Annotated in this window: 51 protein-coding genes (1 of these 51 only partly in view); 30 read left to right on the top strand and 21 right to left on the bottom strand. The window is 70.7% G+C overall.

Annotated elements, in window-relative coordinates; genetic code table 11:
- From GE115_RS10220 to GE115_RS10210, 3 genes are all read right to left on the bottom strand, one after another.
- A protein-coding gene (locus GE115_RS10220; protein ID WP_172979820.1) for a DHA2 family efflux MFS transporter permease subunit crosses the window boundary here: on the bottom strand, positions 1-220 show its beginning. 1,253 nt of this gene lie to the left of the window's left edge; the window shows 220 of its 1,473 coding nt (coding positions 1-220); its start codon is at positions 218-220; its stop codon lies off the left edge, out of view.
- Between the two features lie 239 nt (positions 221-459).
- Positions 460-966 (bottom strand): GNAT family N-acetyltransferase, encoded by a 507-nt coding sequence (locus tag GE115_RS10215; RefSeq protein ID WP_153684700.1) that lies wholly within the window; start codon positions 964-966, stop codon positions 460-462.
- Between the two features lie 58 nt (positions 967-1,024).
- Entirely contained in the window at positions 1,025-1,528 is a 504-nt protein-coding gene (locus tag GE115_RS10210; RefSeq protein WP_153684699.1) for a hypothetical protein, read from the bottom strand.
- 227 nt (positions 1,529-1,755) lie between these two features.
- Between GE115_RS10210 and GE115_RS10205 the strand changes: the two genes are divergently transcribed.
- Entirely contained in the window at positions 1,756-2,550 is a 795-nt protein-coding gene (locus GE115_RS10205) for a bestrophin-like domain (protein WP_172979819.1), read from the top strand.
- Between the two features lie 53 nt (positions 2,551-2,603).
- Here GE115_RS10205 and GE115_RS10200 read toward each other — a convergent pair whose 3' ends face one another.
- A complete protein-coding gene (locus GE115_RS10200) occupies positions 2,604-4,115 on the bottom strand; it encodes an HNH endonuclease signature motif containing protein (RefSeq protein ID WP_172979817.1) in 1,512 nt (503 codons plus the stop codon).
- A gap of 156 nt (positions 4,116-4,271) precedes the next feature.
- Between GE115_RS10200 and GE115_RS10195 the strand changes: the two genes are divergently transcribed.
- Positions 4,272-4,601: a hypothetical protein gene (locus GE115_RS10195; protein WP_153684696.1), complete on the top strand. Its 330-nt coding sequence runs from the start codon at positions 4,272-4,274 to the stop codon at positions 4,599-4,601.
- Between the two features lie 89 nt (positions 4,602-4,690).
- On the opposite strand, the gene GE115_RS10190 is transcribed toward GE115_RS10195, so the two are convergent.
- The 3 genes from GE115_RS10190 to GE115_RS18835 are packed head-to-tail and all read right to left on the bottom strand — an operon-like array spanning position 4,691 to position 6,577.
- The gene (locus tag GE115_RS10190) at positions 4,691-6,043 is read right to left on the bottom strand and encodes an RNA polymerase sigma factor (RefSeq protein WP_312855066.1); all 1,353 of its coding nucleotides are present in this window, start codon (positions 6,041-6,043) and stop codon (positions 4,691-4,693) included.
- The gene (locus GE115_RS10185) at positions 6,025-6,405 is read right to left on the bottom strand and encodes a YciI family protein (protein ID WP_153684695.1); all 381 of its coding nucleotides are present in this window, start codon (positions 6,403-6,405) and stop codon (positions 6,025-6,027) included. Before GE115_RS10185 ends, GE115_RS10190 begins: the two co-directional genes overlap by 19 nt.
- 13 nt (positions 6,406-6,418) lie before the next feature.
- Positions 6,419-6,577: a hypothetical protein gene (locus GE115_RS18835; protein ID WP_246190699.1), complete on the bottom strand. Its 159-nt coding sequence runs from the start codon at positions 6,575-6,577 to the stop codon at positions 6,419-6,421.
- Positions 6,578-6,734: 157 nt separating this feature from the next.
- On the opposite strand from GE115_RS18835, the gene GE115_RS10175 reads away from it, so the two are divergent.
- Positions 6,735-7,550: a hypothetical protein gene (locus GE115_RS10175; protein ID WP_153684694.1), complete on the top strand. Its 816-nt coding sequence runs from the start codon at positions 6,735-6,737 to the stop codon at positions 7,548-7,550.
- 71 nt (positions 7,551-7,621) lie between these two features.
- Here the strand turns inward: GE115_RS10175 and GE115_RS10170 are convergent, their stop codons facing one another.
- From GE115_RS10170 to GE115_RS10160, 3 genes are all read right to left on the bottom strand, one after another.
- Entirely contained in the window at positions 7,622-9,298 is a 1,677-nt protein-coding gene (locus tag GE115_RS10170; RefSeq protein ID WP_153684693.1) for an ABC1 kinase family protein, read from the bottom strand.
- Positions 9,299-9,435: 137 nt separating this feature from the next.
- A complete protein-coding gene (locus tag GE115_RS10165; protein ID WP_153684692.1) occupies positions 9,436-10,020 on the bottom strand; it encodes a PadR family transcriptional regulator in 585 nt (194 codons plus the stop codon).
- A gap of 903 nt (positions 10,021-10,923) precedes the next feature.
- Complete coding sequence (locus GE115_RS10160; protein WP_153684691.1) at positions 10,924-11,382, bottom strand: hypothetical protein; 459 nt, start codon at positions 11,380-11,382, stop codon at positions 10,924-10,926.
- 467 nt (positions 11,383-11,849) lie between these two features.
- Here GE115_RS10160 and GE115_RS10155 point away from each other — a divergent pair, with 467 nt between their 5' ends.
- From GE115_RS10155 to GE115_RS10130, 6 genes are all read left to right on the top strand, one after another.
- Entirely contained in the window at positions 11,850-12,686 is an 837-nt protein-coding gene (locus GE115_RS10155) for a hypothetical protein (protein WP_172979814.1), read from the top strand.
- A complete protein-coding gene (locus GE115_RS10150) occupies positions 12,683-14,908 on the top strand; it encodes a UvrD-helicase domain-containing protein (RefSeq protein WP_153684689.1) in 2,226 nt (741 codons plus the stop codon). Before GE115_RS10155 ends, GE115_RS10150 begins: the two co-directional genes overlap by 4 nt.
- A 127-nt stretch (positions 14,909-15,035) precedes the next feature.
- Entirely contained in the window at positions 15,036-17,630 is a 2,595-nt protein-coding gene (locus tag GE115_RS10145) for an ATP-dependent Clp protease ATP-binding subunit (protein ID WP_312855065.1), read from the top strand.
- A 327-nt stretch (positions 17,631-17,957) separates the two neighbouring features.
- Positions 17,958-20,336 carry a tetratricopeptide repeat protein gene (locus tag GE115_RS10140; protein ID WP_153684688.1) on the top strand — a complete coding sequence of 793 codons (2,379 nt, stop codon included), beginning with the start codon at positions 17,958-17,960 and terminating at the stop codon, positions 20,334-20,336.
- Between the two features lie 125 nt (positions 20,337-20,461).
- Positions 20,462-21,352, top strand: coding sequence for a hypothetical protein (locus GE115_RS10135; protein ID WP_153684687.1), 891 nt, complete (start codon positions 20,462-20,464; stop codon positions 21,350-21,352).
- Positions 21,337-22,197: an alpha/beta fold hydrolase gene (locus GE115_RS10130; RefSeq protein ID WP_153684686.1), complete on the top strand. Its 861-nt coding sequence runs from the start codon at positions 21,337-21,339 to the stop codon at positions 22,195-22,197. The genes GE115_RS10135 and GE115_RS10130 overlap by 16 nt, the downstream gene beginning before the upstream one ends.
- A 36-nt stretch (positions 22,198-22,233) precedes the next feature.
- Here the strand turns inward: GE115_RS10130 and GE115_RS10125 are convergent, their stop codons facing one another.
- Complete coding sequence (locus GE115_RS10125) at positions 22,234-22,926, bottom strand: class I SAM-dependent methyltransferase (RefSeq protein WP_153684685.1); 693 nt, start codon at positions 22,924-22,926, stop codon at positions 22,234-22,236.
- 209 nt (positions 22,927-23,135) lie between these two features.
- Here GE115_RS10125 and GE115_RS10120 point away from each other — a divergent pair, with 209 nt between their 5' ends.
- Entirely contained in the window at positions 23,136-23,372 is a 237-nt protein-coding gene (locus tag GE115_RS10120) for a hypothetical protein (RefSeq protein ID WP_153684684.1), read from the top strand.
- Positions 23,373-23,484: 112 nt separating this feature from the next.
- On the opposite strand, the gene GE115_RS10115 is transcribed toward GE115_RS10120, so the two are convergent.
- On the bottom strand, positions 23,485-23,718 hold the full coding sequence (locus GE115_RS10115) for a DUF2188 domain-containing protein (RefSeq protein ID WP_153684683.1): 234 nt from the start codon (positions 23,716-23,718) through the stop codon (positions 23,485-23,487).
- A gap of 159 nt (positions 23,719-23,877) precedes the next feature.
- Here GE115_RS10115 and GE115_RS10110 point away from each other — a divergent pair, with 159 nt between their 5' ends.
- From GE115_RS10110 to GE115_RS10100, 3 genes are read left to right on the top strand one after another with little or no spacing between them, the layout of a single operon-like run.
- Positions 23,878-24,510 carry a VOC family protein gene (locus GE115_RS10110; RefSeq protein ID WP_153684682.1) on the top strand — a complete coding sequence of 211 codons (633 nt, stop codon included), beginning with the start codon at positions 23,878-23,880 and terminating at the stop codon, positions 24,508-24,510.
- Between the two features lie 24 nt (positions 24,511-24,534).
- Entirely contained in the window at positions 24,535-24,981 is a 447-nt protein-coding gene (locus GE115_RS10105; protein ID WP_153684681.1) for a nitroreductase/quinone reductase family protein, read from the top strand.
- Complete coding sequence (locus GE115_RS10100) at positions 24,978-25,811, top strand: MBL fold metallo-hydrolase (protein ID WP_153684680.1); 834 nt, start codon at positions 24,978-24,980, stop codon at positions 25,809-25,811. The genes GE115_RS10105 and GE115_RS10100 overlap by 4 nt, the downstream gene beginning before the upstream one ends.
- A 49-nt stretch (positions 25,812-25,860) precedes the next feature.
- Here GE115_RS10100 and GE115_RS10095 read toward each other — a convergent pair whose 3' ends face one another.
- Both GE115_RS10095 and GE115_RS10090 read right to left on the bottom strand, forming a co-directional pair.
- Positions 25,861-26,412 (bottom strand): hypothetical protein, encoded by a 552-nt coding sequence (locus GE115_RS10095; RefSeq protein ID WP_153684679.1) that lies wholly within the window; start codon positions 26,410-26,412, stop codon positions 25,861-25,863.
- A gap of 61 nt (positions 26,413-26,473) precedes the next feature.
- The gene (locus GE115_RS10090) at positions 26,474-27,511 is read right to left on the bottom strand and encodes a LacI family DNA-binding transcriptional regulator (protein WP_153684678.1); all 1,038 of its coding nucleotides are present in this window, start codon (positions 27,509-27,511) and stop codon (positions 26,474-26,476) included.
- 170 nt (positions 27,512-27,681) lie between these two features.
- Between GE115_RS10090 and GE115_RS10085 the strand changes: the two genes are divergently transcribed.
- Genes GE115_RS10085 through GE115_RS10065 form a run of 5 tightly spaced genes read left to right on the top strand, consistent with a single transcriptional unit; the run spans position 27,682 to position 32,535 of the window.
- Entirely contained in the window at positions 27,682-28,923 is a 1,242-nt protein-coding gene (locus GE115_RS10085) for an amino acid ABC transporter substrate-binding protein (RefSeq protein ID WP_246190698.1), read from the top strand.
- Between the two features lie 11 nt (positions 28,924-28,934).
- Entirely contained in the window at positions 28,935-29,819 is an 885-nt protein-coding gene (locus tag GE115_RS10080) for a branched-chain amino acid ABC transporter permease (protein WP_312855064.1), read from the top strand.
- A complete protein-coding gene (locus tag GE115_RS10075) occupies positions 29,803-31,038 on the top strand; it encodes a branched-chain amino acid ABC transporter permease (protein ID WP_153684677.1) in 1,236 nt (411 codons plus the stop codon). Before GE115_RS10080 ends, GE115_RS10075 begins: the two co-directional genes overlap by 17 nt.
- Positions 31,035-31,763: an ABC transporter ATP-binding protein gene (locus GE115_RS10070; RefSeq protein WP_153684676.1), complete on the top strand. Its 729-nt coding sequence runs from the start codon at positions 31,035-31,037 to the stop codon at positions 31,761-31,763. The genes GE115_RS10075 and GE115_RS10070 overlap by 4 nt, the downstream gene beginning before the upstream one ends.
- Entirely contained in the window at positions 31,753-32,535 is a 783-nt protein-coding gene (locus GE115_RS10065; RefSeq protein WP_246190697.1) for an ABC transporter ATP-binding protein, read from the top strand. Before GE115_RS10070 ends, GE115_RS10065 begins: the two co-directional genes overlap by 11 nt.
- Positions 32,536-32,538: 3 nt before the next feature.
- On the opposite strand, the gene GE115_RS10060 is transcribed toward GE115_RS10065, so the two are convergent.
- Positions 32,539-32,934: a nuclear transport factor 2 family protein gene (locus tag GE115_RS10060; protein ID WP_153684675.1), complete on the bottom strand. Its 396-nt coding sequence runs from the start codon at positions 32,932-32,934 to the stop codon at positions 32,539-32,541.
- A 165-nt stretch (positions 32,935-33,099) separates the two neighbouring features.
- On the opposite strand from GE115_RS10060, the gene GE115_RS10055 reads away from it, so the two are divergent.
- The 3 genes from GE115_RS10055 to GE115_RS10045 all read left to right on the top strand — a co-directional run bounded on the left by GE115_RS10055 (position 33,100) and on the right by GE115_RS10045 (position 38,193).
- Complete coding sequence (locus GE115_RS10055) at positions 33,100-35,700, top strand: lamin tail domain-containing protein (protein WP_153684674.1); 2,601 nt, start codon at positions 33,100-33,102, stop codon at positions 35,698-35,700.
- A 51-nt stretch (positions 35,701-35,751) separates the two neighbouring features.
- The gene (locus tag GE115_RS10050) at positions 35,752-36,978 is read left to right on the top strand and encodes an AI-2E family transporter (RefSeq protein WP_153684673.1); all 1,227 of its coding nucleotides are present in this window, start codon (positions 35,752-35,754) and stop codon (positions 36,976-36,978) included.
- Between the two features lie 117 nt (positions 36,979-37,095).
- Positions 37,096-38,193 carry an epoxide hydrolase family protein gene (locus GE115_RS10045; protein WP_153684672.1) on the top strand — a complete coding sequence of 366 codons (1,098 nt, stop codon included), beginning with the start codon at positions 37,096-37,098 and terminating at the stop codon, positions 38,191-38,193.
- On the opposite strand, the gene GE115_RS10040 is transcribed toward GE115_RS10045, so the two are convergent.
- The 4 genes from GE115_RS10040 to GE115_RS10025 all read right to left on the bottom strand — a co-directional run bounded on the left by GE115_RS10040 (position 38,178) and on the right by GE115_RS10025 (position 41,168).
- The gene (locus tag GE115_RS10040) at positions 38,178-38,609 is read right to left on the bottom strand and encodes a hypothetical protein (protein ID WP_153684671.1); all 432 of its coding nucleotides are present in this window, start codon (positions 38,607-38,609) and stop codon (positions 38,178-38,180) included. The two genes, GE115_RS10045 and GE115_RS10040, sit on opposite strands and share 16 nt — an antisense overlap.
- Before the next feature lie 61 nt (positions 38,610-38,670).
- A complete protein-coding gene (locus GE115_RS10035; protein ID WP_153684670.1) occupies positions 38,671-39,333 on the bottom strand; it encodes a response regulator in 663 nt (220 codons plus the stop codon).
- 1 nt (position 39,334) lies between these two features.
- The gene (locus tag GE115_RS10030; RefSeq protein WP_153684669.1) at positions 39,335-40,453 is read right to left on the bottom strand and encodes a sensor histidine kinase; all 1,119 of its coding nucleotides are present in this window, start codon (positions 40,451-40,453) and stop codon (positions 39,335-39,337) included.
- Between the two features lie 4 nt (positions 40,454-40,457).
- Positions 40,458-41,168, bottom strand: a complete 711-nt coding sequence (locus GE115_RS10025) for a DUF2306 domain-containing protein (protein WP_153684668.1) — start codon at positions 41,166-41,168, stop codon at positions 40,458-40,460.
- Positions 41,169-41,294: 126 nt separating this feature from the next.
- Between GE115_RS10025 and GE115_RS10020 the strand changes: the two genes are divergently transcribed.
- From GE115_RS10020 to GE115_RS10010, 3 genes are all read left to right on the top strand, one after another.
- Positions 41,295-41,771, top strand: coding sequence for a GNAT family N-acetyltransferase (locus GE115_RS10020; RefSeq protein ID WP_312855063.1), 477 nt, complete (start codon positions 41,295-41,297; stop codon positions 41,769-41,771).
- Between the two features lie 36 nt (positions 41,772-41,807).
- Positions 41,808-42,251: a hypothetical protein gene (locus GE115_RS10015; protein ID WP_153684666.1), complete on the top strand. Its 444-nt coding sequence runs from the start codon at positions 41,808-41,810 to the stop codon at positions 42,249-42,251.
- A 163-nt stretch (positions 42,252-42,414) separates the two neighbouring features.
- Positions 42,415-44,559 carry a catalase gene (locus GE115_RS10010; RefSeq protein WP_312855062.1) on the top strand — a complete coding sequence of 715 codons (2,145 nt, stop codon included), beginning with the start codon at positions 42,415-42,417 and terminating at the stop codon, positions 44,557-44,559.
- A 47-nt stretch (positions 44,560-44,606) separates the two neighbouring features.
- Here GE115_RS10010 and GE115_RS10005 read toward each other — a convergent pair whose 3' ends face one another.
- Positions 44,607-45,311 carry an endonuclease/exonuclease/phosphatase family protein gene (locus tag GE115_RS10005; protein WP_153684664.1) on the bottom strand — a complete coding sequence of 235 codons (705 nt, stop codon included), beginning with the start codon at positions 45,309-45,311 and terminating at the stop codon, positions 44,607-44,609.
- Between the two features lie 74 nt (positions 45,312-45,385).
- Between GE115_RS10005 and GE115_RS10000 the strand changes: the two genes are divergently transcribed.
- Positions 45,386-46,390 carry an oxygenase MpaB family protein gene (locus GE115_RS10000; RefSeq protein WP_153684663.1) on the top strand — a complete coding sequence of 335 codons (1,005 nt, stop codon included), beginning with the start codon at positions 45,386-45,388 and terminating at the stop codon, positions 46,388-46,390.
- Here the strand turns inward: GE115_RS10000 and abc-f are convergent.
- The gene (gene abc-f, locus GE115_RS09995) at positions 46,350-48,035 is read right to left on the bottom strand and encodes a ribosomal protection-like ABC-F family protein (protein ID WP_153684662.1); all 1,686 of its coding nucleotides are present in this window, start codon (positions 48,033-48,035) and stop codon (positions 46,350-46,352) included. The two genes, GE115_RS10000 and abc-f, sit on opposite strands and share 41 nt — an antisense overlap.
- A gap of 328 nt (positions 48,036-48,363) precedes the next feature.
- On the opposite strand from abc-f, the gene GE115_RS09990 reads away from it, so the two are divergent.
- The 5 genes from GE115_RS09990 to GE115_RS09970 all read left to right on the top strand — a co-directional run bounded on the left by GE115_RS09990 (position 48,364) and on the right by GE115_RS09970 (position 56,414).
- A complete protein-coding gene (locus tag GE115_RS09990) occupies positions 48,364-49,020 on the top strand; it encodes a GyrI-like domain-containing protein (protein WP_153684661.1) in 657 nt (218 codons plus the stop codon).
- A gap of 42 nt (positions 49,021-49,062) precedes the next feature.
- Positions 49,063-49,821, top strand: a complete 759-nt coding sequence (locus GE115_RS09985) for an SDR family oxidoreductase (protein ID WP_153684660.1) — start codon at positions 49,063-49,065, stop codon at positions 49,819-49,821.
- Positions 49,822-50,019: 198 nt separating this feature from the next.
- A complete protein-coding gene (locus GE115_RS09980) occupies positions 50,020-52,665 on the top strand; it encodes a fibronectin type III domain-containing protein (RefSeq protein WP_246190696.1) in 2,646 nt (881 codons plus the stop codon).
- Between the two features lie 156 nt (positions 52,666-52,821).
- Positions 52,822-53,424: a hypothetical protein gene (locus GE115_RS09975; protein WP_153684659.1), complete on the top strand. Its 603-nt coding sequence runs from the start codon at positions 52,822-52,824 to the stop codon at positions 53,422-53,424.
- 146 nt (positions 53,425-53,570) lie between these two features.
- A complete protein-coding gene (locus GE115_RS09970; RefSeq protein WP_153684658.1) occupies positions 53,571-56,414 on the top strand; it encodes a hypothetical protein in 2,844 nt (947 codons plus the stop codon).
- Positions 56,415-56,427 lie beyond the last annotated feature (13 nt).

Here is a 56,427-nt window from a genome sequence, read left to right as displayed (position 1 = left end):
CGAACGCGACGGCGTAGCCCGTGATCACCCACTGGACGCCCGTCACCGAGAGGTCGAGGCTCGACTGGATCGACGGGATCGCAGTGAGCACGATCGTCGAATCCAGGATGACCATGAAGAACGCCGCACCGAGCACGGCCAGCGCCTTCCATCGCCGTGGATCGGGCGACGCCGCCGCGTCGTGCGATCGGTCATCGGATGCGACTCGCTCGTCGGACATGACGCTCCTCACCGCCGCGTCGACCCCGTGCGGATCGTGCGGCCTCACCAGTTCGACGAACGGGATCGCGGCGATCGACACGTGCCGGCAGAGGCGCGATGGCGGTCGCGCGGCGGGGTGCCCACCGGCACATGACGGATGCCTCGCCGACGGGTCGCGGCGAGGCATCCGTGTGCTGCGATCAGATGTTGCAGCCGGCCGAACGCGCGGTGGTGTGCGCTGCGCCCGGCGTGCCGGATTCACCGAGCTGCTGTCGATGAAGCTCGCGCAGGGTGAGCCGACTTCCGCATGAAGACGAGGTCGACCCCGTCGTGCAGCGGTTCGCGGCGGGCGACGGCGTACCCCTCGCGTTCGTAGAGCCGGATGTTCGCCTCGCTCAGATGGCCGGTGAACAGTTCGAATTCGGATGCCCCGCTCGCGCGCTCGGCCGCGCGCAACAGCCTGGTGCCGATGCCGCGCCCCTGCAGGTCGGGTGCGACGGTCAGCCGCCCGACGTGGGCGATGTCGTCGGCGACCGTCCAGCGCACCGCGCCGATGAGTCGTTCTCCCTGCCAGAGTCCGAGCCCCGGCCCTTCCAGTTCGCGTGCGAGCTCGTCGAGGGGCTGCGTCAGCGCCGGCAGGAACGGGTCTCGGTAGACCTGCGCTTCCGTCGCGTACGCCGCGCGCTGCAGCGTCAGTACCTCGCCCGCCATCGCCGGACCGAGTGGCCGTTCGATCACGGCCTCGACGGTGTTGCTCGAATCCATCGTCTCCTGTTCCCCGTTCACTTCGATCCGCTGCTGCTGCTGCGGCCTGCCCTGCGAGCTACTGCATCGGCGAGACATCCACCTCGACATGGCCCACCGTGAACGGCAACTCGAACGGCTCGACGCCGTTCCAGGAGTCGATGGGGATCGCGAAGAACGAGAGCATCGTGAGTGCCGTCCACGCCACCGTGACCGCCACGATGACGATGATCGCGCGGTCGAGCGTCTTGAGCGCTGCGGACTGCGAGTCGGAGGCTCGCAACACGCGCGTGATCGCGAGGATGACGATGAAGGCGATCGCGACGTACACGATCGAGCTCGGCCGCAGGGTGAGGTTCACGCACATCGACGCGGCCTCCGTCGGATCGCCGTTCGCGTCGATGAAGCCGCCGTCACCGGTGACGCCTCCGGGGCAGCCGCCCTTGCTCGCCGTGCTGATGCCCTGGTAGACGAACGCCGTGCCGATCGCCCAGAGGAGCATCGTTCGAATCCGGCGGATGAGGGCTGCGCCCGGAAGCGTCGAGAGCGAAGCAGCGGGCGGGCGGGCGAGCGTATCCGGCATGGGTGTCTCCGTCTCAGGGTTGTTGGCATCGTGGCAGCAGGCTCGGGGTCGGGGCAAGAGCTGATCGGGGACCATCAGCCTGAGCGGGTCGACCGCGCGGGCACCCCGGCAGGCGGCCGCCACCCCCGGTCGAGGTCGCTCTGGCGCGCGAGCGCGTGGCATCCGTAGTCTGGGCGGCAGCGATGCGGGCGACGCCGCCCGTGCGTCGCCGGGGCGGGGGAGCGGCCATGCTGGACTGGTTCTACAACACGAGCATCCTGATCACGCTGCCGCTGTTCGTCGGCGGATTCGTCGCGCTCTCCTGCCTGGTCGTGATCGGCGTGCGCCCGGTCGTGCGCCGGTTCGTCACCGAGACGAAGGAGTGGGATCGCGCGCTCGGCCATGTCATCGGCACGTTCGGGGTGTTCTTCGGCATCCTGCTCGCGCTCGTCGCCGTGGCCGTCTACGAGAACTTCGCCGACACCCGGCAGGCCACGATCGAGGAGGCCGGCGATGTCGGTGCGCTCTATCGGGCGACCGGGGGGCTGCCCGATGATCTGGATGGCTCGATGCAGGAGGTTCTCGACGCGTACCTGCACACCGTCATCGAGGTGGACTTCCCCGACCAGGCGCGAGGCGAGCTCCCGAGCGCGAGCGACACGCAGATCGACGAGTTCGAGGCACTGCTGCACTCGGTCGAAGCCGACACCCGGGGCGACCAGGCCGAGTTCCAGCAGGCGCTGGCCACCTTCGACGACGTCATCGAGTCGCGGCGCGCGCGGATCGACGCGACCGCGCTCGCCCTGCCCGCGTTGTTCTGGCTCGTCATCTGGGTCGGTGCCGCCGTGAACGCGGTGCTGATCGCATTCATCCACTTCACGAACCCGCGCCTGCACCTGCTCATGGCGGGCCTGCTCGCGCTCTTCGTGGGCCTGGTCATCTTCGTCACGGCCGACATGGACCATCCGTACGCCGGCGCGATCTCCGTCGGCCCGGGTGCGTACGAGCGGGTGCTCGAGCAGATCGTCGACGCGCGCGAGTGAGGCGGCGGGTCCGGGCCCTTCGCCGGGAGTCATCACGCAGCACGAACGGGCCCTCATGCCGCCCGCGCCTCGCGCAGCGCGAAGCGCGCCCGCCCGCCGAGCCGTGGAACCTGCGCCGGGTCGACGTGCGGCGGCGGAATGAACCACACCTCGCTCGGGCTCGCGTGGATGCTCCACCCCTCGCGATGCACCGTGTGGTGGCAGAAGCCGCAGAGCAGCACCCCGTTCGAGAGGTCGGTCGGGCCGGTATCTCGTTCCCACCAGCTGATGTGGTGGGCTTCGACGTAGCCGATGTTCTGGCCGCATGCGGCGCAGCCGCCGTCGCGCTCGCCGAGGGCGAGTCGTTGCGCCTTCGTGAACAGCCGGGCAGCCCGTCCGAGGTCGAGCGGGATGCTGTCGCCGCCGAACACCGCCGGGATGATCTCGGCGTCGGCGGCCATACGTCGCGCCGTGGCCGCCGAGATGGGCTCGTCGAGGCCGTCGATGCGCGCGGGCCCCAGCCCGGTGACGAGCGTGTCGAGGTCGACGCGAACGATGACCGTGGTCTTCGCGAGCGGCGTGAGCGTTTCGGCGCAGCCCAGTGTGTGGCGAGCGAGCGCGGCGAGCGCGTCGGCCTGGATCTGCGGGATCGACCGCCGGTCGTCGGCGATGGCAGCGAGAGCGTCCGCACCGAGACCGCTCGCACCGAGACCGCCCGCACCGAGACCGCTCGCACCGAGACCACCTGCGGCGGGACCACCTGCGGCGGAGTCGCCCGCGCCTGGCTCGCGTCGGCGCAGTGCATCGCTCACGAGCGCCTCGATGGCCGACTTCACCGGGGCGGCGCTCTCGGGGTCGAGTCGCGCGTGCAGGTGCACCATGCCACGGCCGTCTTCGCGCATCGTCAGCGAACGCTCCATGCGGAGCAGGTCTTCGCGCGGCTCGACGCCGTCAGGGTCGAGGCGTGCCTCCGCCTCGCGGATCCCGCGCATGAGCGTCTCGAGCGGAACCCGCCCGGCGAGGTCGACGAGCGCCGCCTCGACGACGTCGACGTGGCCCACCTCGGCTCGCGCCGACGCCCGCTCGAGCATCGATACGATCGCTGATGCCGCCTCGAGACCGATAGTCGCCGCCTCGACGGCTGCCGCGACATGCGGATGCCGCGAAGGCAGGCGCTCGCCGCTGAACGTCTGACGCTGCGCCGTCGCGGTGCCGACCGCGATCAGTCGCGACGCGTCGGCACGGGATGCCCCGGTGGACGCGGCCAGCAGCCGCGTCGGGTTGTGGAAGCCCTGCGCCTTCGCGAACCCGAGGTCGCCGAACTCGGGCCCGGATCGCTTCGCCACCTCGGCCGCGACCCTCGCGAGCATCGCATCGGCATCGCGCCGGACCCTCGCGAGCGCGTCGACGACCCGCATCAGGCCGGGATCGCTCATCTGCTCGACCTCGACCTGCGCCGACCCCGCCGTGGCGCCCCACGCCGGCATCGCGCCCACCCACTGCTCGCCGAGCACCGCGACATCGCGCTCGAGCGCGGCGAGGCCCGCGAGCGATGCACGCGGGGTTGGGGTCGGGAGCTGTTCCATGCTTCGATCCTGCACCCACCCACCGACATTCGTCGCGGTCACGAAACCACGATTGATCAGGGATTTGCCTGTGGATGAATCTGCCAGGAGCACCCCTGTGGAGGAGTAGTCGATGGGCCGTGGCATCCGTCGCTCTCGCGTCGCTATCGTGAAGGAATGCCCGTGCCCGTGCCCGACAGCGACGCGATGACCTTCGAAGCGTGGAACGACTTCGCCCACACCTTCGACGGCTACGCCTGGGTCGGCAGGTCGACGGGCGAGCGCACGCCGGAGTCCCTGTTCCGCCACATCGTCGTGCCGGTGCGTGCCGCGTGGGAGCGTCGCGGTCTCGACGAGGTCTCGGTCGAGGACATCCGGGCGACGCTCTTCTTCCAGGCCCGGGCCGCGCGCATGGCAGGCGGCTACGGGATCGGGTCGCCCGACGAGGAGGCGTTCCAACGCGCGCTCGTCGCCGAACTCGGCCGGCGGGGGCCGACGGTCGGTTGACCGCGCGGCGGCGGGCACTCAGCGGCGAGCGCCGGCGTCGCGCCTTACTCGACCCCCCGGCGATCCGACCGGGGTCCACCGGCCTCAGATCACCGCAGCTCGCTCCGCCGCTCCGCGAGGAACGCGCGCACGTCGGGGTCCCGCGCCAGTTCGATCGCGTGGGCGTACGCGGCATCCGAGTCGACCTCGTCGCCAGCGCGGCGCAGCAGGTCGGCCCGCGTCGCCCACCACGGCTGGAATCCCTCGCCGCCGGCCGGAAGCGCCGCGAGACCGGCGGCCGGGCCATCCGTTCGACCGATGACGGCGGCGGCCGCGACTCGCGCGCCGAGGCTCGGTGCGACCGCGAGCAGCGCCGAGTAGAGCGTGCGGAGCGCGGCCCAGTCGACGGTGCCGGTGCGGCGCCGGTCGAGGTGCACGGCCTGGATGGCCGCTTCGAGCTCGAACCGCCCCGGCGCAGCCCCGCCCCGCAACGCGGCCGCTCGCCGCAGATAGGCCTCGCCCTCGTCGATGAGCGGCGCATCCCACGAGGCCGGCGACTGCTCCTCGAGCGGCACGTACGGCCCCGACCGCGGCGGCGCGAGCGACAGCGTCACGAGGGCGGCGAGCGCCCACGCCTCGGGTTCGCGCTCGAGGAGGCCGGCGAGGGTCACCGCGAGGTGGCGCGCCTCGCCCGCGAGCGAGTCGGCGTCGTCGCGCCACGTGATCGCCGCGCAGCCGTAGACCGCCTCCAGCACGGCCGGAAGCCGCTCGGGCAGGTCACGGCGGTCGGGCACGACGAACGGGATGCGCGCGCGGGCGATGCGTCGCTTCGCCCGGGTCAGCCGCTGCGCCATGGTCGCGGTCGGCACCGCGTACGCGGCGGCGATGTGCGCGGCGTCGAATCCGAGCACCGCCTGCAGCATCAGCGGCGTGCGCGCCGCCTCGTCGATCGCCGGGTGCGCGCACGTGAAGCACAGCTCGAGCCGCCGGTCGGGGATGCGCAGCGGGTCGACCGCGTCGAAGGCGTCGAACGGTTCGGCGAAATCCGTCGTCGCCAGGTCGAGCGGCGCGCTCGCGCGCGCCGCCGCCGACTTCCACACGTCGCGCTGCCGATTGCGGGCCACGGTGATCAGCCAGCCTTCCGGGTTGTCCGGGATGCCACTCGCCGGCCACCGTTCGAGCGCCGTGGTGAAGGCGTCGGCGAGGGCGTCCTCGGCGAGGGCGAGGTCGCCGGTGTTCGCGGCGAGCACGGCGACGAGCCGTCCATACGAATCGCGGGCGGCATGTGCCGCGGCCGAGTACGCGATCGCACGGTCGGGCGAGACGATGGGCGGGCCGGCGGGCGCGCCCGTCGGCAGACCCGCGGGCGAGCCCCCGCCGTCGCGTCCTCCCGACCCCGCGGGAGGGCTCGAGCCACCGCCCGAACCCGACCCCGCGGCATCCATCACCGGTTGGGCACCCACGACCCGTCGACCGTGTGCACGGCGCCCGGGCGAACCTCGACCACCCCGCCCCAATCGAGCGCGGGCGCCTGCGAGGCCCACTCGAGCGCGGCGTCGAGGTCGGGCACGTCGATGACGATGGTGCCGCCCAGTTGCACCTTCGCGTCGACGAACGGGCCGTCCTGCACCTGGAGTCGATCGGCGTCTCGGCGGAGGGTCGTCGTCGTCTCGCTCGGCTGGAGCACCTCGGCGCTCAGCAGCACTCCGGCGTCGTGCAGGGTCGCCGCGAAGGCGGCCATGCGGCGCATCCCCTCGGCGAGCGCCTCCTCGCCGAGCGACTCGGGCGACTCCTCGGAGTAGTGCAGCAGCAGCGTGTATCGCATGATCGACCTCCGCTCACCGCACAGCGTACTGGGCGATGATCACGCCCGTCGTGGTCGGCATCGCCTGCTGCGAGCCGTGGGCGAAGCCGCCCCTGGTGTCTTCGTCTGGTCGTCCGGGCGCCTGCATGACGCCGTCGAGCGTGACGCTCTCGAACGCGGTGATGGTGGTCATCGTTCGCTCCGTTCCGAGGCCACCCGATGCGGCCCCTCAGGTGATGAACGATCGAGGGGGGCCGCGATCGACACGTGCGCGGGGGCCTGGCCTGGCGCGTGCCTGCTACCGTCGATCCACCGCACGGGCGCCTGGCTCGGCGTCGAGAGGAAGCGCCGTGACGGACCAACACCTCGAGTCGAGCGAGGCATCCGAGCAGCACGACGACAGCACTCCGCCGCCGAAGAGCGGAAGAGCCGCCGCCGTGTGGGTCTCGCTCGGGGTCGTGGCGTCGCTGCTCGTGGGCTGCGTCGTGTTCCTGGACAACGCGGCCCGATTCGTGTTCCACGACCTGGGCTCCTCGGCGTACCTCGCGGGCATGATCGTGTCGATGTGCTTCGCGGTGGGCGTGCCGCTCGCCGTGATCGTCGGCTGGATCATCCGCCGACGTCACCTGGCCAAGACGGGCCGACGACTTCGCTGGGCTCCGCTCGTGACCGCGGCGGTGTGCCTGCTCCTCGGTTCGCCGTCGATCTTCTCCGTCGCGAGTGTCGTCAGGATCGTCGAGCAGGATGCCGTCATCGCCTTCGAGGAATCGCTGGATGACGCGGCTGTCGAGGCCGACGGCATCGCCCACCTCGAATGGATGACCGAGCGCCTCCAGCTCACCCCGCTCGGCGAACCCGAGGTCAGGCGCGAGTCCTGTATCCGCGCCGGCGGAGTACGGGGCGTGGCACCCGTCGTCACCATTCGCGCAGAGGAGAGGGGAGCCCGCGCTGATCCTCTTCTTTCGAATCTGGCCATGTCGTTCTGGAGGGCCGACGGGTACGACCCGATGGCGGATGCCGAGGGGACCGTGTACCTCACGGGTGTGCCGCTCGAGGACCCGTACACCGAGATCTTGTTCGCCCCCCACGTGCCGACGCGCGGAACGCACGAGCTCACGTACCACGCGGTGTGCATGGCGCTCCCCGAGATGGTGCCACGGGTCTGATGGCCCTCTGAGCGCCCGATCTCAGACCGACGCCCAGCGCTTTCTCGAGGCCCAGACCGCGGGAGCTGACCTCACCGCGGCCCGCGCCGCGCGAACACCCCCGCGAACACCGCGTGCAGCAGCGGCACCGCCGACACCGCGATCAGCACGCCGCCCCAGACCGGTTCATCCACGCGAAGCAGGATGCCTCCGATGAACAGGCCGACGAACAGCACGGCCGACACGATGCGCCGCGCGGTGCGCTCGAGGCGGGTCATCCGCTGCTCGATTCTCGGCGAGTTCGCGACGAGGCGTCCCTCTTCGATGCGGTCGGCGAGCGCGTCGAGGCGCTGCGGCAGTCGCGCGACGGTGGCGCCGATCGACAGCGCCTGCTGCGCGAACGATTGCACGAGGTTGCCGCGCTCGTCGCGCAGGAGGCCGGCGGCGTAGGGCTCGACGGCGTCCCACATGTTGAAGTCGGGGTCGAGCGAGCTGCACAGGCCCGACGTCAGCGACATCGCGCGGATGATGAGCAGGAAGTTCTCGGGCAGCTGGAACGGCAGCGCCCGAATGACCTCGCCGAACTCGAGCGCGAAGCTGCGCAGCTCCCGCTCGTCGACCTGCGCGACCTCGGCGAGACCCATGCCGCCGAAGCGCGCGAACAGCTCGGACATCGCCCGTTCGAGCTCCGCCGTCTCGGCCGAAGGCAGCAGGATGCCCACCCCGCGGATGCTCTCGACCAGGCGCTTGCCGTCGCGCGCGGCGACCGCGAGCATGAGCTGCTGCAGGCCGCGGCGCAGCCCGTCGGGCACCTCGCCCATCATGCCGAAGTCGATGAAGGTGAGCCGCCAGGCGGGGGCAGCGCCCGACGGAGCGGGCGAGCTCGCCGCCGAGGCATCCGTGTCGCTCTTCGAATGCTGCGCGACCGGCGTGACGAAGATGTTGCCGGGGTGCGGATCGGCGTGGAAGTAGCCGTCGCGGAACAGCTGGTCGAACATGACGGCCGCGAACTGCTTCGCGACGGCCTTCGGGTCGATGCCGGCGGCGAGCAGTGCGTCGCGGTCGTTGATCTTGATCGCCGTCACGTCGGCGAGCGTGAGCACGCGGCGGGTCGTGCGCTCCCAGACGACTTCGGGCGCGGCGACGCGGGGGTCGCCGGCGAAGCTCTCGGCGAACCGCTCGGCGTTGCGCGCCTCCTGCAGGTAGTCGATCTCCTGCAGGCTCGTGACGGCGAACTCCTCGACGAGCGAGGGCAGGTCGACGTGGCTCGCGACGAATCGCACGCGGCTGAGCCATCCGGCGACGCGGCGTAGTGCCGCGAGGTCGACGTCGACGATGGTCTCGATGCCGGGTCGCTGCACCTTGACGACCGCCTCGTCGTATCCGACGTCGGCGGCGTCGAGCGGCGAGAGACGGGCGCGATGCGCCTGGCCGAGGGATGCCGCGGCGAGCGGCGTCGGGTCGAACGAGGCGTAGGCGCGCTCGAGCGGCATGCCCAGCTCGGCCTTGGCGAGCCGCCGGATCGCGTCGAACGGCACGGGCGGCACCTCGTCCTGCAGCCCGGCGAGCTCGCGCGTGATCTCGGGCGGCAGCACGTCGAGCCGCGACGACAGGTACTGGCCGACCTTGATCATGAGGCCGCCGAGGTCGACCGCGAGCACGTGGAAGCGCTGCGCGATGCGCGTCAACCGCGCCGCCCGCCCTCGCGCCGCGAGCTTCGCCAGACCGAACCGCGGCAGCACGAGCTCGAACCACCACGTCTGCACCATGTAACGCGCCGCGAAGCGCAGGATGCGGCGGTAGCGGGCGCGCGTGTTCCCTATGTCGGGCGTCTCGCCCCTCCTGCTGTGCGCGCTGCTGCTGCCGTGACGTGGCTCTGCCGCAGCCTCGCCCGAGCTCACCGGGGTCAGTCCTGGGCGAGGATCGAGTAGAGCCGGCGACGCGCCTCGTCGAGCACGTCGACCGCCTGCTTGACCTGCTCGGGCGTGCCCGTGCGCTGCACCTGCGCGGCCGCCTGCGCGAGCTCGATGCCCGCCTTCGGCAGCGCGCCCATCGGGCTGGCTTCACGTGAGCTCGGCGTCTGCCAGGGCGCTTGACGGTCGGTGGATGCCTCGGCCTCGGCCTCGCCCGCTTCGGTGAGCGAGTACGTCTTGCGGCCCTGCGACTCCTCGGCGGCGATGAGCCCCTCGTCGGCGAGCAGCTGGAGCGTGGGGTAGACCGAGCCGGCGCTCGGCTTCCACGCGCCGCCGCTGCGCTCGGCGATCTCGCTGATGATCTGGTACCCGTGCATCGGCTTCTCGGCGAGGAGGGCGAGCACGGCCGCACGCACATCGCCGCGCGCCATGCGGGGGCTGCTGGCCTTCTGCTCGAAGAAGCCGCGGAGCTGGTCCATGGCCTCCCAGAGGTTCGGGCCGCCCGGGCCCATGCCTCGGCCTTGGCCCCAGTTGCTCGAGCCGCTGCCGAAACCGCTGCCCATGAATGATTCGCTCATGATGACCTCCCTGTGACGGGTACTCGCCCAGTGGCGACGATATATCAACGATATATCGTTCGAGGGGTTTGGGTAGTGTGAGCTGGGGCTCCGGCAGGCAGGCGGTTTCGGGCGGGCCAGTGACCGCGGTCGCTCTTGTCGGAATGGGCGGATCCGTCCTCAGTTCGTTCGGTGCCGGTCCTTCAGCCCATCGCCTTCGCCGACACGTGTGGCCTGCGTATCGACGGTTCGAACCGGATCTCTTGTCGCGAGGCCTGAGGTGCGGCCACGGGGGGCAAGTTGTGTGTAGCGGGTGGTCACGGATCCGATGCATCCCCATGGTGGGACGGGTCTCAACGGATGCGAACGTCAGAATCGCGCAATACCGTGACGTGCGATGCGATAGCGTCTGGCCGCTGGCAATAGTTATCGTCGAAGAGCTCAGCTTCACCTGGCGCACGGACGACTGTGTTGTGGGGTCGCATTGACCCCCGGAATCTCGGAGTAACCCCGCTCATGGGCTCCGGCTCTGCTGCGCCGGAGGCCGCTTGGAGAGCTTTGGCAGCCACGATTATCGGGTAGCACAGACGGCTCGCGTCGGCTCGGGCGAGGTGCATGCATCGTTTGTCTTCAGGTTGACTTCGGGCGGTCGTGCCGAGCATGCCACAGCGCCGATCAGCGCTGGCGCAACAGTGGCCACTACCAGTTCGTTGAATCGTCCGCTTGTCCCCGCTCCGCGCCTGAACACTACTGGTCGGCAGGAGCATGGTTAGTACGGGGGGCTACCGCGGGACTGCCACTATGCGGGGACCGATTGTCGCGGCTCTTGCTGTCGTAGAGCTTTTCCGATGGAGGCGTTGGGTCGTCGAAAAGAATGCGGCTAATCCACCCTGCCGGCTCGGTCGGTGGGCCGCATCGATACGCTCAGGCCAGGACGAACTCGGGGCCGTTAGGGAGAAACTCGAAAAGGTGCAGATTCGCCGGGGATATGTCGCCCCGCGCCCAATCGAGGACTCGAGACGCGGCATACTCTGCTGCTTCTTGCCTGCGAGCATCCGTGTAGCGAGCAACCATTGCGATCGCGTGCTCTGCAAATCGGTCTACGTTTCCCTCACCGCGCACGAGGTGCCGCGCAAGTTCGAATCGCGCATCCATGACCTCCCGGTGAGCGCGTCGAACTGCCGCGCTGTCAAACCTCTCGGGGTTACAGATTTCGAAGGCCAACAGCCTTGTGCCGTATTCAGCGGCGGCTCGGAGCCGATCAGTCCTTGAGTCAGTTCGTGCGGCGGCGATATCTCGTATCAATGAGATGGTCGGCGAGATCGCGGCGCCAAGCGAAGTCCCCAAGACGGCGATCAGTGCGACCCAGACCGTCTCGTTCATGTCGGCACTTTATCCGCTGGCCAGAAGGGCGGGCACCGACACTGACCGAAATCAGATACGGGTCGAAAGTGAGCAGTTGCCGAGTGCCTCGATAGAGCGCGTGGCTTGAATGAGGATTTTCCGGCCCTGTGACTCCCATGTTGACGTGTCGCTACCCTCGAACGATGTGGTTGGCAGCCTCATGGGCCATCCAGACAACCGGCCATCACCAGCCAAGAACTGCCGCCGTAATGGCCCCATAACGGGGGTACCGCAAGGGTCAGCACGGCCATGTGGGCCTCGGTATGGTCGTGAGACTACGGTCGGCCCAAGCTACGCACCGTTTCATAGGGGCGGAGTTGGCTTCTGACATCCATGCGCAGGGCGCGATCGTGGCCACGAAGTCCGGGGTGCAACGTGCTCCGGACATCGACGTCAAAGGTCAGACGCCGCGGAACGGGCGCGATTCAGGATCTGGAGGAGGCTTGATGTCAGCCACTACGGGATTCGTTGAGTACCGAGAGGTGCGATCGACGGAGCCGCTCCGACAAGGTGATGTGCTCGAGGCGGTGAACACTGATGCCTCGATTTGGCAGAGAAATCTGTTCGTCGTCACAGCTGATTGTGATCTCGCGAATGAGAAGCACTTCGGTCGGATCACGTGTGTTCCCCTGCTTGCGACCGATGACTACTTGTTGGAGCTTCGTCTTCCGCGGCTGCGTGGGATCCTTCAGAGGAAGTTGGTCGGTGAGCTTCTCGAGATGGCACGATCAAGCGACCTTCCGAATCTCACCGAGGCCAGAGCGCTTGAGTGGGCCGTGAGTTCCGCTGACGGTGAAATTGTCCGTGCGCTTGGCCTCGATGAACCTCTTGTGAGTGCGGCGGAGCGCTTGATTGAAGGATTGCGTGGCCTCTCTGCGGACCAGCGAGGGGTTGAGGAGGCCGTGCACGCGCTCGTCGCTGGGCACCTCGCATGCAGGAAGCCCCCTCCACGAGAGGATGCCCGACAGCGAGTTCTCAATAGCCTGTCGAACTCAATTTCGAACCCCCCAGGCGATGCGATGTTCCTCGGCTCCATCGCACCCTCACACGAGGAAGGGTACTTCGCGTATCTCAGACACCTTGAACAAGTTTGGGAACATCAGATTGCGCTCGGGCCTTCTCATCGGTCGGTAGAGTACCGTCGCATCTCACGGCTGCAAGATCGATATGCGCACGCGCTCGTCCAGAATTTTGCGCTCGTGTTCATGCCCATCGGAATGCCTCCTGAGTATGAGCAGATGAGAGCTTTCCATTCAAGCTTGTTGGGAGACATCGCCTCATGAAGCCGCTCGTCACGACTATTCGTGCACTCCGCGAGCTCGCAACCGGTCTCTCACCTGATGCCATTCCGTCGAGCGAAGTTTTGTTCGAGCACGATGGCGAGAACGCTGTAGTCCTCGTTGCACACGACGATGAGGTGACCACGCCTCGCGTGATCATCATTCGTGGTGGTTTTACACAGGACCAGTTCGTTCCTGATCAACTATCGGCTCGACGCCGTGACGTGATCAGTCGAATGGCCTCGTTTGCCGAGCGTGCGCGAGTTCTGCCGATGTCGCTCCCGCGGGGCTGGCGCCAGTACAAGCACGATAACTTTGTCGCCTTCTTTGCACTGTCCAACGGTGATGCGCAGTCGACACGCTGGATCGCGGAACTCTCTGGCGGGGCGGCTGGTGACGTGATCTTCTGGCGCACAACGACATCGCGGAACCACGAGATGCTGGTGGAATTCGCGTCGTCCGATGAGCGTCGGCTCCCAGCCTTCGAGGACGACTGGCGCGAAGCGATCACCAGCGCAGCACAGTCGTTCGCGGACGCGAGACGGTCGCCTTCAGGGCAAGCTGACATATATCTGCCGGCTCTCCCGCAGGGCGTCGTTCGTAATCGGGGATTCACGGAATGGCTCAGCACCGTGAGCGCGGACCAGCTCGCGTTCATCCAGGCGCCCACCGATCGTTCCATTCGACTCCGTGGGCCCGCCGGCTCCGGGAAAACGTTGGCATTGACTTTGAAGGCGGTTTCCGAATGCATTCGATCAGAAGAACGCGGTAACGACAAACGGGTGTTGATCCTGACGCACAGTTGGGCTCTCGCGTCGCAGATAGATGACTCCATTTCGGCAATGGGAGTCGGACCGTTTCAGCAACTCGAGGTATTGCCCTTGCTCGAAATTGCGCAGCTCGTGCTGCCGCAACAGAATCTTGGCGACGCGCAGTTTGCGCTCATCGGCGAAGATAGCTACAGCAGTAAGCGTGCCCAGCTGGATCAGATTCTCGACGTCATCGACGAGTTCGCGAGCGGTGATTGGGCGACGTATCGTGCGGCGGTTAGTGAGGAGTTGCGCTCGCGGTTTGAGTCTATCGAGCCGAACGATCGCGCTGCACTGGCATGGGATCTGCTGATCGAGTTCGGTTCGGTGATTGGCGCAGCCGCAATCTTCCCCGGCGCTGGCTCTGAAGCACGCTATCTGCAACTCCCCCGGGCGCGATGGATGCTGCCCCTTGAGGATCCAGAAGATAAGCGGCTCGTGTTCAGTCTCTATGAGCGCTTCATGGAGAACCTGGAGGCTCGATCGCTCGTCACGTCAGACCAACTTCTGGCCGACTTTCTCAGCTATCTCGAAACGCATGCATGGAATCGCTCGCGGCGTGTCCTGGGATACGACCTCGTTTTCGTCGACGAGTTTCATTTGTTCAGCCCGCTTGAGCGGCAGGTCCTGCACTATTTGACGCGTGATGTCTCCAAGTACCCGCAGATCTTCATGGCGCTCGATCCGCGGCAATCACCGTCAGCGACATTTATTGGGGCGGCCTCCGACGAGACTTGGTCGGGAGCGCCGTCAATTGGTGATGCTGAGATCGAAGATGTCGCCAACTTCGAACTCACGACCGTGCACAGGTTCACTCCTCAGATCCTCGAATTGGTCAAACACGTCCATCACACGTTTCCTGCGTTTGACTTGGGACATGACTGGGATGTCGATTTCTCTTTGGTCGAGTCCTCCAAGTCGGCCGGGCCGGTTCCAACCCTTGTTCACTCTGTCTCCCAGGAAGGCGCGGCCACCGACATCTACTCGAGCGTTCAGGAACTATACGGAAAGGGTCGGATTGCCCTTGCCGTCGTGGATATGAAGGCTTGGAGCCGGTACAGCGAACTAGCTTCACAAATCGGTACCTCTGGCCGCTTTCATGTCTCGATAATCTCGGGCCGCTCGGACATTGAAGGCCTTGGGTACCGAAGTCGAGGCGTCGTCGTTGGCGCAGCTGAGTACCTTGCTGGCCTCCAATTTGAGAACGTCCTTGTCGTTGGCCTTCCGGACCTTCAATCCGGGCCGTTGCCGCCGAACGAGAAGACCCGGATGCTTTCCTTGCTCTACCTCGCGATAAGCCGCGCCGAAAGGGAAGTGCGCGTGTTTGTTAACGACGAGGATGGCGGGCCTGCGGAGGTCCTTCGTCAAGCGAGTACTGCAGGAATCATGAGTCTCGTGCGGGGAAGTCAAGTATGAGCGAAACGATTGGGTGACGAGCTCGGGTGACGAGCTCAATGGGAGTGCCGCGATCCGTACGGGAATACCCAAATCCTCCTCGCGTTGAACTTGAGCGTACCCAACTCAAGTTCACGAGGAGAACCAGGTGCCCGAAGACTTCAACGAAGCCGGTGCGAGCTCGTTCGACGAGTTTCTCAGCCGGTATCTCGCGGGTGAGCAGGCCAGGCAGGCGCGGTCGATCGACCTCAGCCGGTTCCTGACGTCGCGTACCCAGAGCATCCTGCAGCGTGCCGGCAAGTTCGCGCTCGAACGCGGGCAGACCGAGCTCGACGCGCTGCACATCCTGCGCGTCATCGTCGAAGACGAGGCGGTCACGCAGGCGATCACCCGCATCGGCGCGAGCCCCGAGCGCATCATCACCGCGACCGAGGCACGCCTGCCGAAGGCGACGCAGACCGCCGACATCAACGCGGCGACCATAACGCCGAGCGCGAGCCGCGCGCTGTTCCACAGCTACCAGGTGGCGCGCTCGAGCGGCGCGACGTACATCGAGCCCGAGCACCTCTTCTTCGCGCTCGTGCTCGGGCAGGATGCCCCGGCCGGCCAGGTGCTCGCCCGCGCCGGGGTCACCGCCGAGGCGCTGACCCAGCAGGTCCGCGAGACGATCCACGCGGGCGAGGCCGGCATCGACGACGCGACCGACCCGGCGGGCAACGCCGACGCCGGAGCATCCGCGACGCCCATGCTCGATAAGTTCGGCATGGACCTGACCGAACTCGCCGCGAACGGCGAGCTCGACCCCGTGATCGGGCGCGTCGACGAGATCGAGCAGACCATCGAGATCCTCAGCCGCCGCACGAAGAACAACCCCGTGCTGATCGGCGAGGCCGGCGTCGGCAAGACCGCGATCGTCGAGGGCCTCGCCCGCGCGATCGTCGAGGAGTCCGTGCCCGAGGCACTGCTGAACAAGCGCGTCATCTCGCTCGATCTGCCCGGCATGCTCGCCGGCACCCGGTACCGCGGCGACTTCGAGGAGCGCCTCACCAAGACCATGGAGGAGATCGCCGCGAACAAGGGCGAGCTCATCGTCTTCATCGACGAGATCCACACGGTGGTCGGCGCGGGCGGATCGGGCGACGGCGGCACCGACGCCGGAAACATCCTGAAGCCCCGCCTCGCGCGCGGCGAGCTGCACCTCGTCGGCGCGACCACGCTCAAGGAGTACCGCACCATCGAGAAGGACCCGGCGCTCGAGCGCCGGTTCCAGCCTGTCAAGGTCGGCGAGCCGTCGATCGAGGACGCGGTGCTGATCCTGCACGGGCTGAAGCCCGCGTACGAGCAGCACCACGGCGTCGAGTACACGGATGCCGCGATCCGCGCCGCCGTCGAGCTCAGCGATCGCTACCTCAGCGACCGCGTACTGCCAGACAAGGCCATCGACCTCATCGACCAGGCCGGCGCGCGCCTGCGCCTGAAGCTCGGCGTGAAGGTCGACGTGAGCGAGCTCATCGAGCGTCTCGCGACCCTCGAGGCCGACAAGAACGCCGCCGTCACCGCCGAGCACTACGAGGAGGCGTCGCGCATCCGCGACGAGATCCAGAAGGTGCAGGACCGGTTGGACGAGGCGAGCGCCAAGGGCCGCGCCGTCGCGCGCAACGCCGGCGGCGAGGCATCCGAGACTCGCATCGACGAAGCCGAGATCGCCGCGGTGATCTCGCGGGCGACCGGCATCCCGGTGAACCGCCTCACCGGGGGTGAGCGCGAGCGTCTCGCGACGCTCGAGAGCGAGCTGCACGCGCGCGTCATCGGACAGGACGACGCGGTCACCGCCGTCGCGAAGGCCGTGCGCCGCAACCGCACCGGCATGGGCGACGCGCGCCGGCCCGTGGGTTCGTTCCTCTTCCTCGGACCGACGGGCGTCGGCAAGACCGAGCTCGCTCGTGCGCTCGCCGACCGGCTGTTCGACGACGAGGGCGCGATCATCCGCTTCGACATGTCGGAGTTCGGCGAGCGCCACACGGTGTCGCGGCTCGTCGGCGCCCCTCCCGGATACGTCGGCTACGACGAGGCCGGCCAGCTCACCGAGCGCGTGCGGCGCAACCCGTACTCGATCGTGCTGTTCGACGAGATCGAGAAGGCGCACCCCGACGTGTTCAACCTGCTGCTGCAGGTGCTCGACGACGGACGCCTGACCGACGGCCAGGGTCGCACGGTCGACTTCCGCAACACGGTGATCGTGATGACCTCGAACCTCGGTTCGGAGTTCCTCGCGTCGCGTTCGGGCGCGCTCGGGTTCGTCGCGTCGACGGATGGCTCGGGCTTCTCGTCGCAGGACGACGTCAAGGCCCGCGTCATGGGCAAGGTGCGCGAGGCGATGCGCCCCGAGTTCCTCAACCGCATCGACGAGATCGTGCTGTTCCAGAAGCTGTCGGAGGCTGAGATCGCGCAGATCGTGCGCCTCATGCTCGGCGCCACGGTCGGTCGCCTCGCCGCTCGCGAGGTCTCCTTCGAGGTGACGGATGCCGCGGTCGAATGGCTCGGGGCCAACGGCTACGAGCCCGAATACGGCGCGCGTCCGCTGCGCCGCCTGATCCAGCGCGAGGTGGATGACCGCATCGCCGACCTCTTCGTTGACGGCTCGCTCGGCGACGGCGAGGGCGTGAAGGTCGACGCCGTCGACGGTGCGCTGGTCGTGGCATCCGTGCCGCGCGCGAGCGTCGAGGTGCCGCTGGCGGCGTAACCCGGAACCGGTGGTCGAGTAGGCGCGCCAGCCTCAGCACCCCGGTGGTCGAGTAGGCGCGCCAGCGCCGTATCGAGACCAGGCCCGGCCCCCTCGCGCTCGAGGAGGCCGGGCCCAACGGCGTACCCGCTTGCGGCCGCTCTGAGGACCTCGCGTCGTCGTCACCGATGCCCGGTCTCAGGGAGGGCCCTGTTCTTCCGCGGTGCGAACGTGACACGATGGACGCAGGAAAAACAAGAGGATGCCTCAGATTTGGCGAGTTGAGAGTGGCCGTGCCCGCGCTGGGCGACAATCACCTCCACGTGGGCTGGTTCGGGGGAGGGTGCCATGAGATCGAGCCGCACCGGACGCGACGCGGTGCCCTCGGGGATCCGAGTGAGAATCAGCTGGTCGCTGTGGGTCCTCTTCGGCCTCGCTCTCGTCGCCGTGGTGCTCGGGTTGTTCCGATCGAGTCCGGAACTGGCCGTCGCGGGTGCCGCCGTCGCGGTCGTCGCGCTGGCGGTCGAGAAGTTGATTCTGCCGATCACCGCAGCGCGTCGAGCGGCGGAGCGTCGGCTGGATGAGTTGGCCGTCACCGCCCGCAACCGCGGGCTGCCGACGCTCCGCGACCTCGACCCGCACGAGCACTTGGGCGTTCACCTCTCGATCGCGAAGCTGCCATACCAGGAGCGCGGTATCGAAGCGTCGATCCGCAGGGCTGTCGGCGACGGACAGCCGGTCGTCGTGGTGGGGCCGCCGCTCGAGGGCGCCTCCAGAACCGCGGTCCAGGCCCTGCTCGACGACGACCTGCTTCGACGGCGGAGAGTGGTGGTGCCGAAGACGCGCGATGCCGTGCGCGAATTGCTCGAGTCCGATTCGCCGTTCGATATCGGCGGCGCGATCATCTTCTTCAGCGATCTCGGTATGGCCCTGAAGTCCGGTTGGCTCGCTCCCGACGTCATGGACCGCCTCGCGAAGAACGGGAACCCGGTCGTCGGCACCCTGAACGTCAAGACGCTCGCTCGCCTGAGCCTCGCCGAGGGCGAGCCCGCGGCGGCCCTGGGCGAGTTCCGCCAGCTCCGCATCCCGAAGGACGACCATGCGCGGATCGCCGAATCGATCCCCGACAAGGAGATCGCCCGGGGCGTCCGTCGATGGGGACCGGGCGCCTACCTCGTCGGCAGCCGGCAGGCCGCGTCACTGCTCAGGAGTTCGCGGGAAACGCATCCATACGCGTACGCGCTCATGCGCGCCGTCGTGGACTGGGAGCGAACGACGATCGGCATCGCCATCCCGGTCGAGACCGCCCACCGCCTCGCGCCCGCGTATGCCGAACGGCTCGGCTTAGATGTCGCGGGCTGTGACGCGGAGCTGGAACTGCAATGGGCCGAGCAGTGGCGGCCGAACGCGAAGCAACGCGTCTTCCGGCTGATTCAGCCCGAGGACGGTAGCGCGGTGACGCCGTTCCCGCTCCTCGAGGCCGCAGTCAGGAACGAGAACCGCACCGACATCCCTGCCGAGGTGTGGGCGGAGATCGTGGAGGCGGCGGTGGACCCGATGCAGGTGGGCCCGGCCGCCGCGCGAGCGCTCGCCGCCGGCCGGGAGGAGACGGCGCTCGCGCTCTACGATCGCGCGGCGGCGGCCGGCTCGATGCGCGCCGAGTACAACGCTTGCATCACGCTCTGGTCGATGGGGCGAACGGATGACGCGCAGGCGCGAGCCCGCGCCGGCGCGGCCGACGCGAAACCGGCCGCGATGGCCGCCCTCGCGCTCATCCTTCGCGGGACGACGGCCGACTCCGGCGAAGCGAGTGCCGACCGGCTGGCGGAGGCCGCCGGTCTGGAGGAGGCCGCGGCGCAGGCGCGGTTCCCTCCGGCGATGCACATGCACGGCCTTGCACTCGTCGACCGCGGCGATCCCGACGCCGGAGAAATCTGGCTGCGTCGTGCGGTCGCCGAAGGAGCAGTCGAGGCGATGCTGACGCTGGCCGCGCTGCTCGACGAACGCGGCAAGGCCGAAGAGGCGGAGCTATTGGTCTCGCAAGCGGCTGAGTCCGGATGGGCGCCCGCACGGTATCGACTCGCGCTCACGCGGGCGCGCCGTGGTGACCTCGATGAGGCAGAACAACTGCTGCGCGATGCCGCGCACGACGGATTCATCCCGGCGACGCTCGGGCTCGCAGAGATGGCCCTGGCGGCCGGCGACGAAGAAACGGCTGAACGAGGTTTCCGAGAAGCGGCCAGGGCTGGCTCACCCGTCGGGATGTTCCGCTTGGGGAAGCTGCTGGCGTTCGTGCCCAATCCGCAGGCCGCGAGGGTTGAGGAGGCTCGTGACTGGTTCGCGAAGGCGGCCGAGTCGTCGCACAGTCCGTCATTCACGGCGCTGGGCGTGCTGTGCGAGCGCGTGGGTGACCGCCCCGGCGCCGAGGGCAATTACCGAGAGGCGATCCGGCTGGGTGACGCCGAGGCGCTCAACAATTTGGCCGGAATCCTGTGGCAGCGCGGCGATCTGGAGGAAGCGGAGGCTCACTTCCGGGCAGCGATCGCTAAGGGCGTGAAGATGGCGCAGGTCAATCTCGGCAACATGCTGAGGGCGCAGGCGGGGGAGCCGCCAGACTACTCGGGAGCCGAGGCCGCTACAGATCCGAACTCCGCCATCTTCTCGCCACACACAGCTGAGCCGCTCCCGAGCGCAGAGGAAAGCCCCTCGCCGAGTTCCATCGCCTGAGCTGATTTCAAGAATCGCTTGAGAGCAGTTCTCGAAACGAAGCCTCCGTGTGCCTTGTTCTGGGGGTGGCGAGTCGTGTGGCCCGATCAGGACGATGGGGCTCAACCCGGGAGCGGAGGGTCGGCATGGGGGAACAGCCGAAGGACCGCGCCCCGGGAGTCCTCTGGGCGGTGGGGCCCGGCGTCCTCGTCATCGGCGGCATCCTCGCACTCGTGCTGTTCGTCGGCTGGTTCATGGCCGTGCCGATCACACCCGACCTGATTCCCGCGCTCATCTGGATCGTCGTCTTCAGCGCCGTCGCCGCGTGCGCGTTGCTCGAGATCGCGAAGCGCGTGCTGTACCTCCGCGGCTACTTCCACGCGCGACAGCTCAAGGCGTGGATGCGCAAGCGGATCGAAGCGACCCTGCCGGTCGGCTCCGACGCAGCGGAGGAGGCCGCGACGGAGAGGGCCTTCGACGACCTCATGGTGCTTGCGCTGGGCACCGCACCACGACGGCGACCGCGGAAGTCTGACCCCGACGGCCACCGTAACACCTTCGGGGTGGCGCAGACGGAGTACCTCGACGCCCCGACCGAGCAGCTCGCGGCCCAGCTGTCGGATCTCGGCGAGCTCGTGCTGGCTTCGCCGGTGGGGCATCCCGATCTCATGGTCGTGTTCACGGGGCGGGATCCCGAAGCTGCGTCGAAGGGCTCGCCCCAGCCCTCGATGCCGACGTCGACGTCGCGGGGCGCGGAACCGCTGCCCGACCCGACCGACGACTGGAACGCCGCCCTGCTGAACGCCGCGCTGCAGCGGGGCATCGAGTCGTTCCAGATCATCGTCTCGCAGCGGTGGCGACGGACGATGCAGCTCAGCGCAGTCGTACTCGCGGGCGTGATCGGGTGGGCGACCGCGATGCTCGTGCCGGGCGCCGCGGTGATGCCGATCACCCTGGCATCGTTCGTGGTGGGCGGTTTCCTGGCGTGGGTGGTGCGCGATCTCAGCGCGGGGGCCGCGAGATGGCGCGACCGCTGACGATCTCGCACGTCGAACTCCGGCAGGGAGGGCGATTCGGCTTCCGGGTCGTCGATGAGGCGCCGGCCCTGCCGTCGGAGGTCTTCCTGCGTGGCACGCTCGTCGTGCTCGTGCACGGCTTCGCGACGAACCGGGGTCGCGCCGAACGCGGCTACGGCGAGTTCGCGACGCACGTGAGCGCCGCGAGTCGTCGAGGCGTGGTGTTCCTCGGCGTCCACTGGCCGGGCGACCACCCGTGGGGGCCGCTCGTCTCGGTGCCGACGTTCTCGCTTCGGGTCGGACCCGCCGAGGAATCGGGACGACGCATCGCGCAGCTGATCGAGCGCACGTACTCGCGCTCGGTCGTGCTCGTGGGCCACTCGCTCGGATGCCGGGTCGTGCTGTCGGCCCTGGCCGAGCTCGGCGCGGAGCATCCTCGCGTCCGGGTGCGGGCGACGTACCTGATGGCGGCCGCGGTGCCCGAAGCCGATTGCCGCGACGGCGCGAGGTACGGCTCGTCGAACCTGCCCCGCACCACGCAGGTCGTGCGGTCGTCGCTGAAGGATCCGGTGCTGAGAGGTCTGTTCCGCCCGGGCATGTTCCTCGCCCGCGGATCCACCCCCGGTGGTGAGCGCGACGGCGGGCGAGCGGTCGGCCGTTCGGCCGGCCCGCCAGGGCGGTGGACCGGCGGCTGGTGGTCGACGAGCACCGAGCTCAAGCACGGCGAGTACTGGGGATCGGAGGACATGGCGCGGCAGCTCGCGCTCGTCACGGGCGTCGCGAAGGCGAACACGCCCGCGCGTCGGCAGGTCCGCTCGCGCGACATCGGCGAACGGCGGGTGCACCGGTTCGAACCGACGAGGTGAGCCGGCGCAGAGCGCATCGGGTCTCGATACGCTGCGCTACTCGACCGGCGGGGATCCTCGGCGTCGCGCCAGCAGCGTCGAGTCGTGCACGTCCATCGTCACGCCGTCGCGCGTCATCGTGCGGGGGCGCTGCTCGACGACGAGCGCCACGAAGTCGTCGGGCAGGGCGGGCAGGAGCTCCTCGGCGAGGAACATCGCCCTCCGGTGTTCGTCCGTCAGGTGCGGGAAGCCTTCTGAGGGTGCGTGCCCCACGACGAGCAGGTGCCCGCCGGGCGCGACGGTCCCGGCCAGCCGACGCGTGACCTCCACCATCCCGCCGTCCGGCGGATGCAGGAAGTGCGTGATGACGAGATCGTACGATCGGCCTCCGGCGTCGAACGTGCGCGCGTCCACCTGCCACCAGTCGGTTCGGGCGGCGAGGCCCGCCTCCTCGGCGTGCCGGGCCGCGCGCGCGAGGCCGTTGGCGGAGAAGTCCGCGCCCGTCACCCGCCAGCCCTGCTGCGCCAGCCAGATGACGTCGCCGCCCTCGCCGCAGCCGACGTCGAGCGCGGTTCCCGGCGTCAGACCGGATGCCTCGGCCACGAGTTGCGCGTTCGGCCTGCCGCTCCACACCGACTGCTCGCCGGAGTAGCGCTCCTCCCAGCTCGGCGCCTCGAACATCGCGCCGGCATCGGGTTCGCCGTGCCGGTGGGTGCCGCCGGGGGAGTGATCGTGCCCGTGTCGAGTCATCCGGTTCCTTCCGCTCGCGTGACGACGATACGGAACCCGTGCTCGATCGGCACGCCCGTTTGCTGAACCGGCAACGGCACGGTAACGGCGGTGGCATCCCCGGGTGATCTCAGGGATGCTCCGGATGTCTCGCGTCATGATCCGGGGCATCCTGCATCTCTCGGGGCAGAAGGGTGTTCGCACCCGCGCGCAACGGAAGGAGCAACGCCATGGCGACCCACCTCGAATACGTGATCGGGCCGCTCGGCGACCTCGCCGTACTGCCGTGCGCGTGCGCCCGCGTGGCCGACCACCCGCGGCCGGGCTCGGCGGCGGTGGTGCCGGCGCGCACCGAGGCGCCGGCCGTGCGTCGCGAAGCCCCGCATGCGACCCGTCGCCGCATCCGTGCGGTCGCGCTCCACCCGCTCACGACGTCCCGCACCGCGCGCGGACGCCACGCCGCCTGACGCCTGAGCTACTGCGAATTCGCAGGACCAGGCGACCTACGAGCCTGTATGCGAGGTCCTGAACCCGCTCATCCTGTGTACTCGGGAGCCAAGCGGGTAGACGCGCCGGCGCTCAGCCGAAGTCGCCCGAAGCCGGCTCGCCCGACGCCGGGTCCTCGTCGGTGATCGCGCCGGTCGGATCGCTGTCGACGACGGTGTGCGCTGCGCCGTGCTCCTCGGCGTACAGCCGTCCCGCATCGACGGCCTCGTCGCGGCTCGCGAAGCTCTGCGAGAGCTCGGGATGCCCCTCCACGCGGTTCTCCCACTGCCCTCGGTTCGAGCGGGTCTCGACATCGCCGTCGGCCATGGTGGCCCTCCTTCGCGGTCGTGCGCGGTCGGTCGTGCGCGGTCGGTTCGGCGCCACGGTACGCCGATCGGATGCGTCCGGTAGCGGGTTGACGGGCCAGTGCGGATCGAGCAGGAATCGAGAAGCGCGCCCCGTTCGACCCCGCGTACCTTCGCAGTCATGGACACCACAGCAACGAAGATCACGACCATCGACTCGATCACGATCGAGACCGCCGAGCCCGAGGCATCCGCTCGCTTCTACCGAGACGCGTTCGGCCTCGAGAACCAGGTGCGCACCGTCGAATCGGATGCCCCGACCAGCGGATTCCGCGGATTCACGCTCTCGCTCGTCGTCGCGCAGCCCGGCAACGTGCAAGCGCTCTTCGACGCGGCGCTCGCCGCGGGCGCGACCCAGCTGAAGCCCGTCGAGAAGTCGATGTGGGGCGTCGGCGGCGTCGTGCAGGCGCCCGACGGCGCGATCTGGAACCTCGCGACCTCGCAGAAGAAGGACACCGCGCCGGCCACGCGCGAGTTCGAGCACCTCGTGCTGCTGCTCGGCGCCGAAGACGTCTCGGCGAGCAAGAAGCTCTACACTGGCCGCGGGCTCGCCGTCGGCAAGAGCTTCGGCAGCTACGTCGACTTCGAGACCGGGCAGAGCCCGATCGGGCTGGGCCTCTACAAGCGGCGTGCGCTCGCGAAGCAGGCCGGTGTCGACGCCGAGGGTTCGGGTTCGCACCGCATCCGCATCAACTCCGACGGCGGCGCGTTCACCGACCCAGACGGATTCGTCTGGGAGCCCGCTGCGTCCTGAACCGCGGGCGCGTAGCCTCGGGGCATGGGCGCAGACGGCGGGGTCGTCGGGGATCGGACGCTCGCGTTCCTCGCGGGCCTGCACCGGCTCGTCATCCGCGTGACCGGCGGCCGGCTCGGCTGGCGGCTCGGGCGGCTCGAGGTCGTCGAACTGCACACCCGGGGCCGACGCAGCGGCGAGCGCCGGTCGGCGATGCTGACCGCGCCGATCGTCGATGACGATCGCATCGTGCTCGTCGCGTCGAAGGGCGGGGCCGACCGGCATCCGGCCTGGTACCTCAACCTCGTCGCCGACCCGCGCGTCGAGCTGACGACGAGGACCGGGCTGCGCCCGATGATCGCGCGCACCGCCGACGCCGACGAGCGGGCCGCGCTGTGGCCGCGCGTCGTCCGCAGCTACGCCGGCTACCGGCGGTACCAGGAGCGCACGGCGCGCGTCATCCCGGTCGTGATCTGCGAACCGGCGACATGAACCGGGCGGGGCGCGGCACCACTCGCGGGCGGGCCGCGCTGCGCGTCGACGCGATCGGCGACCGCATCCACCTCGCGCAGACCGAGCACGTCAACTGGGTCATGCACGTCGGACCCGACGGGGTGACGCTCGTCGATTCCGGGTACGCGGGCCAGCGCCGGTTGCTGGAGGCGTCCCTTCGCGCGGTGGGATGCCGCCCCGAGGACGTGACGGCGGTGCTCGTGACGCACGGCCATGCCGACCACCTCGGCGGTGCCGCCTGGCTCGCCGAGACGTACGGCACGCCGGTGTACGCCCACGTCGACGAACTCGCCAACGTGCGGCGGGAGAGGCTCGAGCAGGCGGGGCCGGCCGATGTGGTCCGCAACCTGTGGCGACCGGGAGTGGCCCGCTGGGTGTCTGGCATGCTGCCGCTGCTGCGCGGCGGAGCGCGCCTCGGGGTGCCGAGCGCCTCGCCGCTGCCGGTGCGCGGCGGCCGGGTGGATGGCCGGGTCGGTGGCCGTGTCGATGGCGGGATCGTGGAGGTGCCCGGGCGGCCACGCGTGCGGCTCGTCGCCGGCCACACCAGCGGGCACGCAGTGTTCGAGTTCGAGGATTCGGGCGTGATCGTCGTCGGCGACGCGCTCATCACGCGTCACCGCATCTCGCCGATCGTGGGTCCACAGCTGCTTCCGGAGATGTTCCATCACGACGCCGAGCTGGCGCGCGCGTCGCTCGCCGTGCTGCGGGATTCGACCGCGCGTGTGATGCTGACGGGCCACGGCGAGCCGTGGATCGGCAGCGCCGCCGCGGCCGTCGAGGTCGCGTTGGCGAACGGGGTGGCCTGGTAGCGCCGCCCGGCGGCCGGCACGGCCGTCGGGTGCGCACCACGTCTGTGAGTTACGGCAGTCGCGACACAACGTGCGGCGTCGGGAACCCGAGTTCGGTCCACTCGGCATAGTTGATGGGGCGCATCGTCGGGTAATACGTCTCGCCCAATGTGAACATGCGCCCGTAGAGGGTCGAGCTGCCGTTCACCCGGTAGAACTGTGCGTTCATCGTGACGGGGGTCGGTGCTCCCATCGCACGCCACTCGTCGAACGTCAGCTTGTGCGCGCCGCACGGCGTAGCCATGAACCGAGACGTATCGGCGAAGATCTCGTGCGACGACGTGCCGTTCTTCCAGATGAACGACGCCTCGCGGCCGAACTGCACGCTCGTCGTGACCGCCGGGTATCCGAGGGCTTTCCACCGATCGGCCGAGACGTAGCTGCGTCCGCCACTGGCGCTGTATTCCCAGACGCACGACTCCCACGGCGCCTTGTACAACCCGTCGGGTAGGGCGGCCGCCTGGGCGACCGAGGGAACTCCCACCACGAGGGCGATGCTCGAGGCAGCAGCTGCGAGGGCGATGCCGATACGTCGACGACGGGTGACGGTGTTCGTGTGCACTGCGACTCCTCCCGGCCGGATGCCCAGCGCCGGCGTCAGGCTAGCAGCGCCCGGGGAACCCTCACGATGGGGAGTTGTACCCGACCCGCGGCGCACTCGTCGACTGGCGCACGACGAGTTCGTGCCCGAGCTCGATGCGTCGCGGCTCGTCGGCCTCGCGGCGAAGGGTCAGCGCGACCGCCTCGCGGCCCATCTCCGCCATCGGGATCCTCGCGGTCGTCAGGGCCGGCGCGATATCGGCGACCACGGTGATGTCGTCGACGCCGGCGACCGACATCTCGTCGGGCACGCGGATGCCCCGTTCGCGCAGCACCCGCAGCGCGCCGAGCGCCATCGCGTCGTTCAGCGCGACGATCGCCGTGACGTCGCGGCCGGCGTCGAGCAGTTCGTTCGTGCCGTCGATGCCGCCCTCGCGCGTGAACGCGTGCGACACGGTGTGCGTCGCGACGCCCGCGCGCGCGAACACCGACCGCAGTCCGTCGAGGCGGTCCTGCACGGTGTTCAGGTCGAGCGGGCCGGCCACGAGGCCGACGCGGCGGTGGCCGAGCCCGACCAGGTGCTGCGCGATCGACCGGCCCGCGCCCACGTTGTCGGGCAGCACGGCGTCGACCGCGAGGTGATGGCGGCCGATGACGGCGACCCGGCCTCCGCGAGCACGGTACCGCGCGAGGGCCTCGTCGAGCGGCGCCTCGAGTGCGGCGTCGGTGTAGCCCGAGCCGGCGATGATGATCGAGCCGACGCGCTGCATCACGAGGGCGCTCACCTGGGCGAGTTCGCTCACAGGGTCGCGGTCGGCGTGCGTGATCTGCACCGACTGCCCGTCGGCGGCGGCGCGATGGATGACTCCGCTCGAGATCTCCGCGAAGTAGGGGTCGCCGATCTCGTGCACGACGAGTCCGATGCTCGCGATGAGTCCGCCCGCGAGCCCGCGCGCGTGCACGTTCGGGATGTAGCCCAGTCGGTCGGCGATGGCGCGGACGTGGCCGGCGAGCTCGTCGGAGACGCCGGAACCGCCCGACATCGCTCGCGAGGCCGTGGCCAGCGAGACGCCGGCCGCGGCCGCCACGTCGACCAACCGAGTCGCCTCCGGCTGCTTCATCGCCCCTCTTCCCGTGTCGGCGCCGGCGGCGGGGCCGGCGGCATCCCGGATCTCGACGGCGGCGAGGCATCCGAATCCTGCCGCACCATTGCGAGGTCCGCTCCCGCTCAATATAGTGACGAAAGCGCTTCCGAAAGCGCTTTCCACTACAACGACGTAGGAGGCACCCCATGCACGTGACCCACAGCAGACGTCGCCGGGCGATGGCGCTGGTCGCACTCGCGGCGACCGCCGGCCTGGCGCTGAGCGCTTGCTCCGCCGGCGACGACGGCGGCTCGGGCGGCGGGGGCGACGACGATCCCATCGTCATCGGCGTCTCACTGCCGCTCACGGGCGACTTCTCGGAGCCGGGCAAGGGCGTCGAGCGCGGCTACGAGGCCTGGGCCGAGATCGTGAACGAGCAGGGTGGACTCCTCGGCCGGCAGGTCGAGCTCAAGATCCTCGACGACCAGTCGAACGCCGACCGCGTCGTCTCCGACTACGAGTCGCTCATCGCCCAAGACGGCGTCGACCTCGTCTTCGGCCCGTTCTCGACCCGCCTCGTGGTGCCCTCGGCCCGCGTCGCGCAGGAGTACGGCATGCTCTTCGTCGAGCCGGCCGGCGCCGCGGCCGAGGTGTTCGAGCAGGGCTTCGAGAACCTGTTCTACGCGGCACCCGCGGTCGCCGACGACCACTACAACTACCTCGCCGACTACCTGCTGTCGCTGCCCGAGGGCGAGCGGCCGAAGACCGCCGCCGTCGCCGCGATGGACGACCCGTTCGCCCAGGGCACGGCCTACGGCCTGCGCGACAAGCTCGAGGAGGGCGGCGTCGAGATCCTCGTCGACGAGGTCTACCCGCCGAACACGACCGACTTCTCGGTCATCGCGGCGAAGATCGCGGAGTCGAACGCCGACGTCGTCATCGGCGGCAGCCAGTACCAAGACGGCGTGAACCTCATCATCGCGCTGCAGCAGCTCGACTACCAGCCGAAGGTCGCCGCCTTCTCGACCGCGCCGACGAACCCCGAGTTCGCCGCGGCCATCGGCAACCAGACCGAGGGCATCCTCTCGCCGACCGGCTGGTCGCCGACCGCGTCGTTCCCGAGCAACGTCGAGTTCGTCGAGAAGTACACCGAGATCTTCGGCAACCCTCCCGCCGAAGACGAGGCGAACGCGTACACGACCGGACAGGTCGTCGCCGCCGCGGTCGAGGCCGTCGGCTGCGCCGAGCAGGGCGAGTGCCAGCAGCAGCTCATCGACTGGCTGCACGAGAACACGGTCGACACGGTCGTGGGCCCGCTCAGCTGGGATGAAGCCGGGCGGCCGTCGGGCGCGCACCTGATCCAGCAGTGGGTCGGCGGCGAGATCAAGATCGTGCTGCCGGAAGACGCGAAGGAAGCCGACTTCATCTACCCCAAGCCGGCGTGGTGACGTAACCCATCGTGTCCGGACCCCTGTTCCTCCAAAGCCTGATCCTCGGCGTGCTGCTGGGAGGGCTCTACGCCCTCCTGGCAGCGGGCCTCACGCTGTACTTCGGGATCATGCGCGTCGTCATGATCGCGCACTCGGCGTTCCTGATCCTCGCCGCCTACCTCGCGTGGTGGTTCAACCGCGAGACGGGCCTCGACCCGATGCTCTCGCTCGTGGTCACCGTGCCCGTGTTCTTCCTCGCGGGGTTCGCGATGCAGCGGCTGCTGGTCTCGCGCCTGAAGCCGCTCACGCTCACGATGATGTCGGTGCTGCTGACCTTCGCGATCGCCCTCATCATCGAGGGTGCGCTCGGGTTCATCTTCACCGGCACGCAGCGGCGCATCCAGTTGCCGTACGCGGGCGACAGCCTCGACGTGTTCGGCGCGCAGGTGCCGGTGGTCAAGCTCGTGGCGTTCGTGCTCGCCGCGTTCGCGCTGCTCAGCCTCTACCTGTTGCTGAAGTACACGCGGTTCGGGCGGGCGCTGCGCGCGACCATCCAGCACCCCGAGGCGGCGCGGCTCGTCGGTATCGACACCGACCGCACGGCGGGCTACGGGTTCGGGCTGGGGCTCGCGACCGCCGCGATCGGCGGCACCGCGCTCTCGCTCGACGCGACGATCTACCCGTCGCTGCACTGGCACTGGATCGGCCCGCTGATGGCGATCATCGTGGTCGGCGGCCTCGGCAGCATCCCCGGCGCGGCGATCGCGGCGATGCTGCTGGGCATCTCGCAGAGCCTGCTGCAGATCCCGCTCGGCGCGACCTGGGCGCAGACCGTCTTCTACGTCGCGCTCTTCGCCACGCTCATGTTCCGCCCACAGGGGTTCTTCGGAGGTCGCCTTGCGCAACGATTCTGAACGGACCGCCTCGGCCGGGCGGACCGCCTCGGCCGACCTCGGGCCGGCCCTCACCGAGACCGTCGTCGTGGCCCCTGATGCACCGCGCCGCCGCCGCCGGTGGTCGAGGGCCGTCAGCCTCGCCCTCCTCGTCGTCGGCGCGGCGCTCGTGCTCTCGTTCCCGTTCATCGCGCCGAACCCGTACATCCTGTCGGCCGGCGTCGTCATCCTGAACTACGCCGTCCTCTCGACGGGCTGGAACTTCATGGGCGGGTTCACCGGCTACATCTCGCTCGGGCACGCGGCGTACTTCGGCCTCGGCGCCTACGGCACGGGGCTCATCGTGAAGTACCTCGAGCTACCGGGGTTCGTCGCCTGGGTGCTCGCGGCACTCGTCGTCGTCGCCATCTCCGTCCCGGTCGGCATCGCCGCCCTGCGCGTTCGCGGTGCGTCGTTCGTGATCGTCTCGATCGCGTTCGTGCTGATCCTCCTGCTCGTGTTCCAGAGCTGGCGGGAGTTCACGGGCGGCTCGGAGGGCCTCATCGTGCCGCGCCCGTTCCCCGACCTGCTGCGGCCCGAGCACCATCGCGCGTTCTTCTACCTCTTCGCGGGCCTGCTCGCGGCGGCGCTCGTCGCGTGGTGGGTCATCGACCGGTCGAAGTTCGGCACGGCGCTGAAGTCCATCCGCGAAGACGAGGACAAGGCGCGCTCGCTCGGCGTGCCGACGACGCGCTACAAGTTGATCGCCTACGTGCTGTCGGCGCTCGTCACGGGTCTCGGCGGCGGGCTGTACGCGCTGTGGTTCGGCGACCTGGACCCGATCTTCCAGTTCTCGATCCTCATCGGCTCGTACATGGTGCTGATGGCGCTGCTCGGCGGCGTGCGGCACCTCTTCGGTCCGCTCCTCGGAGCACTGATCGTCGGCATCGCGCTCGAGTACTTCAAGCTCGAGTTCGGCGACACGCAGTTCCACCTCGTGGCTGCGGGCCTGCTCCTCGGTGTCGTCGTGCTCTTCATGCCCGACGGCGTGATTCCGGCGGTCGGGCAGCTGATCGATCGATTCCGCCCGCAGCAGACGTCGATCCGCGACGTCAGCGCCGCGGAGCTCCTCGAGCAGAACCGGCGATCGGATGCCTCCGCCACGGGCGCCGCGGATGCTCGCGAGGCATCCGGCGAGGCATCCACGCGTGATGCTTCCGACGTTTCCGACGCTTCCGACCCGAAGGAGGTCACCCGATGAACCTCGAGACCGTCGAGCTCACGAAGTCGTTCGGCGGCGTCACCGCGGTCGACCACGCGACGGTGCGATTCGTCGACGGCAAGGTCAACGGGCTCATCGGCCCGAACGGCTCGGGCAAGACGACGTTCTTCAACTGCGTCACGGGCATGATCAAGCCCGACTCGGGGTCCGTCGCGTACCGCGGCAAGGACATCACGAAGCACGCCTCCGACCGGGTCGCACGGGCGGGCATCGGCCGCAGCTTCCAGCTCTGCCGGGTGTTCCCGCGGATGACGGTGATGGAGAACCTCCTCGTGGCCGTGCGGCATCCGAGCGTTCGCACCCTGCTGCGATCGGCCGACGACGAGCACGAGCGCGAACGCGCGCGCCACTGGCTGCGCCGGGTCGGCATCGACCACCTCGAGCACGCAGAGGCCCGCAACCTCAGCTACGGGCAGCAGAAGCTGCTCGAGCTGGCCGGCGTGCTTATGGGCGACCCCGACACGATCATGCTCGACGAGCCGGCGGGCGGCGTGAACCCCGCGCTCATCGGCCGCATCGCAACCCTCGTGCGCGAGCTCAACGAGGAGGGCAAGACGTTCATCATCGTCGAGCACAACATGGAGATGGTCATGAGCCTGTGCGACCACGTCGTCGTCTTCGACCGGGGCCGCCCGATCGCCGAGGGCGAGCCGTCCATGATCCAGCAGGACCCGCGAGTACTGGAGGCCTACCTTGGCGTCTGAACCGATGGCCGCGGCATCCGGTGCCGCTTCGAACGCCGCCGCATCGACGAACCTGCTCGAGCTCAACGACATCGAGGCGGGCTACGGGCGCGCGGCGCTCGTGCTGCGCGGGCTCACCGTGCAGGTGCCGCCCGCGACCGTCGTGTGCCTCGTCGGCCCGAACGGCGCCGGCAAGTCGACGGTGCTGAAGGTCGCGAGCGGCATGCTCGCGCCGCGTTCGGGCTCGATCCTCGTCGACGGCGTGGATGTCACGGGCACGAACTCGCAGCGCATGCTCAAGCACGGCCTCGCGCACGTGCTCCAGGGGCACAGCGTGTTCCGCGAGATGACCGTCGCCGAGAACGTGCTGCTCGGTGCGTTCACCGTCAAAGACCAGAAGGTCATCGACGAGCGCGTCGCGTTCGTGCAGAACCTGTTCCCGATCGTCGGCGAGCGGTGGAAGCAGCTCGCGGGCCTGCTCTCGGGCGGTCAGCAGAAGCAGGTCGAGTTCGCCCGCTCGCTCATGGTGAGCCCGAAGGTCGTGCTGCTCGACGAGCCGTCGATGGGCCTCGACCCGAAGACGACGGCGAAGGTGTTCGAGCAGGTCGCGCGCATGCGCGACGCGGGCACCGCGGTGCTGCTCGTCGAGCAGAACGCCCGCCGCGCGCTCGAGACGGCCGACATCGGGTGCGTGCTCGACCTCGGCCGCGTGCACATCTCGGGGCCCGCCCCCGAGCTGCTCGCGGACCCGACCCTGGGCGAGCTGTACCTCGGCGGGCGCCCGGCGAGCTGACCGCTACCCGACCGTGTCGGCGTGGCGGTGCACGACCCGCCAGCCGTCGGCCTCGCGACGGTACACCTGGGTCGCGCGCAGCGTGATCGTGCGCGGCTCGCCGTCGATCGACGCCGATACGCGCTCGTAGCCGACGGTGTACGCCATGTCGCCGGCCACGTCGAACGAGATCAGGTCGAACGAGTAGTCGGTGCAGTCCGAGAAGCTCGACGCGAGCACCTCGAACGCCTCGACCAGTTCGGCCCGGCTCGCGGCGTTGCGCCAGGCGCCGAGCACGCTGACGGGCTCGGTGCGCGCCCAGATCGCGCGGCGCGGACCGTCGTCGCCGTCGAACATCGCGCGCTCGGCCCGCACGAACTCGCTTTCCACCCACACCAGGAAGTCCTCGCGATCGCTCATGGGTTCAGGATGCTCCGGTCTGCGGCCGGGCACAACGATTCGGCGGACGAACCCATCCGGTCAGCCGACGGACACCCGGTGTTCACCATCGCGCCGACTCCGCGACATCCGCGCGCGGTCGAGTGGCCAGCGGCCCCCGCTGACCCACCCGACTGGAGCGCCCGCATGCCCTTCACCCGCCCCTCCCGACGCGCCGCCGCGATGCTCGCGGCGCTCGCCGTCGCCGCGCCCGGTCTCGCGATCGCGGCGTCGCCGATCGCCGCAACCGCCGCCGACGGCAGCGTCGTCGTCAACGAGATCTGGTACGACGGCACCCCCGAAGACGCGATCGAGCTCTACAACGCGTCATCCGAATCGGTGGATGTCTCGGGCTGGAAGCTGCAGGACGACAAGCGCGACGCCTCGACGAAGGGCACCGCCGTCCTCCCCGAAGGAACGGCGATCGCACCGGGCGGCTTCCTCGTCCTGACGAAGGCCGAGTCCGGCCCGCTCACCTTCCCGTTCGGCCTCGGCAAGGGCGACGCGGTGTTCCTGCTCGACCCCGCCGACGCGGTCGTCGACGAGTACGCGTACGCGGCGGACTCGCCGACCTCCGACTGGTCGCGCTGCGCCGACGGCGGCGCGTGGGCCCACGCGACCGCGGTGACCCTCGGCACGCCCAACACGTGCGACCCGGTCGAGGAGCCCGCGACGCCCGGCAGCGTGCGGCTGAACGAGATCGACTCGGGACCCGCCGACTGGATCGAGCTCGTCAACCCCGGTGACGAGGCCCTCGCCCTGTCGGGCTACGAGCTGCGTGACAACTCCGACGACCACCGGTGGTTCTTCGCGGCGGGCACCACGATCGGCGCGGGCGAGCTGCTCGTCGTCGAGGCGAGCACGCTCGGCGTCGGCATCGACGGCGGGGCGCTGGAGTTCGGCGACCCGATCGGCATCGGCGGCGCCGACGCGATCCGGCTCTACGACGCCGGCGGCACGAAGCTCGACGAGTACTCGTGGGCGGCGCATCCGGCCGTCGACGGCAGCGAGGCCGCAGCCAGCTGGGCGCGCTGCCCCGACGCCACCGGGCCGTGGAGCCTCGCCCGCATCACCAAGGGCGCCGCGAACGACTGCGTGCTGCCGTCGGTCGCGATCAACGAGGTCGAGTCGAACGGCGACGCGACCGACTGGGTCGAGGTCGTCAACACGGGCACGACGCCCGTCGACCTCTCCGGGTGGACGCTCATGGACGGCGACCCGATCGGCCACGCAGCCGACGTGACGCCCGTCGAGTCGGGCACCACGCTCGCACCGGGCGCGTTCTTCGTGTTCGACCAGAACACGCACTTCGACTTCGGCCTCGGCGACGGCGACACGGCGACGATCCGCAACGCGAGCGGCGTCACCATCGCCGAGCACACGTGGGGGCCGCACGCGGCCGTGACCTACGCCCGTTGCCCCGACGGCACCGGCGCGTTCGGCGATGCATCCGCCTCGACCAAGGGCGCCGCGAACGCGTGCGGCACCGGCCCGGTCGACCCGACCGACCCCGAGGCCGCGGCCTGGCCCGGCTCGCCCGACGTGACGGTCATCGATGAGGAGCCCATGTTCCTCGAGGACTCGTCGGGCCTCGACGTCCAGGAGACCGCAGAGGGCGCGTTCCTCTGGGCGGTCGACAACGGCACCGGCACGTTCTGGAAGCTCGAGATCGGCGCCGACGGCAGCGCGACCTTCGCCGACGGCAAGCGCGCGAGGTTCCAGAAGGACGCCGACGACCCCGAGGCCGACGGCCCCGACAGCGAGGGCATCACGGTCGACGGCGACGGAAACGTGTACCTGGCCTCGGAGCGCGACAACTCCGACAAGGGCGTGAACCGGAACGTCGTGCTCGCGGTCGACGCCGACGCGCCCGGCCCCGACGTGGTCGCCGACCAGGAGTGGGACCTCACCTCGTCGCTGCCCGACGTGGCCGCCAACACCGGCATCGAGGCGGTCGAGTGGGTGTCCGACGACGTGCTGGCCGGCCGGCTCCTCGACGCGACGACCGACGCGCCGTACGACCCCGCCGACTATCCCGGCCACGGCGACGGCCTGTTCTTCGTGGCCCTCGAGGACAACGGCCACGTCTACGCCTACGCGCTCGGCACCGACGGCTCGATCGACCAGGTCGCCGAGATCGACCCGGGCCTCGGCGGCGTGATGGCGCTCGACTACGACACCGCGTTCGATCGCCTGTGGGCCGTCTGCGACAACGGCTGCGAGGGTCGCGCGGCGCAGATCGCGTTCACCGGCGGCGAGCCCGAGGTCGTGCTGTTCGAGCGTCCGGCCGGCATGCCCGACCTCAACACTGAAGGCTTCGCCACCGCTCCGGCGTCGCTGGGTACGCCCGTGGCGGCGCCCGCCGCCGACGAGGCTCCGATCGTGCCGTTCGTGCGCGCGGCGACCGTCGGCGCCGAGGCCGTCGAGGCCGAGCTCAGCCGACCGGTGTTCTGGTTCGCCGACGGCGAGCGGCCCGCGGCGCTCCGCGCGGGCACGGTCGTCGGCGCCGTCGAGGGGGCCGGCCCGGGTGCGGGCGGTCCTGGTGCGGGCGGCCCCGGCACGGGTGGAAGCGGCTCGGGCGGGAACGGCTCGACGACCGGCACCGGCACGACCGGCGCCGCCGGCCTCGCCGACACCGGCGTCGACGACGCGCTCGTCGCGATCATCCCGCTGGCCGTGCTCGCGGTGCTCGGCGGCGCGGCGCTCGCGATCATCGGGCGGCGCCGGCGGGAGGCATCCGCGAACTGACGCAGCGTCAAGGGGATGCCCCTCGGCGGCGCGCCGACCTAGCGTCGAGGCATGTGGTTCACGCGCAGCAAGCAGCCCGACGTCGTCGCGACGACCGATCCGGGCGCGGAATCGGGCCCACCCGGCTCCGCGCTCGGGTCGATCTGGAACGATCGGCTCGGTCGATGGGCCACCCGCAGCCTGCAGATCCTGATGGTGCTCGCGCTCGCGGGCCTCGCGATCTGGGGCCTCGTGCAGGTCAAGCTCGTGGTCATCCCGGTGCTCATCGCGATCATCCTCGCGGCCGCCGCGGCACCCCTCGTCATGTGGCTGCGCCGCCACGGCTGGTCGCCGATGCTCGCGACGTGGGTGACGCTGCTCGGCAGCCTCATCGTCTTCGGCGGCGTCATCACCCTCATCGTGTTCGCGGTGCGCAACCAGTGGGGCGCGCTCGTCGAGTCGGCGAGCGAGGGGTTCGACGATCTGGTCGAATGGGTGCAGACGCTGCCGTTCCCGATCGACCAGGAGCAGATCGACCAGGCCCGCGACTGGGTCGTCGACTTCGTCACGAGCGCCCAATTTTCATCGGGTGCGATCGCCGGGATCTCGGCGGCCGCCGAGGTGGTCACCGGCGCGCTGCTCGTCGTCGTGGTCGGCTTCTTCCTGCTGAAGGACGGCGACCGCATCTGGGCGTTCTTCCTCCGGCCCTTCGACGGCGAACGGCTCGCCCGCGGCCGCCGCATCGGCGAGACCAGCGTGAAGGTGCTGGGCGGGTACATCCGCGGCACGGCGATCATCGCGTTCGTCGACGCCGCGGCCATCGGCATCGGCCTCGCGGTCCTGCAAGTGCCGCTCGCGCTGCCGCTCGCCGTCATCGTGTTCCTGGGCGCGTTCATCCCGCTCGTCGGCGCGACCGTCGCGGGCATCCTCGCCGCGCTCGTCGCCCTCGTCGCGAACGGCCCGATCGTCGCGCTCATCGTCATCGCGATCGTCATCGCCGTGAACCAGCTCGAGGGCGACCTGCTCCAGCCCGTCGTGATGGCGCAGTCGCTGAAGCTGCATCCGCTCGTCATCCTGGTCGCCCTGACCGCCGGCACCATCCTCGGCGGCATCATCGGAGCCGTGCTCGCCGTGCCGATCACCGCCGTCGGCTGGGCGATCATCAAGGTCTGGGAGCATCCCGACCCCTCGCTCGACGCGCGCAAGCGCATCGGCCGGCGCCGGCGCGAGCGATCCGGCGCGACCCGCGACCCCGCGGCCGTGCCGGCCGACTCGGCGGGCGGCACGCCGGTCGCGTGACGTCGCTCGCGTGAGCGGCGTCGGTGTCGCGCGGATGGAGTGATCGGCCGCCTCGGGTGAACAGCCGGCGACCGTCAAGGGGTACCGGCGATCCGTCGATTCGGAGACCATGGCGCCATGTCGCACACGCCCGATCCCGTGGACCAGTCCGTGCTCGACGACCTGCGCGAGCGGTTGAGGCGCACGCGGTGGGTGCCGTCGGTCGAGATCGAGGGGCGCAACCTCGGGGTCGACCAGGCGTACCTGCGCGACCTCGTCGACGACTGGGCCGAGCGATACGACTGGCGCACGCACGAGCAGCGCCTGCTGGCCCTGCCCTGGGCGGTCACGGGTGGCGAGCGTCCGTTGCGTTCGATCCACCAGCGAGCAGCCGAGGATGCGCCGGCGGTCGTGCTGCTGCACGGGTGGCCCGACTCCTTCCTCAGGTACGACCGCGTGCTGCCGCGCCTGGGGGACCTCAACGTGGTCGTGCCGTGCCTGCCCGGGTTCCCATACGCCGCGGGCACCGCCGGCGCGGGCGTGCCGGAGATGGCCGACCTGGTCATCGCGGCGATGGCCGAACTCGGCTACGACCGGTACGTCGTGTCAGGCGGCGACATCGGCAGTTCTCTGGCCGAGCTCATCGCGCATCGGCACCCCGACCGGGTCGCTGCCCTCCACCTCACCGACGTGCCGTACACCCACCTGTTCACCGTCGACCGGTCGTCGCTCTCCGACCCCGAACGCCGATACCTCGAAGCGGGCGAGCAGTGGCAGTTCACCGACGGCGCCTACGCGCTCGAGCAGAGCACGCGACCGAACACGCTGGCCGTCGGGCTGGGCGACTCGCCCGCGGGCCTCGCGGCCTGGATCGTCGAGAAGCTGCGGGATTGGAGCGACAGCGACGGCGACGTCGAGACGGTGTTCCCGCGTGAAGATCTGCTGACCTGGCTCACGTTGTCGTGGGTCACGTCCAGCATCGGCACGTCGTTCGCGTCGTACGCCGACGAGGGTGAGCCGGTCGGCGAGTCGATCGCGACCCCGACCGTCGTGACGATCTTCCCGAAGGACCTCGTGACGGCACCGCGCGAGTTCGGCGAGCGGTTCTTCAACCTCGTCGAGTGGACCGAACGGCCGACGGGCGGCCACTTCGGCGCCTGGGAGGACCCTGCCGCATTCGAGGCGGGCGTGCGGGCCGCGGTCGAGGCCGGCGTGAAGGCTCAGAGCAGGTCGTAGACCGCGTACTGCAGGAGGCTCACCACGACGCTCGCGAGCGCGGCCGCGCCGAGGGCGGTACCGGCGCCCGCGAGGGCCCGGGCGGGCTCTCGGCGCACGAGCGCGATGATGCCGCACACGGTGGCGATGAGGGCGAAGACGACGGTCACGACGGTCTGCGCGAGCTGCACGATCCAGAACGACGCATAGCCGTCGCCCGTCAGGATCGCCGGGTAGGCGAGCACCATCAGCATGCCGATCGCACTCGTCACGATGCCGGCGCAGAGCGAGACGATCGCGAGCGGCGACCGACGGGCGGGCTGCGGGATGCCACCCGCGGCGGGCGGCCCGGGCTGCGCGTACGCCGGCGGGGCGTACCCGGGCGGAGGCGCGGACGCGGGCGTGACTGGTGCGGGCGGCTGCTGGGGAGACGTCATGCGCACATCCTGTCAGCGAGGCATCCGTCGCGGCGAGCCCGCACGCGTGAACGCTCGGCGCCTACCGCGACGGCGGACCGCCCAAGCCGCGTTCGTGCGCCCAGATCGCGAGCTCGACCCGGTTGCGCGCGCCGATCTTGGCCATGAGGCTCGCGAGGTGCGTCTTCACGGTGCTGAGCGAGATGTGCAGCTGTTGCCCGATCTCGCCGTTGCCGAGGCCGCGGGCGACGGCGGCCAGCACCTCCTGCTCGCGCTCGGTGAGCGGCACGGCCGGGGGAGCCGGTGCGGTGCGACCCGCTCCGGCGAACGCCTCGATGAGCCGCACGGTCACGTTCGGGTCGATGAGGGCGTCGCCGCGCGCGGCCGCGTGCACCGCCTCGGCGAGCAGCGTCGGGCCGGCGTTCTTCATCAGGAACCCGCGGGCGCCCGCGCGCAGCGCGCCGTACACGTACTCGTCGAGGTCGAAGGTCGTGATCACGACGACCGCGAGCGGGTCGGGGACGTCGGGTCCCGCGAGCCGGCGCGTCGCCTCCAGCCCGTCCATCACGGGCATGCGGATGTCGAGCAGGCACACGTCGGGGCGCAGGCTCCGCGCGAGCGCCACCGCCTCGGCGCCGTCGGCCGCCTCGCCGACGACCTCGATGCCGGGCTGGGCATCGAGGATCATGCGGAGCCCCGCCCGCACGAGCTCCTGGTCGTCGGCGACGAGCACCCGGATCGTCATCTCACCACCCCGTCCGCGGCAGCACCGCCGTGACCGTCCAGCCGCCGCCCGGGCGGGCGCCGGCGGTGCACGTGCCGCCGAGCAGCGCGGCGCGTTCGGCCATGCCCCTGAGCCCGTACCCGGGCGACGCGGATGCCGCTCCCGTGCCGTCGTCGTGCACCTCGAGTCGCACGCCGGCGGGGTCGATGCGCAGGAGCACGTCGACCCGGGTCGCGTTCCGAGCGTGGCGGCGTGCGTTCGTCACGGCCTCCTGCGCGATGCGGAAGACGGCCGCGCCGATCGCCGGAGGAAGGGACTGCGGAGCGTCTCCGCCCTCGATGCGCACCACCACGTCGGGGTCGCCGCCGGCCAGCCCCCGCACCTCGTCGAGGCCCGGCACCGGCATGAGCGACGGCTCGTCGGCGCGCAGCACCCGCACCATCGCGCGCAACTCGTCGAGCGTGCGCGACGCCTCGCCCTCGATCGCGACGAGGGCGCGCGCCGCGGCATCCGGATCGACCGGGGCGACCGCGGTGCCCGCCTGGGCCTGGATTGCGATGGCCGACACGTGGTGCGCGACCGTGTCGTGCAGGTCGCGGGCGAGCTGCTCGCGCTCGAGCAGGCGGATGCGCTCGACCTCGCGCGCCCTCGCGCCGGCCCGCCATCGGAACGCGAGCCCGAGCGTCGCGGTCGTCACGAGCACCGCGAGGCCGCCGACCAGATCGGCACCGGATGCCTCGCCGAACGGCAACGAGGCCAGCGTTCCGGCGACGAGCAGCGCGCCGCCGACGACGGTGGCCCGGCCCGAACCCCAGCGCATGACCGCGTACACGAGGATCAGGAAGTACGCCGTCGAGCCGAGTTCGGGCTCGGCGCCCAGCACGAGGCTCATCAGCGTGCCGGCCGCGAACGCGATCGCGAGCATCGCGAGCGGGTGCGCGCGACGCCACAGCAGCGTGGGCACGAGGGCGATGAGCACGCCCGCCCACAGCCATCGCCACGCGACATCCGTTCGCAGTGACGCCTCGAGCAGCGCGACCGCCGGCACGATCGCGACGAGCACCCAGTCGCGCCACACCCGCCGCGGGGGCGGCGGCGAGGCCGCGGGCGCCGCCCACCACGCGCGCACGGGGCTCGTCATGCCCTCATCGTAGAGGCGCGCCCACGGCGGCCGTCGGGCTCTTCGACGGGGCGCGCCGCTGCGACCCGCGCCGCCGGCCGCGCCGGATGACCACCTCGGCGACGGCGAGGTTGATCGCCCAGCCGGCGGCCATGAGCACCGAGTGCATGGCCGTGTCGGGCCGGCCGAGGAACAGCGTGTACGGCAGGAACGTGAACACCTGCGTGCCCGCGGCGATGCCGATCGCGTAGGCGCGGATCATCCACGCCCGGTGCGTCGCGACGTCGCCGCGGCGGATCGCGAAGAACGCGACGACGATGCCCGCCGCCATCGCCGTGCCGAGGATGAGCCGCATCCACGCGAGCGCCGGCCCCGCCGGCGGCGGGATCACGTACGCGAGCGTCATCCAGATCGCCGACAGCGCCGACGCGAGACCGGCCGGTGCGGCGATGCGGCCGGCGAAGCGGTGCCAGCGGTGGCGTCGCAGCGACGGAGCGAACTGCAGCGCCCCGAGCACCAGGAAGACGCTCGAGCCCACGATGTGCACGATCACCGGGATCGGGGAGTGCACGAAGCGCGCGTTCTCCTCGGTGATGACCGGGCCCGAACCCAGTTCGGCGATGCGGAACGCGCCCGCGGTCATCGGCACGAGGCTCAGCAGGATCAGTGAGGCGGGCACGATCCACTCGGGTACGCGGCGGCGCGGCGCGAGGGCGGCGAGGGTTGCGTCGGTCATGCGTCGATCCTTCGACGGGCGAGCGGATGCCGCATCGGCCTGCGGGCTCGTTCCGCCTCGGCCGATCGGCCGATGGCGCCGGGCGATCGGTCGTGCGGCATCGCCGGCCGGGGGGAGAATGGTCGGGTGACTGCGACGATCGACATCCGCACCGGCGACCTCGACGACGAGCGGGTGCTGCGCCTGCTCAACGACCACCTCGAGGACTGCTTCGCGACCTCCCCCGCCGAGAGCGTGCACGCCCTCGACGTCTCGGGGTTGCAGACCCCCGACGTGACCTTCTGGACGATCGCCGACGCCGGCGAGGTCGTCGGCTGCGTGGCCCTGCGCGAACTCGATCCCGAGCACGGTGAGCTCAAGTCGATGCGGACGGATGCCTCGGTGCGAGGCCGTGGGCTCGGCGCCCGGCTGCTCGAGCACGTGCTCGCCGAGTCGCGCCGCCGCGGCTACCGCCGGGTGAGCCTCGAGACCGGGCCGCAGGAGTTCTTCGCCCCCGCTCGCGCGCTCTACGCGAAGTACGGGTTCGAGCCCACGGGCCCCTTCGGCGCGTACCGGCTCGACCCGCACAGCGTCTTCATGAAGCTCGAGCTGCCGGCCGGCTGACGCCGCGGCAGGCACGGCCGAGGAATCGAGGACGTCATGGACGGGTCGGCCGAGGACCCGGCGCCGGCTCCGGCGCACGTCGTCGTGGATGTCGCCAACGTGATGGGATCCCGCCCCGACGGGTGGTGGAAGGATCGCGCCGGTGCGGCCGAGCGGCTGCTTTCGGGCATGCCCGAGCTCGTCGGCCGCGTCGTCACCGCGCCGGACGACGGCGCGCACGACCGGCCGATGCGCATCCAGCGCGTCGTCGCCGTGCTCGAGGGCCGGGCCAAGGCCGCCGCGACACCCGTAGGCATCGAGGTGGTGCTCGCGCCCGCCGACGGCGACTCGACGATCGCGCAGGTCGCGAACGAGCTCGCCGGCACCGACTCCGGGCCCGCTGCCATCGTCGTCACCGCCGATCGAGGGCTGCGGGCCCGACTGGCTCCCGCCGTGATCGTGGCCGGCCAGGGTTGGCTGAACGCGCTCCTCGGTCGCTGACCGGCACCGGGTTGCACGTAGGGCCCGAACGCCCACCGACGCGCATCATGCGCGGATGCACTCCGACCTGTCAAGCCGGTGCCGGCATCGGGAACGCCGACCTAGCCTGCCAGGACCGCCACCGCCGGCGAGGCGGCCGGCGGTCGACGAACGGAGGACGACCGTGGCCGACGCACGTGACGACGAGATCCGCATCCCGGGGGCGCCGGCCGCTGAGCCGCCGAGCCTCGAGGAACCGACCGAGCCTCGCGAGCCGCTGCCGCCCAAGCCCGACCAGTCGGGACCCGAGACGCGCACGCCGACCGGCGCGGAGACCGGTGCGCCGCAGTCGGCCGTCGCCCAGCAGGGCGCGTACCTCACGACCGCCAACGGCACGCGGCTCGCCGACACCGACCACTCGCTGAAGGCCGGCCCGCGGGGTCCGGTGCTGCTGCAGGACCACCACCTGCGCGAGAAGATCACGCACTTCGACCACGAGCGCATCCCGGAGCGGGTCGTGCACGCGCGCGGTGCGGCCGCGCACGGCGTGTTCGAGGCGAACGGCGCCGCCGAGGGCGTCACGAAGGCGGCCTTCCTCCGTGCGGGCACGCGCACGCGCGTGTTCGTGCGGTTCTCGACCGTGCTGGGTTCGCGCGGCTCTGCCGACACCGTGCGCGACACCCGCGGCTTCGCGACGAAGTTCTACACGCGGGAGGGCGTGTACGACCTCGTCGGCAACAACATCCCGGTGTTCTTCATCCAGGACGCGATCAAGTTCCCCGACATCATCCACGCCGGCAAGCCCCACCCCGACCGCGAGATCCCGCAGGCGCAGTCGGCGCACGACACCTTCTGGGACTTCGTCTCGCTGCACACCGAGGCGCAGCACCACACGATGTGGAACATGTCGGATCGAGGCATCCCGCGCTCGTATCGCATGATGCAGGGATTCGGCGTCCACACGTTCCGGCTCGTGAACGAGGCCGGTGAGACGTCGCTCGTGAAGTTCCACTGGCGGCCGAAGCTCGGCACCCACGGGCTCACGTGGGAGGAGGCGCAGTTGCTGTCGGGCAAGGACCCCGACTTCCATCGCCGCGACCTCGCCGACGCGATCGAGGCGGGCGCCCACCCGCAGTGGACGCTCGCGCTGCAGGTGATGCCCGACACCCCCGAGGAGACGTTCGAGGGCATCGACCTGCTCGACCCGACGAAGATCGTGCCCGAGGAGCTGTGCCCGCTGCAGGAGATCGGCACGATGACGCTCGACGCGAACCCGTCGAACTTCTTCGCCGAGACCGAGCAGGTCGCGTTCCACCCCGGCCACCTCGTGCCCGGCATCGACGTCACCAACGACCCGCTGCTGCAGGGCCGCCTGTTCTCGTACATCGACACGCAGATCACCCGGCTCGGCGGGCCGAACTTCGCCCAGCTGCCGATCAACCGCACGCACGCCGACGTCAACGACATGCTGCGCGACGGCATGCACCAGACCGCCGTGCACGCGGGCGTCGCCCCGTACAAGCCGAACTCCCTCGACGGCGGATGCCCCTTCCACGCGGGTGCCGACGAGGGCGCGTTCATCGAGGTGCCGGCACCGGTGGCCGAGTCGGTGAAGGAGCGCTCGCAGCCCGCGAGCTTCGACGACCACTTCACGCAGGTGCGGCTGTTCTACCGGTCGCTCACGCCGATCGAGCAGCAGCACGTCGCCGACGCCTACGCGTTCGAGCTCGGCAAATGCTACGAGCAGGCGATCAAGGAGCGCCAGCTGCGCGCGCTCGCCGCGATCGACGCCGAGCTGTGCGCGATCGTCGCAGGCTCCCTCGGCCTGCCGGTTCCCGAGCCCGAGGTGGAGGTCGGCGACCCCGAACCCAGCCCGGCGCTGCGCATGGTCGGCGACGCCTGGCCGATCGACGGCCGCATGGTCGGCGTGGTCGCTGACGAGTCGACGGATGCCGCGGTGCTCATGGCGGTGCGCACCGCGATCCACGGCGCCGGCGCGCTACCGGTCGTGATCGCGCCGCACGGAGGGATGCTCGGGCCGGTGCCCGTGCAGCGCAGCTTCCACACGGCGACGAGCGTCGAGCTCGACGGGGTGGTCGTGCTCGCGGCATCCACCGACCGGCGCGCCGTGGAGCTGTTGGGCGAGGCGTTCCGACACGGCAAGGCGATCGGCGTCGTGACCGCGGCGGCGTCGGCGCTCGACGTGCTCGGCCTCGACCCGGCCGCACCCGGCATCGTGACCGGCGATCCCGCGGCGGTGACCGCAGGCGTGCTCGACCTGCTGCCGACGCACCGGGTCTGGGATCGACTGGCCGCGGTGTCGGCCTGATCAGGCCCGCCGACGGCGCTGCGGCCGGCCGGCGAGGCATCCGCCCGTCAGATCACGACGTCGATGTCCTCGGCGACGGGCCGGTCGGCGTACTCGGCGTGCACGAGGATCGGCAGGTGGTCGCTCGACCCCCGCGGCAGCGTCTCGACGCGGCGGATCTCGAGGCCGGCCGAGGTCGCGAGGTCGAAGTGCCCCCGGAAGAACTTGTATCGCGTGTACGTGCGCGCGTCGCTGAGCGTCAGCTCGTACCCGGCCTCGCGCACCTTCTCGGCCAGATTGTCTTTGAAGATCGGGTAGTTGTAGTCGCCGACCATGAGGGTCGGGAGTCCCGGCCCGAGCAGCTGCAGCTCGCCGAGCGCCGAGCGGATCTGGTGCCGGCGCAGCGAGTTCAGCGCGGTCAGCGGCGCCGCGTGGAACGACGCGACGATGACGTCGCGCTGGTGCTCGAGGTCGATCAGGCGAGCACCCAGCAGCCGCTCGTGCGCCGGCCGCAGGAGGCGGTCGTGCAGCGACTTCTTGAGCGCGAACGCGCGGATCGATCGCGGCAGCAGCCGGTCGGGCCGGTAGTAGATCGCGAGCCCGAGCCGGTTGCCGGTGGTCGAGTGCGCCAGCCGCAGCCGGCCGACGTCTTCGGCGAGCCCCGACGTCTCGCACTCCTGCACGCAGATCACGTCGGGTGAGTAGCGCTCGTCGAGCTCCGCGAGTTCGGCGATCGCGCGGTGCTTGCGCAGGTTGTAGCTGATGACCAGCATTGCTTCAGCCTAGGACTCCGACGCGGCGGGGTGGGATGGGTTGCCTTGGAGTTCACCGTATGTGACCGTCGAATATGACGCGTTCACCGGCGGATGCCTCGCCCCGGGAGACCGGGCGGTGGCGGGTGCGCGGCCGCTCGCGGCTGAGCCGCGACGAGCAGCCCGCCTGGACGCGCGCGCTCGCCGAGGGGGACGACGCCGGCTGGTTCGGCCCCGGGAGTGCGGTCTGGGCGGTGAACGGCGCGCTGCCGACGCTCGTGGCGGGCATCCGCGCCCTGCTGCTGCAGACGCTGCACCCCGGCGCGATGGCCGGGGTCGCCGAGTGGTCGACCTACCACGAGGACCCGCTCGGCCGCCTCGACGGCACGATCCGCTGGGTCGCGACGACCACGTTCGGCGACCGCAGGCAGGCGGCCGGGGCATCCGCCCGCGTCTCGCGACTGCACGAACGCGTCACCGGCACCTATACGGATGCCTCGGGCGCACAGCGCCCCTACGCCGCGAACGACCAGCACCTGCTGCGCTGGGTGCACGACGCGTTCACCGAGGCGTTCCTGGGTGCGCACGAGATCTGGGGCGGACGCATCCCCGGCGGACCCGACGCGTACGTGAGCGAGTGGGCGCAGGCCGGCCGGCTCATGGGTGTCGACGACCCGCCCACCACCGCGGCGCAGCTGCACGCCGAGCTGGCGGCGTTCCTCGCCGAGGCGAAGGTCGACGACCGCGTGCGCACGGCGCTGCGGTTCCTGCGGCGGCCCGGCCTGCCGGGGCTCACCGGCCGGCTCTACCCGATCCTGTTCGCCGGCGCGGTCGCGTCGCTCCCGGCCGGGGTGCGCGAGCTGCTCGGCCTGCGGCGCCCGTGGTGGCCCGCGATCACGGCGACCCGGGTGCTGCTCGTCGCCGGGACGCTCGTACTCGGTCGGGTGTCGCCCAGCGAGCGCAACGCGAGGGCGAGGATCGCGCGGCTCGCCGCCGGCGGCCGTGCCGCACCCGCGGAACCCGCGGACGCGCGGTGGTCCGCGCGTCCGCGGGGCCTGTTCAGGCGGCCGCCCGCTCCATCCGCACGCGCCGGCCGCTGAACCGCTCGCGCATGCGGCGGTCGTGCGTGACGAGTACGACGGCGCCGTCGAAGGACTCGAGGGCGTGCTCGAGGTCGTCGACGAGGTCGGGGGAGAGGTGGTTGGTCGGCTCGTCGAGCAGCAGCACGTCGTGCGGGCGGCTCACGAGCAGGGCCAGTTCGAGCCGCCGGCGCTGGCCGTACGACAGGGCGGCCACCGGGACCCCGAGCTCGGGGCCGCGGAACAGCCCGAGCCGCAGCAGCCGGTCGCGCGCCGTGCCGAGGTCGTCGCGGATGCCGGCCGCGAACGCCTCGAGCGCGGTGGTCGCCGCACCGGCGGGCGAGGTCTGCTGGCGCAGGTGCCCGACGCGGCCGCCGACATGCACCGAGCCGGCCTCGAGCGGCGCCGTGCCCTCGATCGCCCGCAGCAGCGAGGTCTTGCCGACACCGTTGGGGCCCGTGACAAGCACGCGGTCGCCGGCCTCGAGCCGCAGGTCGCCGACCTCGACGCCCGCGACGCGCGCGCCGACGAGTTCGAGGAGCGGCGGGGCCGGGGCATCCATCGCCGTCTCGTTCGCCGGATCGGCCGCGGCGCGCGCGAGCGTCGCGGAGAACCGGAGCGGCTCGGGCGGCGGCGCGACCGGCTCGTCGAGGAGGCGTGCGACGCGCTCCTTCGCGTTGCGGATGCGACCCATCGCGCCGTGGTCGCGCCCGCGCAGGCGGAAGGCGCCGTGCCCGAAACCCGCCTTCTCGGCCTTGCGCGGGATCGCGTCGAGCCGGAACGCATTCGCCGCCACGAGCGCGCGGTGCCGCGAGAGCTCCTCGGTCCAGGCCTCGTGCGCGAGCCGCTGGCGCTCGCGCTCGGCGGCCTTCGCACGCAGGAACCCCCGGTACCCGTCGCCGTGCCGGGCGACCCGGCCGCGATCGACCTCCCAGACGACGTCGGTGAACGCGTCGAGGAACGCGCGGTCGTGGGTGACCGCGACGACCGTGCCGCGATGGGCGCGGAGCGCGGCGACCAGCCAGTCCCAGGCGTCGTCGTCGAGGTCGTTCGTCGGCTCGTCGAGCAGCAGCACCTCGGCGTTCGCGGCGACGGTCGCCGCGAGCGCGACGCGGCTGCGCTCGCCGCCCGAGAGCGTCGACCACGGCCGGTCGCGATCGATGCCGCCGACGCCCAGCACCTCGAGCGCCGCGTCGAGCCGGGCGGATGCCCCGTACCCGTCGCGGGCCTCGTACCGGTCGAGCAGCCCGGCGTAGCGCCGGAGCCCCTCGTCGAGGGCAGCGCCCTCGAGGCCGTCGCCACCGGGTCCCGCGAGCGCCGCCTCCGCGGCACGGAGGTCGCGCTCGAGCGCGCGCAGGTCGCGCGAGCAGGCGTCGATCGCGTCGTGCACGGTCGGCGGTCGAGGACCGGACTCGGGCAGCTCGACCACCTGCTCGAGCAGCGCGAGTCCGCCGGGCGCGAAGATCGAGACCTCGCCGGCGTCGGGCTCGATCGCGCCGGCGAGCAGGCGCAACAGGGTCGACTTGCCGGAGCCGTTGTCGCCGATCACGCCGACGTGCTCGCCGGGTCGCGTGGCGAGGTCGACGCGGTCGAGCACGACGCGGTCGGCGAACCGCTTGGTCGCGGCGCGCAGCGAGAGTCGTGCGGAGAGTGCGGATCGGGTCATGGATGCCTCGTTTCCGACCCGTCGAAGGCGGCTGCATGCGCCGGCGTGCTGCGCGGTGCGGAGCGGTCGGCGTGCGGCGCGGCGTGCGGCGCGTGCGCGCCGCGATCGCCGACTGCGGCGGTGGTCGCGGCCTTCGACGGGTGAGGGTCGTGCGTCGCGTGGCGACGCGGATCAGTGGTGGAGGCGCCTCAGCGGGCGCTGGAACGTCGTCGTGGAGCTGGGCTCGACACGGACGCCACTACTGGAAAAGCAGAGTACCCATAGGCGGAAGAACGTAGCACAGACCTACCGGTCACTTCCAGACCGCGTGCGGCGTAGGGTTCCGAGCATGAGCGGAACCGGCGAGAAGTTCGACCTCAAGCGCGCGTATCCCGACCTGTACGCGGCGTCCGCTCGGGCGGCCGAGGACTTCGCGATCGTCGACGTGCCGCCGATGCGGTACCTCGCCGTCGACGGCCACGGCGACCCGAACACGGTGCCCGCCTACCGCGAGGCCGTCGAGGCGCTCTACCCCGTCGCGTACACGGTGAAGTTCGCGAGCAAGCGCGAGTCGGGCCGCGACTTCGTCGTCGGACCGCTCGAGGGGCTCTGGCGCGCCGACGATCCCGAGACCTTCGTCACGCGCGAGAAGGACGCCTGGGACTGGACGATGCTCATCGCGCAGCCCGACTGGATCGACGGGGCATCCGTCGACGCGGCGATCGCGCAGGTGCGCGCGAAGTCGGCGAAGGAGCGATCGGATGCCCCGCCCGCGCTCGACCTCGTGCGGCTGCTGCACCTGCACGAGGGGCGGAGCGCGCAGATCCTGCACGTCGGCCCGTACGACGACGAGGGCCCGACCCTCGCCCGGCTGCACGACGAGTGGATGCCCCGGCACGGGCTGACCTTCAACGGCGACCACCACGAGATCTACCTCGGCGACCCGAGGCGCACCGCGCCCGAGAAGCTGAAGACCATCCTGCGCCAGCCCGTGCGGGCGGTCTGAACGCGCACGATACGATCGGGCCCCGACGCAGAGGAGCAGCACATGAGGATCGCCGTCGCCGGAGGCACCGGAACCGTCGGAAGCCGGGTCGTCGAGGTCGCCCGGGAGTGCGGGCACGACGTCGTGGTGCTGGCGAGGTCGACGGGCGTCGACGTGACGGCCGGCTCGGGCCTCGCCGAGGCGCTGGTCGGCGTCGACGCCGTCATCGACACGCTGAACATCGCGTCGATCGACCGCAAGACCGCCGAGCGGTTCTTCACGACGACCTCGCGGGCGCTGCTCGAGGCCGAGCGGGAGGCCGGCGTCGGGCACCACGTGCTGCTCTCGATCGTCGGGATCGACGCCATCCCGTACGCGTACTACCAGGCGAAGCTCGCGCAGGAGCGCGTGGTCGAACAGGCCGGGGTGCCGTGGACGATCCTGCGGGCGACCCAGTTCCACGAGTTCGCCGGGCAGATGGCCGGGCGGCTGCGTATCGCCGGCATGCAGCTCGCTCCGCGGATGCGAACGCAACCCGTGGCCGCACGAGAGGTCGCCGAACGGCTCGTCGCGCTCGCCGAGGCGCCGGCGGCGGGCCGGTCCGCCGACCTCGCCGGGCCTCGCGAGGAGCAGCTCGCCGACCTGATCCGCCGGCTCGTGCGCGCCCGGGGGTCGCGCGGACCGGTCGTGCCCGTCTCGCTGCCGATCACGGGCATGGCCGAGATGCGGCAGGGCGCGGCACTGCCGGGCCCGGGAGCGACGCTCGGACGGCAGACGTTCGACGAGTGGCTGCGCGCGGCATCCGCGTCGTCGGTCGAGTAGCGCGCGACGAAGGAGCACGCGTATCGAGACCCTGCGCGAGTCGAGGGACCCTCGTCCCCCTCGGGTTCACCTGCCGGCGGATGGCCCGTCACCTCGCGGCCATGCCCGGTCGGTTGGATGTGTGCGAATCCACTCCTGCGCGCACGATCTTCGGGCGTGCGCCGGCGTGCGTTCCGACCGTGTCTCGAGAGGGAGAACATGACCAAGACAGACAGACGATGGGGCCGCGGCGTCGCCGTCGGTGCCGCGCTCACGGGCCTGATCGCCGGCGCGATCGCGCTGCCGCTGCCCGCGACCGCCGCGACCGAGGTGCCCACGGCGCCCGTGGTCGACGGTGACACCACCTGGCGCTACCTCGACGACGGGAGCGACCCCGCCAAGGGCGACGCGAACGTGCGCGTCTGGACCACCACGGGCTACGACGACTCCGCCTGGAAGCAGGCGGCCGGCAGCTTCGGCGCCAAGCGCGGCCTGCTCGCCCCGGTCGGCCCCCGGATGCCCGAGACGCTGCTGAACCAGTACCTCGACGGGCAGGCCGCACCGAACGTGCCGACGTTCTTCTTCCGCACGAGCTTCACGCTCGAGCCCGGTGTCGCGGCCGAGGTCGGCGAGGTCGTCGGCGACCTCGTCTACGACGACGGTGCCGTCGTGTGGATCAACGGCGAGAAGGTCGCGGGCTTCGCCGACGACCGCGTCACCGAGGACACGAACCTGCAGTACGCCGGGTCCGGGGCATCCGACCCCGCCGCCGAGTCGTTCCAGGTCGACGGCGACGTGCTGGTCGACGGCGTGAACACCGTGGCCGTCGCGCTCTATCAGGACCGCGAGACCTCGAGCGACATCTACCTCGACGTCCCGTCGATCCGGCTCGTCGAGGCGACCGACCCGGGCGAGGTCGTCACCACGCCGCCGTCGCGCGTCATCCTGACCCCGACCGAGACCCCCGAGACGAGCCAGTCGTTCTCGTGGCTCGCGGGCGACGAGTCGCACACCTCCGGCCAGGTGCAGATCCGTCCGGCCGCGGGCGGCGACGTGCGCACGGTCGACGCGTACGCGGCGGGCACTGTGAACGGCAACCCGCTGCAGCACTACTCGACGACGGTCGACGGCCTCACCGCCGCGACCGCCTACGCCTACCGCGTGGGCCTCGAGGGCGCGTGGAGCGAGTGGCGCGAGTTCACGACCGCCGACCCGAACGATGACGAGTTCCAGTTCGTGTACTACGGCGATGCGCAGATCGGCCTGGACTCGACGTGGCCGAAGGTCGTGTCGATGGCCGAGGCATCCGCCCCCGACTCGATCGGTTCGGTGCACGCCGGCGACCTCATCGACACCGCCAGCAACGAGACCCAGTGGATCAACTGGTTCAAGGGCATGGAGACGTCGGCGGCGACGACGAACGTCATGGCCGCGCCGGGCAACCACGAGTACTCGGGCGACAAGTTCCTGAAGTCGTGGAAGGCGAACTTCGAGTACCCGCACAACAACCCGACCACGGAGACCATCGGCGCCCTCGCCGACCTCGCCGTCGGCGACACCGACGTGGCGAAGCAGTACGCCGCGTACTTCGAGCACTGGACGCAGTTCGCGACCGAGACGGTGTACTTCACCGACTACCAGGGCGTGCGCTTCATCACGATCAACGCGACGCGCGACACCACGTTCCTCACGCCCGACAACCTGCCGGCGTGCGCGGGAACCGAGTGCCCTTCGACGAAGATCTCGGCGCTGTGGACCCAGTTCCAGGCCGAATGGCTCGACCACGTGCTCACCGAGAGCCCGTCGAAGTGGAACGTCGTGACCTTCCACCAGCCGGTGTATTCGACCTCGGCCGGCCGCAACGAGCCGACCCTGCGCCAGTACTGGGTGCCCGTGTTCCAGAAGCACGACATCGACCTCGTGATGATGGGCCACGACCACACGTACGCGCGCGGCTACAACAACGAGGACGTCACCGAGACCGCCGGCATCACCGACGGCCCGGTCTACATCGTCTCCAACTCGGGTGCGAAGCACTACGAGCTCGAGACCGATGAGAAGAACGTCTGGACCAACAACGGCGCGACGCAGGTGCTGCGCGGCGCGGGCGTCACGACCTACCAGGTCATCGACGTCTCAGACGACCAGCTGCACTATCGCTCGTACCTCGCCGAGAAGACCGCGGCTGCCACGACCGACCTGCCGGTCGGCGCGGTGTACGACGAGTTCACCGTCACCAAGTACGACGACGGCGTGAAGTGGGTCACCGAGGCCGGCGTCGAGCCGCCCGCCGAGGCGCCCGACACGACGCGCCCCGAGGTCTCCCTCGTGTCGCCGGCGGCCGCGGGTCCGTTCCGCGAGCTGTCGGTGCAGGTGGATGCCACGGACGACCGCGGCCTCCAGCGCATCGTGGCGAACATCTACCAGGGCGGCAAGCTCGTCAAGAGCACGCAGTCGAAGGTGGCCGACGGCGTCGCGGCCGGCTCGCACACGGCGACCGTCGCCCTGCCCTCGGGCGAGTACACGGTGAAGTACAACGCGCAGGACCTCGCGGGCAACCTCTCCAAGACGAGCACGTTCTCGGTCACGATCGACGCCACGGCGCCCAAGGTCACCGTCAAGGACGGCGCCTCGTTCACGGCCCGCAGCGGTGACGTCTACAGCCGGGTCAGCTTCAAGCTGTACGACGCGGGCAAGGTCGACAAGGTCGAGATCAACGGCGTGGTGAAGGACCTGTCGAACAACGCGTGGTCCGACGTGAACTTCGTCGGGCCCGGCGTGTTCGGCGCGGTCGCGGGGGCCAACACCCTCGTCGTCCACGACGTCGCCGGCAACACCACGGAGCTCGCCTTCACGCTCGGCTGATCCGGCCGCTCCGAGACCGACGCCCGGCCCCGCGAGGGGCCGGGCGTTCGGCGTTCGGGGCGGTGCCGGTCATCAGCCGGATGGGTCTTGTCGCGTCACGGACGACTCGCTATATTGCCGCCTATACCAATAGGGGGTATTGATATGTCTCGAATGATGACCAGGACCGCGACCACGCCGATGACCACGACGACGGGACCGGCCGCGACCGGCGTTCCCCGTCGGTCGTCCGCCGCGTTCATCGTGGTCGTGCTCGCCATCGGCCTGCTCAGCGGCGCGGCCGCGCTCTTCGCGAGCGGCGCCGGCGGGGTGGCGGCCGAGTTGCCGATGACGGCCGTGGGCATCGCCGTGCTCGGCTACCTCGCCGCCGCGGCGACCGGCATCCGCTGGATGGCCTGGCTGTGGGGAGGCCTCGCCGGCGTCCTCGTGGTGCTGGCCGAACTGGTCGACCTGCAGCGCTGGCTCGTGCTGGCCGCCGGATGCCTCGTCTTCGCCGTGATCGGCCTCGTGCGCCGGCCGGTCGTCACGGTGCCGCAGGCGCTCGCCGCGGTCGGCTACTTCGGCGTCGCCGTGCTCGCCCTGCTGCTCGAGCCGAGAGTCGGCCTCATCGTGGGCGGCCTGGCGCTCGCCTCGCACGCGGTGTGGGACCTCGTGCACTACCGCCGCGACATCGTCGTGAACCGCTCGCTGGCGCTCTGGTGCATGGGGCTCGACCTCGTCGCGGGCCTCGGCTGCGTCGGGCTCGCCATCGTGGGCTGAGCCTGCGCGGCCGGCGTCGGCCTGCGCCGCGGATCGCGCCGAACGGTGCGGCGCGTTCAGGGCCGCCCCTGATCCGCGTCGGCGGGCGGGAGAGCAGGATGCACCCGAATCCCGCATCTTCTCCGCCTCCTCGAACGGGGTGCACCATGGCCGACACCGCAGCGGCGCCGATCGACACCGATGAGCCGCGCGTCCTCGAGATCCGCATCCACGGCATCGCGAACGCGCCGCCCGAGGTGATGCTCGAGGCCGAGCGCGACGAGATCACCCGCCGCACCGGCGACGACCTCGGCTCGTTCTGGAGCCGGAAGGACGACGCGCCCGGCGACGGCATCGCCGCCAGGGAGGCGTACTCGTGGGGCAGCCAGGCCCGCGCGGGCGGTGGCGCGCTCGCGGTGATCAGCCGCGTGTTCGTGCACCTCGGGTGGTTGTTCATCCTGCCCTTCGGCCTCTGCAACATCGCGTACTGGACCCGTCGCATCCCGGTTCCCGAGCGAGCCGATGCGGCGAGCTGGGACGCCGGCCGGGGGGCCGCGATCCTGCGCGTGTTCGCGCTCGTGCTCACCCTCATCTACGTCACCGCGTTCATGTCGGTCGCGGTCGACCTGATCGGCGTGCAGTGCTTCCGCGGCGGGCGCATGTGCGCCGCGCTGCCCGAGTGGCTCTCGGGCCTCGGCGACCTCGACCGCGGCGCTCGAGCCGCGCTGTTCAGCGTCGTGCCGATCGCCGCGATGCTCGTGATCTACCTCGTGTCGCGGTCGGGCCGCGTGCGGTACGAGGCGAACGTCGCCGACTTCTCGCGGAACTTCCTCGAGGGCAAGCCGCAGCGCCGCCCGCTGCTCGCGACGGTCGGCTTCTGGTCGATGGCCCGCATCACCTCCACCAGCGAGCAGTTGCACTTCGCGGGGGCGATCGGGCTCGTGCTCATGCTGCTCGGCTGGGACGCCGCGCTCAGCCACAGCGCGTCCGACTCGTCGCTCGAGTCCGCCCCGGTGGCCACGACGCTCGCGGGATTCGCGGTCGCGAGCCCCTGGGCCATCGCGGCCGTCGTCATCGGCGCCGTCGTGGTCGTCTCGTCGGCGGTGGGGGTACTGCTGGCCACGAGCCCGAAGGACCGAAGCCGCGACCTCGCCGCCACGATCGCCGCGCGCATCGTGCTGGCGGTCGCCGCGACCTCGTACGTCGCCTACGTCGCGGCCGCGCTCATCACCACTTCGAGCCGCGCGGATGAGGCGGCGGCCGATTCGCCCGTGTTCGCGGGGCTCATCACGACGCCGATGGTGCTCATCGTGGTCGCGCTCGGCATCGCGTACTCGGGAGCCGGGTGGGTGCGCGGGGTGTCGCGATGGATCTCGTACCCGCTGCTCGCCGGGGCGCTCGTGCTCCTCGCGATCGCCGAACTCGCGCCCGACGGCGCCGACGGGCGCGCGCCGGCCCACGTGCCGTGGCTCATCGCCGGCGGCGTCGCGTGCGTCGCGGCGTACTTCGCCGTCGTCTGGACCCGGCGCCAGGACCTCCGCACCGTCGGCTGGTCGGGACAAGGGCCGGCCGTCGGCATGCTGCTCGGCCTGCTCACCTCGATGGTGATCTCCAGCCTGCTCGTGATCGGTGTGAGCGCGTGGCTCAGCACGCCCACCTCGGCCGGTACGACCGAGGACATCTGGCGCACGCCGCCCGTGCCCGGCACCGAGGTGCTCGACGCGCCCGACGCGTACGAGCGCTTCAGCGTGGTGCTCGCCGTGCTCGCGCTGACGGTCGCGCTGGCGGCCGGGGCATCCGCCATCGCCGCCCTCAGCCGCTCGCCGCGGCTCACGCTGCCGCCGGTGCGCGGCGGCGAGACCGACCGCAACCTGCTCGGCGCACCCCTGCCCGACCCGCGCTACCCCGGACGGGAGGACCGTGAGCAGCTCACGGGCCACGCCCGCCGTATCGTCGCCGCGCGGCGCTCGGCCACCCTCGTGCACCGCGGGGAGGCGCTGATCGGCCTGGTCGCGCTGCTCACGGCGATCGGGTTCCTGCCCCTCGTCTCGTCCGACCTCTTCGACTGGTTCCGCTCGCTCGCGCCCGACGCGGTGCGCGTCGGCATCCGATCGGCGTCGGCGGCGATCCTCGGCGTCGTCGCGCTCGCGGCGGTCGCCGCCGTCGCCGCCCGCGCGGCCTCGAGCGCCGAGCGGCCGCTCGCGCTGTTCTGGGACATCGTGTGCTTCTTCCCGCGGGCTGGGCATCCGTTCGCGCCGCCCTGCTACGGCGAACGCGCGGTACCCGAACTCGCCGCACGCACCTGCACCTGGCTGCGCGACACGCGCGACGGCCCACGAGGCGTGATCCTCGCGGCCCACTCGATGGGCTCGGTGCTCGCCGCCGCCACCGTGCTCGCGCTGTCGAACGAGGCGGATGTCGCGACCCGCGACGTGGGCCGCGACGGCCGGGCGCGCTGCCGGGTCGAGGACGTCGCGATGCTCACCTACGGCACGCAGCTGCGCGGGTTCTTCAGCCGGTTCTTCCCGTCGGTGCTCGGCCCGCAGGTGCTCGGCGTGCCGGGTTGCGAGGGACCCTCGCTGTGGCAGGCCGACCCGTGGCGGCGGCAGGTGCGCCGCGAGTGGCCCGAGGTGTTCCCGCCCAAGCCGCGACGGGGGCGCCCGAACCCGTTCGACGCCGACGCGACCGACGTGACCGTCGCGCGCGTGCTCGGCATCGACGGCGAGCCGGTGACGCCCATCCGCTGGCGCAGCCTCTGGCGCCGCACTGACTACCTCGGCTTCCCGGCGTTCGGCTACAACTCGGCCGACAACCCCGTCGACCGTGGCGCGAGCGAGCGGTCGCCGGTCAGCTACCTCTGGCAGGTCGCCCAGCACAACGACTACCTGCCGACCGAGCAGTACCGGCGCGCGCGTGCGGAACTGGTCGACGCGCTGCGCGAGGCCCCGGCGGCCGACGCGGCCGAGCCGACGCCCGAGCCGCCGCCGGCGCAGCCGCAGCCGGTCGGCTGACCGGCTGCGGGCG

Source organism: Agromyces agglutinans (genome assembly GCF_009647605.1).
Taxonomy (GTDB): domain Bacteria; phylum Actinomycetota; class Actinomycetes; order Actinomycetales; family Microbacteriaceae; genus Agromyces; species Agromyces agglutinans.
This window is presented reverse-complemented; position numbering and strand designations above follow the sequence as displayed.

What these genes read in the sequence shown, in the direction of transcription:
- GE115_RS10150 (WP_153684689.1), top strand. Translation starts at nt 12,683, where the DNA reads ATGAAGCCGCTCGTCACGACTATTCGTGCACTCCGCGAGCTCGCAACC.
- GE115_RS10165 (WP_153684692.1), bottom strand. Translation starts at nt 10,020, where the DNA reads ATGAGCGAATCATTCATGGGCAGCGGTTTCGGCAGCGGCTCGAGCAAC.
- GE115_RS10200 (WP_172979817.1), bottom strand. Translation starts at nt 4,115, where the DNA reads ATGGAACAGCTCCCGACCCCAACCCCGCGTGCATCGCTCGCGGGCCTC.
- GE115_RS10100 (WP_153684680.1), top strand. Translation starts at nt 24,978, where the DNA reads ATGAACCGGGCGGGGCGCGGCACCACTCGCGGGCGGGCCGCGCTGCGC.
- GE115_RS10160 (WP_153684691.1), bottom strand. Translation starts at nt 11,382, where the DNA reads ATGAACGAGACGGTCTGGGTCGCACTGATCGCCGTCTTGGGGACTTCG.
- GE115_RS10120 (WP_153684684.1), top strand. Translation starts at nt 23,136, where the DNA reads ATGGCGACCCACCTCGAATACGTGATCGGGCCGCTCGGCGACCTCGCC.
- GE115_RS18835 (WP_246190699.1), bottom strand. Translation starts at nt 6,577, where the DNA reads ATGACCACCATCACCGCGTTCGAGAGCGTCACGCTCGACGGCGTCATG.
- GE115_RS10025 (WP_153684668.1), bottom strand. Translation starts at nt 41,168, where the DNA reads ATGACCGACGCAACCCTCGCCGCCCTCGCGCCGCGCCGCCGCGTACCC.
- GE115_RS10140 (WP_153684688.1), top strand. Translation starts at nt 17,958, where the DNA reads ATGAGATCGAGCCGCACCGGACGCGACGCGGTGCCCTCGGGGATCCGA.
- GE115_RS10205 (WP_172979819.1), top strand. Translation starts at nt 1,756, where the DNA reads ATGCTGGACTGGTTCTACAACACGAGCATCCTGATCACGCTGCCGCTG.
- GE115_RS10130 (WP_153684686.1), top strand. Translation starts at nt 21,337, where the DNA reads ATGGCGCGACCGCTGACGATCTCGCACGTCGAACTCCGGCAGGGAGGG.
- GE115_RS09985 (WP_153684660.1), top strand. Translation starts at nt 49,063, where the DNA reads ATGAGGATCGCCGTCGCCGGAGGCACCGGAACCGTCGGAAGCCGGGTC.
- GE115_RS10055 (WP_153684674.1), top strand. Translation starts at nt 33,100, where the DNA reads ATGCCCTTCACCCGCCCCTCCCGACGCGCCGCCGCGATGCTCGCGGCG.
- abc-f (WP_153684662.1), bottom strand. Translation starts at nt 48,035, where the DNA reads ATGACCCGATCCGCACTCTCCGCACGACTCTCGCTGCGCGCCGCGACC.
- GE115_RS10030 (WP_153684669.1), bottom strand. Translation starts at nt 40,453, where the DNA reads ATGACGAGCCCCGTGCGCGCGTGGTGGGCGGCGCCCGCGGCCTCGCCG.
- GE115_RS10195 (WP_153684696.1), top strand. Translation starts at nt 4,272, where the DNA reads ATGCCCGTGCCCGTGCCCGACAGCGACGCGATGACCTTCGAAGCGTGG.
- GE115_RS10135 (WP_153684687.1), top strand. Translation starts at nt 20,462, where the DNA reads ATGGGGGAACAGCCGAAGGACCGCGCCCCGGGAGTCCTCTGGGCGGTG.
- GE115_RS10105 (WP_153684681.1), top strand. Translation starts at nt 24,535, where the DNA reads ATGGGCGCAGACGGCGGGGTCGTCGGGGATCGGACGCTCGCGTTCCTC.
- GE115_RS10040 (WP_153684671.1), bottom strand. Translation starts at nt 38,609, where the DNA reads ATGACGTCTCCCCAGCAGCCGCCCGCACCAGTCACGCCCGCGTCCGCG.
- GE115_RS10210 (WP_153684699.1), bottom strand. Translation starts at nt 1,528, where the DNA reads ATGCCGGATACGCTCGCCCGCCCGCCCGCTGCTTCGCTCTCGACGCTT.
- GE115_RS10060 (WP_153684675.1), bottom strand. Translation starts at nt 32,934, where the DNA reads ATGAGCGATCGCGAGGACTTCCTGGTGTGGGTGGAAAGCGAGTTCGTG.
- GE115_RS10000 (WP_153684663.1), top strand. Translation starts at nt 45,386, where the DNA reads ATGACGCGTTCACCGGCGGATGCCTCGCCCCGGGAGACCGGGCGGTGG.
- GE115_RS09970 (WP_153684658.1), top strand. Translation starts at nt 53,571, where the DNA reads ATGGCCGACACCGCAGCGGCGCCGATCGACACCGATGAGCCGCGCGTC.
- GE115_RS10170 (WP_153684693.1), bottom strand. Translation starts at nt 9,298, where the DNA reads ATGGTGCAGACGTGGTGGTTCGAGCTCGTGCTGCCGCGGTTCGGTCTG.
- GE115_RS10015 (WP_153684666.1), top strand. Translation starts at nt 41,808, where the DNA reads ATGGACGGGTCGGCCGAGGACCCGGCGCCGGCTCCGGCGCACGTCGTC.
- GE115_RS09990 (WP_153684661.1), top strand. Translation starts at nt 48,364, where the DNA reads ATGAGCGGAACCGGCGAGAAGTTCGACCTCAAGCGCGCGTATCCCGAC.
- GE115_RS10090 (WP_153684678.1), bottom strand. Translation starts at nt 27,511, where the DNA reads ATGAAGCAGCCGGAGGCGACTCGGTTGGTCGACGTGGCGGCCGCGGCC.
- GE115_RS10035 (WP_153684670.1), bottom strand. Translation starts at nt 39,333, where the DNA reads ATGACGATCCGGGTGCTCGTCGCCGACGACCAGGAGCTCGTGCGGGCG.
- GE115_RS10045 (WP_153684672.1), top strand. Translation starts at nt 37,096, where the DNA reads ATGTCGCACACGCCCGATCCCGTGGACCAGTCCGTGCTCGACGACCTG.
- GE115_RS10070 (WP_153684676.1), top strand. Translation starts at nt 31,035, where the DNA reads ATGAACCTCGAGACCGTCGAGCTCACGAAGTCGTTCGGCGGCGTCACC.
- GE115_RS09975 (WP_153684659.1), top strand. Translation starts at nt 52,822, where the DNA reads ATGACCAGGACCGCGACCACGCCGATGACCACGACGACGGGACCGGCC.
- GE115_RS10085 (WP_246190698.1), top strand. Translation starts at nt 27,682, where the DNA reads ATGCACGTGACCCACAGCAGACGTCGCCGGGCGATGGCGCTGGTCGCA.
- GE115_RS10110 (WP_153684682.1), top strand. Translation starts at nt 23,878, where the DNA reads ATGGACACCACAGCAACGAAGATCACGACCATCGACTCGATCACGATC.
- GE115_RS10005 (WP_153684664.1), bottom strand. Translation starts at nt 45,311, where the DNA reads ATGCTGGTCATCAGCTACAACCTGCGCAAGCACCGCGCGATCGCCGAA.
- GE115_RS09980 (WP_246190696.1), top strand. Translation starts at nt 50,020, where the DNA reads ATGACCAAGACAGACAGACGATGGGGCCGCGGCGTCGCCGTCGGTGCC.
- GE115_RS10185 (WP_153684695.1), bottom strand. Translation starts at nt 6,405, where the DNA reads ATGCGATACACGCTGCTGCTGCACTACTCCGAGGAGTCGCCCGAGTCG.
- GE115_RS10155 (WP_172979814.1), top strand. Translation starts at nt 11,850, where the DNA reads ATGTCAGCCACTACGGGATTCGTTGAGTACCGAGAGGTGCGATCGACG.
- GE115_RS10125 (WP_153684685.1), bottom strand. Translation starts at nt 22,926, where the DNA reads ATGACTCGACACGGGCACGATCACTCCCCCGGCGGCACCCACCGGCAC.
- GE115_RS10050 (WP_153684673.1), top strand. Translation starts at nt 35,752, where the DNA reads ATGTGGTTCACGCGCAGCAAGCAGCCCGACGTCGTCGCGACGACCGAT.
- GE115_RS10115 (WP_153684683.1), bottom strand. Translation starts at nt 23,718, where the DNA reads ATGGCCGACGGCGATGTCGAGACCCGCTCGAACCGAGGGCAGTGGGAG.
- GE115_RS10215 (WP_153684700.1), bottom strand. Translation starts at nt 966, where the DNA reads ATGGATTCGAGCAACACCGTCGAGGCCGTGATCGAACGGCCACTCGGT.